This window comes from Pseudonocardia xinjiangensis (assembly GCF_012911925.1).
Lineage (GTDB): Bacteria > Actinomycetota > Actinomycetes > Mycobacteriales > Pseudonocardiaceae > Pseudonocardia > Pseudonocardia xinjiangensis.
In genome coordinates this window covers 1-55,768 of sequence record NZ_JAAXKY010000017.1, presented here as the reverse complement: position 1 = coordinate 55,768, position 55,768 = coordinate 1, and the positions used below count along the sequence as shown (strand labels likewise).

Annotated in this window: 58 protein-coding genes, 1 tRNA gene and 1 pseudogene; 28 read left to right on the top strand and 32 right to left on the bottom strand. The window is 72.3% G+C overall.

The features are described 5' to 3' along the window. The first annotated feature begins 140 nt into the window (after window positions 1-140). Window positions 141-629, top strand: coding sequence for a DUF3145 domain-containing protein (locus HF577_RS08155; protein ID WP_169395139.1), 489 nt, complete (start codon window positions 141-143; stop codon window positions 627-629). A gap of 51 nt (window positions 630-680) precedes the next feature. Here the strand turns inward: HF577_RS08155 and HF577_RS08150 are convergent, their stop codons facing one another. The 5 genes from HF577_RS08150 to HF577_RS08130 all read right to left on the bottom strand — a co-directional run bounded on the left by HF577_RS08150 (window position 681) and on the right by HF577_RS08130 (window position 5,576). Next, on the bottom strand, window positions 681-1,934 hold the full coding sequence (locus HF577_RS08150) for a beta-ketoacyl-[acyl-carrier-protein] synthase family protein (RefSeq protein WP_169395138.1): 1,254 nt from the start codon (window positions 1,932-1,934) through the stop codon (window positions 681-683). Between the two features lie 34 nt (window positions 1,935-1,968). After that, a complete protein-coding gene (locus HF577_RS08145; protein ID WP_169395137.1) occupies window positions 1,969-2,211 on the bottom strand; it encodes an acyl carrier protein in 243 nt (80 codons plus the stop codon). A 44-nt stretch (window positions 2,212-2,255) separates the two neighbouring features. Next, window positions 2,256-3,242: a beta-ketoacyl-ACP synthase III gene (locus HF577_RS08140; protein WP_169395136.1), complete on the bottom strand. Its 987-nt coding sequence runs from the start codon at window positions 3,240-3,242 to the stop codon at window positions 2,256-2,258. Then, window positions 3,239-4,171 (bottom strand): ACP S-malonyltransferase, encoded by a 933-nt coding sequence (locus tag HF577_RS08135; protein ID WP_169395135.1) that lies wholly within the window; start codon window positions 4,169-4,171, stop codon window positions 3,239-3,241. Before HF577_RS08135 ends, HF577_RS08140 begins: the two co-directional genes overlap by 4 nt. Window positions 4,172-4,322: 151 nt before the next feature. After that, window positions 4,323-5,576, bottom strand: coding sequence for a PucR family transcriptional regulator (locus HF577_RS08130; protein ID WP_312859007.1), 1,254 nt, complete (start codon window positions 5,574-5,576; stop codon window positions 4,323-4,325). Between the two features lie 77 nt (window positions 5,577-5,653). On the opposite strand from HF577_RS08130, the gene HF577_RS08125 reads away from it, so the two are divergent. Further along, entirely contained in the window at window positions 5,654-6,418 is a 765-nt protein-coding gene (locus HF577_RS08125; protein WP_169395133.1) for a pirin family protein, read from the top strand. A 152-nt stretch (window positions 6,419-6,570) separates the two neighbouring features. Further along, the gene (locus HF577_RS08120; protein ID WP_169395132.1) at window positions 6,571-7,281 is read left to right on the top strand and encodes a TetR/AcrR family transcriptional regulator; all 711 of its coding nucleotides are present in this window, start codon (window positions 6,571-6,573) and stop codon (window positions 7,279-7,281) included. A gap of 347 nt (window positions 7,282-7,628) precedes the next feature. On the opposite strand, the gene HF577_RS08115 is transcribed toward HF577_RS08120, so the two are convergent. After that, a complete protein-coding gene (locus tag HF577_RS08115; protein ID WP_075941971.1) occupies window positions 7,629-7,835 on the bottom strand; it encodes a cold-shock protein in 207 nt (68 codons plus the stop codon). 338 nt (window positions 7,836-8,173) lie between these two features. Further along, on the bottom strand, window positions 8,174-10,990 hold the full coding sequence (gene aceE, locus HF577_RS08110; RefSeq protein WP_246266054.1) for a pyruvate dehydrogenase (acetyl-transferring), homodimeric type: 2,817 nt from the start codon (window positions 10,988-10,990) through the stop codon (window positions 8,174-8,176). Between the two features lie 182 nt (window positions 10,991-11,172). Between aceE and HF577_RS08105 the strand changes: the two genes are divergently transcribed. Then, window positions 11,173-11,607 (top strand): DUF3052 domain-containing protein, encoded by a 435-nt coding sequence (locus tag HF577_RS08105; protein WP_169395130.1) that lies wholly within the window; start codon window positions 11,173-11,175, stop codon window positions 11,605-11,607. Window positions 11,608-11,635: 28 nt separating this feature from the next. Here HF577_RS08105 and HF577_RS08100 read toward each other — a convergent pair whose 3' ends face one another. Further along, on the bottom strand, window positions 11,636-13,219 hold the full coding sequence (locus HF577_RS08100) for a phospholipase D family protein (RefSeq protein WP_169395129.1): 1,584 nt from the start codon (window positions 13,217-13,219) through the stop codon (window positions 11,636-11,638). 103 nt (window positions 13,220-13,322) lie between these two features. On the opposite strand from HF577_RS08100, the gene HF577_RS08095 reads away from it, so the two are divergent. After that, complete coding sequence (locus tag HF577_RS08095; protein WP_169395128.1) at window positions 13,323-13,787, top strand: peroxiredoxin; 465 nt, start codon at window positions 13,323-13,325, stop codon at window positions 13,785-13,787. A 39-nt stretch (window positions 13,788-13,826) separates the two neighbouring features. Beyond that, window positions 13,827-13,901 (top strand) — tRNA-Val (locus HF577_RS08090). 405 nt (window positions 13,902-14,306) lie between these two features. On the opposite strand, the gene HF577_RS08085 is transcribed toward HF577_RS08090, so the two are convergent. After that, window positions 14,307-14,795: a DinB family protein gene (locus tag HF577_RS08085; RefSeq protein WP_169395127.1), complete on the bottom strand. Its 489-nt coding sequence runs from the start codon at window positions 14,793-14,795 to the stop codon at window positions 14,307-14,309. Between the two features lie 824 nt (window positions 14,796-15,619). Here HF577_RS08085 and HF577_RS08080 point away from each other — a divergent pair. After that, the gene (locus HF577_RS08080; RefSeq protein WP_169395126.1) at window positions 15,620-16,078 is read left to right on the top strand and encodes a hypothetical protein; all 459 of its coding nucleotides are present in this window, start codon (window positions 15,620-15,622) and stop codon (window positions 16,076-16,078) included. A 165-nt stretch (window positions 16,079-16,243) separates the two neighbouring features. Here HF577_RS08080 and HF577_RS08075 read toward each other — a convergent pair whose 3' ends face one another. Beyond that, window positions 16,244-16,951, bottom strand: coding sequence for a LysR family substrate-binding domain-containing protein (locus HF577_RS08075; RefSeq protein WP_312859006.1), 708 nt, complete (start codon window positions 16,949-16,951; stop codon window positions 16,244-16,246). Window positions 16,952-16,994: 43 nt separating this feature from the next. Between HF577_RS08075 and HF577_RS08070 the strand changes: the two genes are divergently transcribed. After that, window positions 16,995-17,396 (top strand): DUF5997 family protein, encoded by a 402-nt coding sequence (locus HF577_RS08070; RefSeq protein WP_169395125.1) that lies wholly within the window; start codon window positions 16,995-16,997, stop codon window positions 17,394-17,396. Between the two features lie 198 nt (window positions 17,397-17,594). Next, the gene (locus HF577_RS08065) at window positions 17,595-18,044 is read left to right on the top strand and encodes an SRPBCC family protein (protein WP_169395124.1); all 450 of its coding nucleotides are present in this window, start codon (window positions 17,595-17,597) and stop codon (window positions 18,042-18,044) included. 84 nt (window positions 18,045-18,128) lie between these two features. Here the strand turns inward: HF577_RS08065 and HF577_RS08060 are convergent, their stop codons facing one another. Both HF577_RS08060 and HF577_RS08055 read right to left on the bottom strand, forming a co-directional pair. Continuing rightward, entirely contained in the window at window positions 18,129-18,929 is an 801-nt protein-coding gene (locus HF577_RS08060) for a dienelactone hydrolase family protein (RefSeq protein ID WP_211173947.1), read from the bottom strand. Window positions 18,930-19,016: 87 nt separating this feature from the next. Further along, window positions 19,017-19,502: a carboxymuconolactone decarboxylase family protein gene (locus tag HF577_RS08055; RefSeq protein WP_169395122.1), complete on the bottom strand. Its 486-nt coding sequence runs from the start codon at window positions 19,500-19,502 to the stop codon at window positions 19,017-19,019. Between the two features lie 178 nt (window positions 19,503-19,680). Between HF577_RS08055 and HF577_RS08050 the strand changes: the two genes are divergently transcribed. Beyond that, window positions 19,681-20,595 (top strand): RNA polymerase sigma-70 factor, encoded by a 915-nt coding sequence (locus HF577_RS08050; RefSeq protein WP_169395121.1) that lies wholly within the window; start codon window positions 19,681-19,683, stop codon window positions 20,593-20,595. 77 nt (window positions 20,596-20,672) lie between these two features. Here the strand turns inward: HF577_RS08050 and HF577_RS08045 are convergent, their stop codons facing one another. The 7 genes from HF577_RS08045 to HF577_RS08015 form a co-directional block, all read right to left on the bottom strand. Then, window positions 20,673-21,533 (bottom strand): alpha/beta fold hydrolase, encoded by an 861-nt coding sequence (locus HF577_RS08045; protein ID WP_169395120.1) that lies wholly within the window; start codon window positions 21,531-21,533, stop codon window positions 20,673-20,675. Window positions 21,534-21,563: 30 nt separating this feature from the next. Continuing rightward, window positions 21,564-22,748 (bottom strand): low temperature requirement protein A, encoded by a 1,185-nt coding sequence (locus HF577_RS08040; protein ID WP_169395119.1) that lies wholly within the window; start codon window positions 22,746-22,748, stop codon window positions 21,564-21,566. Between the two features lie 131 nt (window positions 22,749-22,879). Further along, entirely contained in the window at window positions 22,880-24,172 is a 1,293-nt protein-coding gene (locus HF577_RS08035; RefSeq protein WP_169395118.1) for an MFS transporter, read from the bottom strand. A gap of 27 nt (window positions 24,173-24,199) precedes the next feature. Continuing rightward, complete coding sequence (locus tag HF577_RS08030; protein ID WP_169395117.1) at window positions 24,200-25,189, bottom strand: glycine betaine ABC transporter substrate-binding protein; 990 nt, start codon at window positions 25,187-25,189, stop codon at window positions 24,200-24,202. Window positions 25,190-25,222: 33 nt separating this feature from the next. Beyond that, window positions 25,223-26,020 (bottom strand): ABC transporter permease, encoded by a 798-nt coding sequence (locus tag HF577_RS38010; RefSeq protein WP_211173946.1) that lies wholly within the window; start codon window positions 26,018-26,020, stop codon window positions 25,223-25,225. Further along, window positions 26,017-27,171, bottom strand: a complete 1,155-nt coding sequence (locus tag HF577_RS08020; RefSeq protein WP_169395116.1) for an ABC transporter ATP-binding protein — start codon at window positions 27,169-27,171, stop codon at window positions 26,017-26,019. The genes HF577_RS38010 and HF577_RS08020 overlap by 4 nt, the downstream gene beginning before the upstream one ends. Beyond that, window positions 27,171-27,746: an ABC transporter permease gene (locus tag HF577_RS08015; RefSeq protein ID WP_211173945.1), complete on the bottom strand. Its 576-nt coding sequence runs from the start codon at window positions 27,744-27,746 to the stop codon at window positions 27,171-27,173. The genes HF577_RS08020 and HF577_RS08015 overlap by 1 nt, the downstream gene beginning before the upstream one ends. Window positions 27,747-27,987: 241 nt before the next feature. On the opposite strand from HF577_RS08015, the gene HF577_RS08010 reads away from it, so the two are divergent. After that, entirely contained in the window at window positions 27,988-29,040 is a 1,053-nt protein-coding gene (locus tag HF577_RS08010) for a C40 family peptidase (protein ID WP_211173944.1), read from the top strand. On the opposite strand, the gene HF577_RS08005 is transcribed toward HF577_RS08010, so the two are convergent. Then, window positions 29,025-29,405 (bottom strand): VOC family protein, encoded by a 381-nt coding sequence (locus HF577_RS08005; RefSeq protein ID WP_312859005.1) that lies wholly within the window; start codon window positions 29,403-29,405, stop codon window positions 29,025-29,027. The genes HF577_RS08010 and HF577_RS08005 overlap by 16 nt on opposite strands. Window positions 29,406-29,657: 252 nt before the next feature. Here HF577_RS08005 and HF577_RS08000 point away from each other — a divergent pair, with 252 nt between their 5' ends. Beyond that, window positions 29,658-29,834 (top strand): hypothetical protein, encoded by a 177-nt coding sequence (locus HF577_RS08000; protein ID WP_169395113.1) that lies wholly within the window; start codon window positions 29,658-29,660, stop codon window positions 29,832-29,834. Window positions 29,835-29,871: 37 nt separating this feature from the next. Here HF577_RS08000 and HF577_RS07995 read toward each other — a convergent pair whose 3' ends face one another. Next, on the bottom strand, window positions 29,872-30,480 hold the full coding sequence (locus tag HF577_RS07995; protein WP_169395112.1) for a TetR/AcrR family transcriptional regulator: 609 nt from the start codon (window positions 30,478-30,480) through the stop codon (window positions 29,872-29,874). Window positions 30,481-30,586: 106 nt separating this feature from the next. On the opposite strand from HF577_RS07995, the gene HF577_RS38005 reads away from it, so the two are divergent. Together HF577_RS38005 and HF577_RS07990 are read left to right on the top strand one after the other, a co-directional pair. Beyond that, a complete protein-coding gene (locus tag HF577_RS38005) occupies window positions 30,587-30,862 on the top strand; it encodes an FAD-dependent oxidoreductase (RefSeq protein ID WP_246266052.1) in 276 nt (91 codons plus the stop codon). Window positions 30,863-30,870: 8 nt separating this feature from the next. Next, window positions 30,871-32,223, top strand: a complete 1,353-nt coding sequence (locus tag HF577_RS07990) for a phytoene desaturase family protein (RefSeq protein ID WP_246266051.1) — start codon at window positions 30,871-30,873, stop codon at window positions 32,221-32,223. A gap of 22 nt (window positions 32,224-32,245) precedes the next feature. Here the strand turns inward: HF577_RS07990 and HF577_RS07985 are convergent, their stop codons facing one another. Next, window positions 32,246-33,529 carry an MFS transporter gene (locus HF577_RS07985; RefSeq protein WP_169395111.1) on the bottom strand — a complete coding sequence of 428 codons (1,284 nt, stop codon included), beginning with the start codon at window positions 33,527-33,529 and terminating at the stop codon, window positions 32,246-32,248. Window positions 33,530-33,845: 316 nt separating this feature from the next. Here HF577_RS07985 and HF577_RS07980 point away from each other — a divergent pair, with 316 nt between their 5' ends. Next, the gene (locus HF577_RS07980; RefSeq protein ID WP_169395110.1) at window positions 33,846-34,196 is read left to right on the top strand and encodes a hypothetical protein; all 351 of its coding nucleotides are present in this window, start codon (window positions 33,846-33,848) and stop codon (window positions 34,194-34,196) included. A gap of 27 nt (window positions 34,197-34,223) precedes the next feature. On the opposite strand, the gene HF577_RS07975 is transcribed toward HF577_RS07980, so the two are convergent. Together HF577_RS07975 and nhaA are read right to left on the bottom strand one after the other, a co-directional pair. Beyond that, entirely contained in the window at window positions 34,224-35,354 is a 1,131-nt protein-coding gene (locus tag HF577_RS07975) for an AI-2E family transporter (RefSeq protein ID WP_169395109.1), read from the bottom strand. A 61-nt stretch (window positions 35,355-35,415) separates the two neighbouring features. Continuing rightward, the gene (nhaA, locus tag HF577_RS07970; protein WP_312859004.1) at window positions 35,416-36,726 is read right to left on the bottom strand and encodes a Na+/H+ antiporter NhaA; all 1,311 of its coding nucleotides are present in this window, start codon (window positions 36,724-36,726) and stop codon (window positions 35,416-35,418) included. A gap of 414 nt (window positions 36,727-37,140) precedes the next feature. On the opposite strand from nhaA, the gene HF577_RS07965 reads away from it, so the two are divergent. The 4 genes from HF577_RS07965 (at window position 37,141) to HF577_RS07950 (ending at window position 40,621) form a co-directional block, all read left to right on the top strand. Continuing rightward, window positions 37,141-37,638 (top strand): STAS domain-containing protein, encoded by a 498-nt coding sequence (locus HF577_RS07965; protein WP_169395107.1) that lies wholly within the window; start codon window positions 37,141-37,143, stop codon window positions 37,636-37,638. A gap of 120 nt (window positions 37,639-37,758) precedes the next feature. After that, window positions 37,759-37,956 carry a CsbD family protein gene (locus HF577_RS07960; protein ID WP_312859003.1) on the top strand — a complete coding sequence of 66 codons (198 nt, stop codon included), beginning with the start codon at window positions 37,759-37,761 and terminating at the stop codon, window positions 37,954-37,956. A 158-nt stretch (window positions 37,957-38,114) separates the two neighbouring features. Next, window positions 38,115-39,257 (top strand): amidohydrolase family protein, encoded by a 1,143-nt coding sequence (locus HF577_RS07955; RefSeq protein ID WP_169395105.1) that lies wholly within the window; start codon window positions 38,115-38,117, stop codon window positions 39,255-39,257. Further along, entirely contained in the window at window positions 39,254-40,621 is a 1,368-nt protein-coding gene (locus HF577_RS07950; protein ID WP_169395104.1) for a glutamine synthetase family protein, read from the top strand. The genes HF577_RS07955 and HF577_RS07950 overlap by 4 nt, the downstream gene beginning before the upstream one ends. A 92-nt stretch (window positions 40,622-40,713) precedes the next feature. Here HF577_RS07950 and HF577_RS07945 read toward each other — a convergent pair whose 3' ends face one another. Together HF577_RS07945 and HF577_RS07940 are read right to left on the bottom strand one after the other, a co-directional pair. Then, the gene (locus tag HF577_RS07945; protein ID WP_169395103.1) at window positions 40,714-40,899 is read right to left on the bottom strand and encodes a DUF1918 domain-containing protein; all 186 of its coding nucleotides are present in this window, start codon (window positions 40,897-40,899) and stop codon (window positions 40,714-40,716) included. A gap of 80 nt (window positions 40,900-40,979) precedes the next feature. Further along, the gene (locus tag HF577_RS07940; protein WP_211173943.1) at window positions 40,980-41,675 is read right to left on the bottom strand and encodes a universal stress protein; all 696 of its coding nucleotides are present in this window, start codon (window positions 41,673-41,675) and stop codon (window positions 40,980-40,982) included. A 283-nt stretch (window positions 41,676-41,958) separates the two neighbouring features. Between HF577_RS07940 and HF577_RS07935 the strand changes: the two genes are divergently transcribed. Next, window positions 41,959-42,870 (top strand): polysaccharide deacetylase family protein, encoded by a 912-nt coding sequence (locus HF577_RS07935; RefSeq protein WP_169395101.1) that lies wholly within the window; start codon window positions 41,959-41,961, stop codon window positions 42,868-42,870. Between the two features lie 76 nt (window positions 42,871-42,946). Further along, window positions 42,947-43,288, top strand: coding sequence for a hypothetical protein (locus HF577_RS07930; RefSeq protein WP_169395100.1), 342 nt, complete (start codon window positions 42,947-42,949; stop codon window positions 43,286-43,288). Window positions 43,289-43,305: 17 nt separating this feature from the next. Here HF577_RS07930 and pdxR read toward each other — a convergent pair whose 3' ends face one another. From pdxR to HF577_RS07915, 3 genes are all read right to left on the bottom strand, one after another. After that, the gene (pdxR, locus tag HF577_RS07925; protein ID WP_169395099.1) at window positions 43,306-44,724 is read right to left on the bottom strand and encodes a MocR-like pyridoxine biosynthesis transcription factor PdxR; all 1,419 of its coding nucleotides are present in this window, start codon (window positions 44,722-44,724) and stop codon (window positions 43,306-43,308) included. Between the two features lie 98 nt (window positions 44,725-44,822). Then, on the bottom strand, window positions 44,823-46,331 hold the full coding sequence (locus tag HF577_RS07920) for a carboxyl transferase domain-containing protein (RefSeq protein ID WP_312859002.1): 1,509 nt from the start codon (window positions 46,329-46,331) through the stop codon (window positions 44,823-44,825). After that, window positions 46,328-47,521, bottom strand: coding sequence for a CaiB/BaiF CoA transferase family protein (locus tag HF577_RS07915; protein ID WP_169395098.1), 1,194 nt, complete (start codon window positions 47,519-47,521; stop codon window positions 46,328-46,330). Before HF577_RS07915 ends, HF577_RS07920 begins: the two co-directional genes overlap by 4 nt. Before the next feature lie 117 nt (window positions 47,522-47,638). Here HF577_RS07915 and HF577_RS07910 point away from each other — a divergent pair, with 117 nt between their 5' ends. Next, window positions 47,639-48,349 carry a FadR/GntR family transcriptional regulator gene (locus HF577_RS07910; RefSeq protein WP_169395097.1) on the top strand — a complete coding sequence of 237 codons (711 nt, stop codon included), beginning with the start codon at window positions 47,639-47,641 and terminating at the stop codon, window positions 48,347-48,349. 27 nt (window positions 48,350-48,376) lie between these two features. Here the strand turns inward: HF577_RS07910 and HF577_RS07905 are convergent, their stop codons facing one another. The 3 genes and pseudogenes from HF577_RS07905 to HF577_RS39630 form a co-directional block, all read right to left on the bottom strand. Continuing rightward, entirely contained in the window at window positions 48,377-49,024 is a 648-nt protein-coding gene (locus tag HF577_RS07905) for a nucleotidyl transferase AbiEii/AbiGii toxin family protein (RefSeq protein ID WP_211173941.1), read from the bottom strand. Beyond that, window positions 49,021-49,350: a hypothetical protein gene (locus tag HF577_RS39635; protein ID WP_312859012.1), complete on the bottom strand. Its 330-nt coding sequence runs from the start codon at window positions 49,348-49,350 to the stop codon at window positions 49,021-49,023. Before HF577_RS39635 ends, HF577_RS07905 begins: the two co-directional genes overlap by 4 nt. A gap of 42 nt (window positions 49,351-49,392) precedes the next feature. Next, window positions 49,393-49,515 (bottom strand): annotated as a pseudogene (locus HF577_RS39630) (helix-turn-helix transcriptional regulator); the annotation flags it as partial. A gap of 228 nt (window positions 49,516-49,743) precedes the next feature. On the opposite strand from HF577_RS39630, the gene HF577_RS07895 reads away from it, so the two are divergent. The 6 genes from HF577_RS07895 to HF577_RS07870 form a co-directional block, all read left to right on the top strand. After that, entirely contained in the window at window positions 49,744-50,238 is a 495-nt protein-coding gene (locus tag HF577_RS07895; protein WP_169395095.1) for a DUF5709 domain-containing protein, read from the top strand. A 50-nt stretch (window positions 50,239-50,288) separates the two neighbouring features. After that, the gene (locus tag HF577_RS07890; protein WP_169395094.1) at window positions 50,289-51,230 is read left to right on the top strand and encodes a LysR family transcriptional regulator; all 942 of its coding nucleotides are present in this window, start codon (window positions 50,289-50,291) and stop codon (window positions 51,228-51,230) included. An 84-nt stretch (window positions 51,231-51,314) separates the two neighbouring features. Further along, entirely contained in the window at window positions 51,315-52,607 is a 1,293-nt protein-coding gene (locus HF577_RS07885) for an FAD-dependent oxidoreductase (RefSeq protein WP_169395093.1), read from the top strand. Window positions 52,608-52,683: 76 nt separating this feature from the next. Continuing rightward, entirely contained in the window at window positions 52,684-54,030 is a 1,347-nt protein-coding gene (locus tag HF577_RS07880; RefSeq protein ID WP_169395092.1) for an MFS transporter, read from the top strand. Continuing rightward, window positions 54,027-55,307 (top strand): aconitase X, encoded by a 1,281-nt coding sequence (locus HF577_RS07875; RefSeq protein ID WP_169395091.1) that lies wholly within the window; start codon window positions 54,027-54,029, stop codon window positions 55,305-55,307. Before HF577_RS07880 ends, HF577_RS07875 begins: the two co-directional genes overlap by 4 nt. Continuing rightward, on the top strand, window positions 55,304-55,768 hold a 465-nt coding region (locus HF577_RS07870), incomplete at its 3' end, for an aconitase X swivel domain-containing protein (RefSeq protein ID WP_169395090.1). The genes HF577_RS07875 and HF577_RS07870, both read left to right, overlap by 4 nt.

Genomic DNA, 55,768 nt, shown 5'->3' with positions numbered 1-55,768 from the left:
GTCTTGTTGGCCGTGTCGCGACAGACCGTGCAGACTGATCACGGTAAACGGAGCCGGGTGCTGACCCGGTTGCACGGAGCAGGTCGCCACGGCGCGAGGACGTAGGGGAAGACGATCCTCGTCGACGTTGGAGGTCTGCAGTGAACGCACGCGGCGTGGTCTTCGTCCACTCGTCGCCGACTGCGGTGTGTCCGCACGTCGAGTGGGCGATCTCAGGCGTGCTCGGGACCAAAGTGTCTCTGCAGTGGACTCCCCAACCGGCAGTGCACGGGCAGATGCGGGCCGAGTGCAGCTGGTCCGGTCCGGCCGGCTGCGGGGGCGCCATCGCGGGCGCCCTCCGGGCCTGGCCGATGCTCCGGTTCGAGGTGACGGAGGAACCGAGCCCGGGGGTGGACGGCGAGCGGTTCTGCCATGTCCCCACTCTGGGCCTGTGGTCCGGACGCACCAGTGCCAACGGCGACATCGTGGTGGCGGAGGACCGCCTGCGGGCCCTTCTCGCCGAGGTGCCGGCCAGCCAGCTGCCCGGCCGGATGCACGATCTGCTCGGTTCGGCGTGGGACGACGCCCTGGAGCCGTTCCGATGGGCCGGGGACGGTGCCCCCGCCACGTGGCTGCACCAGGTGGGGTAGCCGGCGAGGGAGAGCGTTGCCGCGGCCGCCGGGCCGCGGCAACGCTTCCGCTCAGGCGCCGGTGATGACGACGGCGGCGTTGTGGCCGCCGAACCCGAACGAGTCGCAGACCGCGGCGTCGAGGTCGACCTTGCGCGGCTCGCCCGCGACCACGTCGAGCTCGACACCCGGGTCGAGGTTCTCGAGGTTCAGCGTCGCCGGGATGACGCCCTCCTTGATCGAGAGCAGCGTGATGATGCTCTCGACCGCACCTGCGGCGCCGACCATGTGACCCAGCGCGGACTTCGGCGCGGTGAGCACCGGGTGGTCGCCCAGTGCCTTGCGCACCGCCCGCGTCTCGCCCACGTCGCCCGCCACCGTGGAGGTGGCGTGGCAGTTGACGTGCCCGATGTCGGACGGCTCCAGGCCGGCGTCGCGGACCGCCTTCGCGATGGCCCGGGACTGCCCGATGCCCTCCGGCTCGGGGCCCGTGATGTGGTAGGCGTCCGAGGTGAGGCCGGCACCGGCGAGCCTGCCGAGCACCGTGGCCCCGCGGGCCGCCGCGAACTCGGCCCGCTCCAGCACCATGATCCCGGCACCCTCACCGAGCACGAACCCGTCGCGGTCGACGTCGAACGGGCGGGAGGCCCGCTCGGGCTCGTCGTTGCGCTGCGACAGCGTGCGTGCCTGCACGAAGCCGGCCACCGTGATGCCGGTGATGCAGGCCTCCGCGCCACCGGCGATGACGACGTCGACCTCGCCTCCGCGCAGCAGGCGCAGCGCCCACGCGAGGGCCTCCGCACCCGAGGCGCACGCCGACACCGGCGCGTGCACGCCGCCCTGCGCGCCGTACTCGATGCCGACCCAGGCGGCGGGGCCGTTGGGCATGAGCATCGGCACGGTGAGCGGCGAGACCTTGCGCAGGCCGCCGGTCTCGAGCAGGTCGTCCTGGTCGAGCAGGGTGACGGCGCCGCCGATGCCGGTGGCCACCACCACGGCGAGCCGTTCGGGCTCCACCTGCATGTCGTCCCGGGGGCCCAGGCCCGCCTGGGCCCAGGCCTCCTTGGCCGCCACCAGCGCCACCTGCTCGCACCGGTCGAGCCTGCGCGCCTGGACGCGGGGGAGCACCTCGGTGGGTGCAACGGCCAGCGGCGCAGCGATCTTCACGGGCAGCTGGTGGCGCTCCACCCACTCGTGCTCGGCGTCGTCGATGCGCCGCACGCCGGACCTGCCGGCGAGCAGCGCCTCCCAGGTCGAGGCGACGTCCCCGCCCAGCGGCGTGGTCGCGCCGAGCCCGGTGACGACGACGTCGTGAGCGGTGCTCATAGGTCCTCCGGAGGAACGATCGTGATGGGGCCCGTCACTGGTTCTTCGCGATGTAGTCCACCGCGTCACCGACCGTCTTCAGCTCGGCGAGCTGGTCGTCCGGGATCTTGACGCCGAACTTGTCCTCTGCCTGGACCGCGATCTCGACCATCGACAGGGAGTCGATGTCGAGGTCGTCGACGAAGGACTTGTCGACGGTGACCTCGGCGGGGTCGATGCCGGCGACCTCCTCGACGATCTCGGCGAAGCCGCTGAGGATCTCGGTGTTGTCAGCCACGGTGGTTCTCCTTCTGGTGGGACGGGAGTCGTCGGATCGGACGGTCAGGGACAGACGACGACCTGGCCGGCATAGGACAGGCCCGCGCCGAAGCCTACGAGGAGCACGGTGTCGCCGGAGCGCACCCGTCCGTCGGCGCGCATGTGGTCGAGTGCGAGGGGGATCGAGGCGGACGAGGTGTTGCCGGAGTGGCGGATGTCGTCGGCCACCACCATGTCGTCGCGCGCGCCCTTGGCGCGCAGCCGCTTGGCCACTGCGTCGACGATGCGCAGGTTGGCCTGGTGCGGCACGAACACGTCGATGTCGGCGGGGGTGAGCCCGGCCAGCTCGATGGCCTGCAGCGCAACGGGGGCGATCTTCGTGGTGGCCCACCGGAAGACCGCCTGGCCCTCCTGGGCGAGCGCGTTGTTCTCCGGCTTGATGTGGATGGTCTGGGACATGTCGCCCGCGCTGCCCCAGGCCAGCGGGCCGACGCCGACGGAGGCCTCGTCGGGGGCCGCTCCGACGACCGCGGCGCCCGCTCCGTCGGCGAAGATGATGGCAGTGGAGCGGTCGGTCCAGTCCAGCCAGTCGGACAGCTTCTCCGCCCCGATCACGAGCACGTTGCGCGAGCTGCCCGCCCGCACGAGGTCGGCGGCGGCACCCAGGCCGAAACAGAATCCGGCGCAGGCGGCGTTGAGGTCGAAGGCCCCCGGCGCCGGGATGCCGATGCGGTCGGCGGTCTGCGCGGCCGCGTTCGGGATCGGGGTGGGCATCGTGCACGTGGCGACGATGACCGTGTCGATCTCGTTCGGCTCCAGCCCGGCATCCTTGACGGCCAGGGCTCCGGCCTCGGTGGCCATGTCGACCAGCAGCGTGCCCTCCTCCGCGATGCGGCGGCTCTCGATGCCCACGCGCTCGCGGATCCACTGGTCGTTGGTGTCGATCCGCTGGGCCAGGTCGTCGTTGGTGACGACGTTGTCGGGCTGGGCGCTGCCCAGTCCGAGGATCCGGGCGCCCGGGGCGGTGGGTGCGAGTCGGAGCTGTGTCATTTTTCTGCCCCCGCATGCTCGGTGATCAGGTCGACGGCCGCCTGGAGGTCGTCCGGTGTCTTCAGTGCCACGGTCGCAGTGCCGCGCAGGTCGCGCTTGACCAGCCCCACGAGCGCGCCCGCCGGCGGCAGCTCGATCACGGCGGTGACGCCCAGCTCGCGCAGGGTGAGCATGCAGGAGTCCCACCGGACGGGCCGCGTCACTTGGGCCACGAGGCGGCGCAACGCCTCCGTGCCGTCGGTGACGACCGCGCCGTCGGCGTTGGACAGCAGCGGCCGGGTGGGGTCGGTGGGGGAGATCCCGGCGGCGTGGGTGCGCATGGCCTCCTCGGCCGGACCCATGAACCGGGTGTGGAAGGCCCCGGCCACCGGCAGCGGCTTCACCCGGGCCCGCTCCGGCGGGTCCTGCGCGAGCGCCGCAAGCGCGTCGACGGGACCGGCCGCGACGACCTGTCCGGCGCCGTTGCGGTTGGCGGGGTCGAGCCCCAGCTCGTGGAGCCTGGCGAGCACCTCGTCGGGATTCCCGCCCAGCACCGCACTCATGCCCGTGGGTTCGAGCGCACAGGCCGCGGCCATCTCCCGCCCGCGCACGGCGGCGAGCGCGACGGCGGCGTCCGGGGTGAGCACCCCGGCGACGGCGGCTGCGGCGAGCTCGCCGACGGAGTGTCCGGCGGAGGGGGCGGCCGCGGGAAGCTCGATGTGCGCGGTCAACCGCGCGGCGGCGAGCAGCGCGGCGGCGACGACCAGCGGCTGGGTGACGGCGGTGTCCTTGATCTCCTCGGCGTCGGCCTCCGTGCCGAGGTGGACCAGGTCGAGCCCGGTGGCGGCCGACCATCTGGCGAGTGTCTCCTCCGCCACCGGATCATCGAGCCAGGGAGCGAGCATGCCAGGGGTCTGGGACCCCTGACCGGGTGCGAGCAAGGCGATCACAAGGACCAGAGAACACCGGAGGGACGCTGCGGGGGGATACCGGCACGCACCAATCCCATGCTCCGGAATTGGAGGTTTCCTCCAAAGCGGCGCTGTTCGTCCGTGGAGTAGGCCACGTGATGCGGGCCGGTCGTTGTAGGCCTTCCGCAGCTCACGCCGGTGGTTCCGCGCTCTGCGAGGGGTCCAGCCGGGCCGCGATGACCGCGGTGCGCAGCACCAGCGCGTCCCGAGGGTCGAACGGGCTGCGGCCGGTGATGTCGCAGACCCGCCGCAGCCGGTAGCGCACGGTGTTCGGATGCACGAACAGGGCCCGTGCGCAGGCCTCGAGGGCCCCGCCGCCTTCCAGGTAGGCGGCCAGCGTGTGCAGCAGCTCGCCCCCCGCCGTCTCGAGCGGGGCGACGATCGAGTCCACCAGCATCCGATGAGCGGCGGTGTCGCCGGCCAGCGCCCGCTCGGGCAACAGGTCGTCGGCGGCGACCGGGCGCGGCGCGTCGGGCCATCCCGGCGCGGCACGCAACGCGGAGAGCGCGTCCCGCGCGCTGCAGTGGGCGGCGGCGAGCTCGGTGGCCACCGGACCGACCACCACCGGGCCGGGACCGAACCCGTCGAGGAGCCGGTCGATGTCGGCGCCCACCCCGCTGCCGAGCCGCTCGGGGCCGGGTGGCTCGGAGACCAGCAGGATCAACCGGCTGCCCTGCACCCCGACCAGCACCGACCGGCCCACCCTGGCGGCCTGCCTGCGTAGCTCTCCCAGCCGTTCGGCCGCCGTGTCGGGTGCCGGGCTCCCGGCCACCACCCGTACCGCCGCGTCCGGGTCCCAGCCCAGCGTGGACGCGCGGGACACGAGTGCGTCGTCGGACCCGTCGTCGACGTTCGGGCCGCGCACCACGGCATCGACGACGAGGGCCTCGAGCCGGGCGTCCCACGCGCCGCGGGTCTCGGCGGCGCCCGCGTACACCGTGGCCGCGGCGAAGGCGATCTCGCGGCCGAAGCGCAGGATCCCCTCGACCAGCGCGTGGCGCTCGGCCTCGTCCGCGGCGAGCGGCGGGAGGTGGCGCTCGAAGACGTCCGTCGCGATCCGGACCAGGTCGACGGTCTGGCGCAGGCTGAGCCGCCGGGCGAGGTCCCGGGGAGCGATGCGGAAGGCCTCCGCGGTGAGCCGGATCGACTCGCCACGCTCGCCGAGCCAGGCGACGAAGTTGGCGACGCCGGTCTGGGTGACGAGCAGTACTGCCGAGCGCTGCTCCGCCGGCAGCCGGGCGAACCACGGCTGGTGCTCCTCCATCGACTGCAGACAGGCGATGGCGAGGTCCCCCGCCGCGAGCTCGAGCTTGCGGAGCGTGGCAGGGGAGACGGCGGCAGGACCGTCCCGAACCGCCGCCGTGCTCGCTCCATCGCACGTCACGGGGGGCAGCATCGCACGGGGGCAGGAACACCGCGGGCCCGCCGGACGTTCCGCAGGGGTCCCGACAGGAGGCTCGGATGGGCACCACCCCGGCTCCGGCCGTCGAGGTCCGGCGCGCTACCGACCGGATGCGCACGCGCACCGGTTGGCTCGACTCGCGCCACAGCTTCTCGTTCGGCGCCCACTACGACCCCGCCAACACGCACTTCGGGCTCCTCATGGCGAGCAACGAGGACGTGCTGGCGCCCGGCCGCGGGTTCGACCCCCATCCGCACCGCGACATGGAGATCGTCACCTGGGTGCTCGAGGGCACGCTCGTGCACGAGGACGACGCGGGCCACTCCGGTGTGATCCGGCCGGGCACGGCGCAGCGGATGAGCGCGGGCTCGGGGATCGTCCACTCGGAACGGGCCGGCGGCGTGGCGGCCGGGACGCCCGACGAGAGCCCGGGCGTGCATCTCGTGCAGATGTGGGTGCTGCCCGACTCGCCGGGCGGGACCCCCGGATACGAGCAGGTCGACATCGGTGCGGCCCTGGGCTCCGGCGAGCTGCTCGTGGTCGCCTCGGGCAGGCGGGAGCACGCGGCGGACCGCGCCGTCTCGCTGCGGCAGGAGAACGCGGCCCTGCTCGCCGCGCGGCTGCGGCCGGGCGCCACGGCCGAGTTGCCTGCCGCGCCACAGGTGCACCTGTTCGTGGCTCGCGGCGGCGTTGAGCTGGAAGGGTCGGGGCCGCTCACCCGCGGGGACGCAGCGCGGATCACCGCGAGTGAGGGGCAGCGGACGGTGGCAGGTCCGGACGGGGCGGAGCTGCTCCTCTGGGAGATGCACGCGGAGCTGCGATGACGTCACGCAGCGAGACGTGAGTGTGGGCACGGTTGCGAGGCATCCGTTCAGCTACGGGCATTTGCCGTCGACACACCGCATCACGCGCATGAAGCTGGAGCTCAGGGTCTCGCACCGAGGACGAGACGATCGGCGGAGGAAGGTATGACGGCATGACCGCCGGCAACGGCAGCCCGCGCCAGCGTTATCGGGACCAGGTGCGCGCCGAGATCAAGCAGGCCGCGCTGGCCCAGATGTGCGACGGCGGCCCCGCAGCACTGAGTCTGAACGCCGTGGCGAAGGAGCTGGGCGTCACGGGTCCAGCGCTCTACAAGTACTTCCGCAGCCGCGACGACCTGCTGACGGAGCTCGTCTTCGACTGTTACGCCGAGGCCGCGGCCGCTGTGCACGTCGAGTCCGAGCGCATCGGGGAGCTGTCGCCGCGGGAGCGCCTGCAGCACCTCGCACACGCCTACCGGCGGTGGGCCGTCGCCGCCCCCCACCTGTACCGGTTGCTCACGTCCATGCCCTCGCCGACGCCCGACTCGCCGCCCGAGACGGTCGACCGGGCCAAAGCGGTGCTCGGCCCGTTCCTGCCCGTGCTGGGCAGCGGCCACATCTGGCCCGCCGCCACCGAGCTCAGGGAGCAGGTGCAGGAGTGGATCAAGCGGAACGACAGGCTGGCCGACTGGGTGGGCACCTACGCGCCTGACGCCGACCCCGCCACCGCGCTCACCGGCGCACTGCTCGTCTGGGTGCGCATGCACGGGGTGGTGAACCTGGAGGTCCAGGGCAAGTTCACCGGCATGGGACATCAACCGTCCACCCTGCTGACGGTGGAGATGGAGTCCCTCGCCGACCTCATGGCGATACCCGCGACCTGACGCTACGCAGGCGACCGTCCCGCGAGTGGGTGAAAGACCCACCCGCTCGTCGGCCTCAGCGAGCGCATCGCTACCGTCTGACACGTTCGACGGACCGGGGTGCCGATCGCGACCCTCGACCGGAGGCCACGGGCAGTTGCAAGCCCACGGAGGGCGCACGGAGCGCCGATGAAGGGTGGGCCGGATGCCGTGGACCCGGTCAGGGGCGACGCGAATCGCCGGTGGCCGTACGCGACCGACGGACGTCGGTAGGCGCCTCCGGCCCGGTGATGTCGCGATGGGCGCGGGGGCGATCAGGGCGTGGCGCAGCAGCGCCTGCGATTACCGGGTGATCCCGGCAGCCCGGCTCAGCCGAGCGGGGTGACCTTGGTTGCCTGCGGACCCTTCTGGCCCTGCTCGATGTCGAACGACACGCGCTGGCCCTCGTCGAGGCTCTTGTAACCGTTGGTCTGGATCGCCGAGTAGTGCACGAACACGTCCGCGCCACCACCGTCAGGAGCGAGGAACCCGTAGCCCTTCTCGCTGTTGAACCACTTGACGGTGCCCTCTGCCATTCTTGCTCTCCTCGTACCTGGTGCCGGGGCACTCGCCCCCAGCATCGCGCCGCCTGGCCGCTACGGTCCGCGCCCCGGTCGGGACCCCGATCCCGATCACACGGGCTCGGCGTCGGGCGGAGCGTATCGTGTTCCGGCCCCGCTGCCGAGAGCCAATAACCTGTGTGTTTTCCACGGCGTCGCAGGTCGGGCGCTTACAGGAGCCATGTCAGCACAGGCTGACACGTTGGGGCGACCGAAGTGGACCTGTCCGTGGCGACAGCGCCACGCACTGTTCATCGATCATCCCGGCACGTATCCCGCCCCGGGGCCGCTTCCGGCCCCGGGGCGGGACGACGTCAGGCCACGCCGCTGTCGGTGGTCTGCGGTCCGGCGGCCTGCGGGTCGTCGAGCCGGTACTTCGCCGCGGCCTCGACCATCTGGCCGCGGTCGAACTCGCCACGCTCCACGAGCGCCTCCAGTGCCGCCACCGTGATCGACTCGGCGTCGACGTTGAAGTGCCGCCGGACGGCCGGACGCGTGTCCGACAGCCCGAACCCGTCGGTGCCCAGCGTGGTGAACGGCGCGGGCACCCACTGGCGGATCAGGTCCGGTACGGCCCGCATCCAGTCCGACACCGCCACGACGGGCGCGCCCCCGTCACCGAGCGCGCGCGTCACGTACGGCACGAGCGCCTCCTCGTCGGGGTGCACGAGGTTGTGCTGCTCGGCCTCGACCCCGTCGCGGCGCAGCTCGCCCCACGACGTGACCGACCACACCTCGGCACCGACACCCCACTGCTCGGCCAGCATGTCGCGGGCCTGCAGCGCCCACGGCACCGACACTCCCGACGCGAGCAGCCGCACCTGCGGCCCGTCGGGCCGCGCGCTGCCCGCGTAGCGGTAGATGCCGCGCAGCAGGCCGTCGACGTCGAGGTCCTCCGGCTCCGCCGGCTGGACGTAGGGCTCGTTGTAGACCGTCAGGTAGTAGATGACGTTCTCGCCGCCGAGCACCTCCGCGTCGGCCTCGGAGCCCTCCCCGTACATGCGACGCAGGCCGTCCTTGACGATGTGCGCCACCTCGTAGGAGAACGCCGGGTCGTAGGCGAGGACCGCCGGGTTGGTGTTGGCGAGCAGCAGCGAGTGCCCGTCGTTGTGCTGCAGGCCCTCACCGGTCAGCGTGGTGCGCCCCGCCGTGGCTCCGACGAGGAACCCGCGGGCCATCTGGTCGGCCGCGGCCCAGATCGAGTCGCCGGTGCGCTGGAAGCCGAACATCGAGTAGAAGACGTACACCGGGATCATCGGCTGCCCGTGCGTGGCGTACGAGGTGCCGGCCGCGGTGAACGAGCCAACCGAGCCCGCCTCGTTGATCCCCTCGTGCAGCAGCTGGCCCTGCTCGGACTCGCGGTAAGCGAGCATGAGCGAGGCGTCGACCGAGGTGTACTGCTGCCCGTTCGGGTTGTAGATCTTCTGCGTCGGGAACATGGAGTCCATCCCGAACGTGCGTGCCTCGTCCGGGATGACCGGGACGAACCGCGCGCCCATCTCCTTGTCCTTGATCAGCTCCCGCAGCAGCCGGACGAAGGCCATGGTGGTGGCGACCTCCTGCTTGCCCGAGCCCCGGCGGACCACCTCGTAGACCTTGTCGCCGGGCAGCACGAGCGGCTTGGACCTGACCCGGCGCGACGGCACGTCGCCGCCGAGGACGCGGCGGCGCTCCCGCAGGTACTGGATGGCCGGGTCGTCGTCGCCGGGGTGGTAGTACGGCGGCAGGTACGGGTCGGCCTCCAGCTCCTTGTCGGAGATCGGGATGCGCTGGGAGTCGCGGAAGTTCTTCAGGTCGTCGAGCGAGAGCTTCTTCATCTGGTGGGTGGCGTTGCGGCCCGCGAAGTGCGAGCCCAGGCCGTAACCCTTGATCGTCTTCGCCAGGATTACCGTGGGCTGGCCGTTGTGCTCCAGCGCCGCCGCGTAGGCCGCGTAGACCTTGCGGTAGTCGTGGCCGCCGCGCTTGAGGTTCCAGATCTCGGCGTCCGTCATGGGTTCGACCAGCGCCTTCGTGCGCGGGTCGCGCCCGAAGAAGTGGTCGCGGACGTACCCGCCGTCGTTGGCCTTGTAGGTCTGGTAGTCCCCGTCCGGGGTGTCGTTCATCAGGTTGATCAGCGCGCCGTCACGGTCGCCGTGCAGCAGGGCGTCCCACTCCCGGCCCCAGATCACCTTGATGACGTTCCAGCCGGCGCCCCGGAAGAACGACTCCAGCTCCTGGATGATCTTCCCGTTGCCGCGGACCGGTCCGTCGAGGCGCTGCAGGTTCGCGTTGACCACGAACGTGAGGTTGTCCAGGCCCTCGGTGGCCGCGATCTGGATGAGACCGCGCGACTCCGGCTCGTCCATCTCGCCGTCGCCGAGGAACGCCCAGACGTGCTGGTCGGACGTGTCGGTGAAGCCGCGGGCGCCCAGGTACCGGTTGAACCGCGCCTGCATGATCGCGTTCATCGGGCCGAGCCCCATCGAGACGGTGGGGAACTCCCAGAAGTCCGGCATCAGGCGGGGGTGCGGGTAGGACGGCAGCCCGTGGCCCGGACCGCCGTGCGAGAGCTCCTGGCGGAACCCGTCGAGCCGGTCCTCCGAGAGCCGCCCCTCGAGGAAGGCGCGTGCGTAGACGCCGGGGGAGGCGTGGCCCTGGATGTAGACCTGGTCACCCCCGCCCGGGTGGTCTTTGCCACGGAAGAAGTGGTTGAAGCCCACCTCGTAGAGCGTGGCCGAGGACGCGTAGGACGAGATGTGGCCGCCGACGGAGATGCCCGGCCGCTGCGCGCGGTGCACGGTCATCGCGGCGTTCCAGCGGATCCAGCGCCGGTAGGTGCGCTCGACCTCCTCGTCGCCCGGGAACCACGGCTCGCGGTCGGTCGGGATCGTGTTGACGTAGTCCGTGCTGGTCAGTGACGGGACGCCGACGTGGCGCTCCCGTGCCCGCTGCAGCATGCGCAGCATGAGGTAGCGGGCCCGCTGCTGGCCTGCGGCATCGAGCACGGCGTCGAAGGAGTCCAGCCACTCGGCTGTCTCCTCGGGGTCGATGTCCGGCAGGTGCGCAGCGAGCCCGTCGCGGATGACGTGGACGCGCCGCGGCTGCGTCGGTTCCTTCTGGGTGCTGCTGCTGTCGGTGGTCTGCCGGGTCAAGGGGTTCTCCCTGGTGGCTCGTGCTGAGTAGAAGTCGGAGGTATCCCCTATCGTGCCCCTCGGCATGCGATCTCGTAACGAGTGGTTGCGCGTCGGTGAGTCATCGTGTTCGGATTCCGCAACCTGATGAGCAGGACCAGGGCTCTACGCCCGGGTGAGGCACGAGGAAAAGAGGTACACGCGTGGTCGCCGCGGATGATGCCGGACGTGCGTCCGACATCGCGGGCAAGCTCGGCGTCGAGCCGGGCATGGTCGTCCAGGAACTCGGTTGGGACGAAGACGTCGACGAGGCGGTGCGAGACGCCGCCGAGGAGAGAGCCGGGGACGAACTGCTCGACGAGGATGCCGACGAGGTGGTTGACCTCGTCCTCATGTGGTGGCGCGAAGGTGACGGCGATCTCGTCGACGCCTTGGTGGACGCCATCGGCCCGCTGGCCGACAACGGCGTGATCTGGGTACTCACCCCGAAGACGGGGCGCCCGGGGCACGTCGAGCCCAGCGAGATCGCCGAGGCCGCCCCCACAGCCGGGCTGTCCCAGACGTCGAACGTCACGGTCAGCGAGGGCTGGGCAGGCTCGCGCCTGGTGGCACCGAAGGCGGCGAAGTCACGGCGGTGAACAGGGCGCGGCGGCTGCCTGGCGCCGGTCACCACCGGTTGCGCAGGCGGCTGCGCCACGGCCGCCCGTCCGGGTCGTAGACGAGCCGGTACACGGGCACGGCCCACAGCTTCGTGCGTAGTGGCAGACGTTCGGGCTCGTGACGGCGTAGGCGTCCCGGTGGTCGCGGTCCCACGCGGCCGCCCCGGTGCCAGGCGTCCAGGGCGTCGGCAGCGGCGTCCACGGCCCGCACGGCGCTGTCCGGGTCCACGAGGTCGTCGTCGTCGCCCGGGGGGCGGTCGAGGTGCTCGCGCATCAGCTCGAGCCGCAGCTCGCGGGCGAACGCCCGGGCCTCGTCGCCGCGGCCGCCGGGGTCGGTGGGCTCCCGGTCGTCGCGGGTCTCGTCGAGCACCGCGACGGACAGCTCGCTGTCGTGGCTCCACGAGCGCCGGTTGAGGTTGGCGCTGCCCGCGCACGCCCAGGTGTCGTCCATCACGGCCACCTTGGCGTGCACGTACACCGGGGTGCCCTCGTGGTTCTCGATGTCGAAGACGTGCACGCGGTCGGGTGCTGCCTTGCGGCACACCTCGATCGCCTGGAGCCTGCCGACCTGGTTGGGCGGCAGCGCGAACCGGCCGTCCACGTCGGGGTGGCGCGGCACGACCACCACGATGTGCAGCTGCGGGCTGCGGCGCAGGGCGTCGGCGAGCAACCGGGCGATGTGCGGGGACCACATGTACTGGTCCTCGAGGTACACGAGCCGCTCAGCGCGTCGCAGCGCTTTCGCGTACCCGCGGGCCACCGAGCGCTCCCCCCGGGGCGCGAACGGGTATCCAGGGCGCCGCGCGGGGTACGTCCGCAGCACCTGCACCAGCGCGTCGCCCGCCCGTTCCGGCTCGGGCGGCTGCGCCGGTAGCGGGTCGGCCACGAGATCGGCGTCCGACAGCGCGTCGCGCAGCCGGGCGGCGGGGTTGTGCGGGGCGAGCGCGTGCGGGTCCTCCCACCGTTCGCGGAACAGCCCGTCGAGCATCGCCACGGCCGGCCCGCGCACCTCGAGCTGGACGTCGTGCCACGGCGGCCGTGGCCCGTAGGTCTCGGCGATCGGGAGCGGCTGCGGGTCGCCGAGATGCTGCGCGTCGTCCCGGCGGGAGTGGCACAGGTCGATGCCACCGGCGAACGCGACGTCCCGCTGCGGGTCGTCCGGGTGGCGGATCACCACGAGCTTCTGGTGGTGGGAGCCCGCGCGGCGCACCCGCTCGTCGAGCAGCACCTCACCGCCCGCGGCGTTCACCTCGTCGCCGAGCTGGCGGTTCTCCTCCTCGCTGTAGGACAGGTCGTCGTTGTGCGAGCGCCACATGAGCCCTTTGACGATCACCCCGCGGCGGGCGGCGTCGCTGAACAGCTCGCCGACGGTGGGGCCGTCGGGGCACAGCCGCTCGTCGGCGTCGCCCCGCCAGTCGGTGAAGAAGAGGTGGTCGCCGGCCTTCAGCGCCCGGACCTCCGCCACCAGCCGCTCGAAGTACGCGGTGCCGTGCACCAGTGGCACCACGCGGTTCCCGGCGCACCACGACGGCAGCCGGTAGGCCGGGTTGCCGCGCTCGGCGTCGGTCAGGAACCAGTCCTCGACGCGCATCTCACCTCGTCCAGGTCGAATCGGGGGAAGGCCTGCTCAGCGTTCGGCGGCGCCGGACTAGGCTCGTGGCGTCGGCACCGCTCGAATCGGAGGAGACCAGCTCATGGCGCCCGAGGTCGGCACAGAGGCCCCTGACTTCACGTTGAAGGACCAGAACAACCAGGAGATCACGCTCTCGTCGTTCCGCGGGGAGCGCAACGTGCTGGTGGTCTTCTACCCGTTCGCGTTCTCCCGCACGTGCCAGGGGGAGCTCTGTTCCGTCCGCGACGACCTCCACAGCTTCCAGAACGAGGACGTGCAGATCCTCGCGATCTCCGTCGACCACACGTACACGCTCAAGGCATGGTCGGACGCACAAGGTTACGACTTCCCCCTCCTGGCCGACTTCTGGCCGCACGGCGAGGTCGCCCGGGCCTACGGGGTGTTCAACGAGACCCGCGGGATGGCCCTGCGCGGCACGTTCCTCGTGGACAAGTCGGGCATCGTGCGCTTCACCGAGGTGAACCAGCCGGGTGAGCCCCGCGAGCAGGAGGGCTGGAAGAAGGCACTGGCCGCAGTGGCCGCCTGACCCCTCCCGGGCCCGGATCCTCCAGCAGGACCGGGCTCCGGGCGCGTAGCTCAGCGGAAGAGCACTCGGCTTACACCCGAGCGGTCGCAGGTTCGAACCCTGCCGCGCCCACCAGCCTGACCAGGACATTTGCAAGCGTTGACCTGCGGGATCGCTCGCGTGACACATCTCGTGACACGAACCGTCCTTACGTTCGCTCGATGACCACCAAGAGACCCGGCCGCCGGCGCGCCCGCGGCACCGTCGACGAGCTCCCGAGTGGCGCCCTCCGCGTCCACGCCGGCCAGGACCCGCTCACCGGCCGGCGCCACACCCTCGTGGAGGTGATCCCGCCCGGACCGAAGGGAGCGAAGCTCTCCGAGGAAGCACGGACGCGGATGCTCAACGAGGTCGGCGAGCGGCGCAACCCGCGCACGAACGCGACCGAGCACCACAACTATCGAAGGACCGAACACACCGAGGCATCACGATCGGGTGGTCGTCGATGCGCGCCCTGGCGGGCGCGCTGGACGGGACGGCCTACCGGCCGACCGTGCCGTCGATCTGCTCGCGCAGGATGTCCGCATGGCCCGCATGACGGGCGGTCTCGGTGATCATGTGCTGGACGATCCAGCGGGCGGTGCAGCGGGGGCGCGCGTTGTCCGGCGTCTCGATGACCTGATCGAGGTCGGCCGCCCACGCGGCAATGATCGCGTCCGACTCCTGCGCCGCGCGCTGGTAGCCGGCTACCAGGTCCGACATCGCCTCGTCGGCGTCGAGCTGGGATGCGGCTTCCCACTCGTCGATGGTGGCTCCGCCGAACCAGAGCCGCTCCGACGCGGTCAGATGCTTGATCAGCCACGTGAGACTGGTGCCGGACGGGACGCCGGCGCGGTGCGCAGCGTCGTCGGGCAGGTCGAGCGCCTTCCTGATGATGGCTTCCCGCTTGTACCCGAGGAACTCGACGAGCGTCGCGGCCTCACCGCCGACCCCGAAGGCGGGCTGCGAAGCTCCGCTGAGTCCGTCCACGGTGACGAACCTACGGCCGACCCGGCGCAGGCCCTCATCGGGCCTGCCGTGCTGAGCATCGCCACGGGGCACTCCATCCGCTACTTCACCGACGCCGTCGCGAAGGGCCGCGAGAGCTACGACACGGGCGCCGTGGCCGCCGGCGAACCGCCGGGCCACGGCGAGTAGAGGGCCAACGGATCAAATCCGCAAAGTGTCGGCGCGTGTCGTGGGACCACGAGCCGTGCGCGATCTGCACCACGGTCGTACCTGTCCCAGTCCGCACCGTGCGTAAGTCAGCGCGACGAGGGAAGTCCGAGGATCCGTCTCCTTCTGCCGAGCCCAACGACGAGTAGCCGGCCTAACGTCGTCCCCTCGGTGTATCCGCGAGGAGCCACTGACGCCGGTTTGGGGCAAGGCGCGGCCACGAGCTTCGTTGTGAAGCCAAGATGAATAGGTCGGCTCCAGTCCGGATCAGTCGGAAGTGCGTTGCCCTCGTGGAGCCAAACGTGGTGCGACCTGCAGTCAAATGTGGTGGCACAGCAACCTTCATGAGGCAATGTCGGGCAGTGTCGTCACAGGTAGAGGCCCTGGGTGCCACTGCCCGCCCCTCTTACACCCGAGCGGTCGCAGGTTCGAACCCTGCCGCGCCCACCTACTCACCTGCGGAGACCTCGCAGTGGTCTCTGTAAGTGTTCATTCCGTTCGACTCCACGTACCTCTGTCTCGCGCCACGCGAAGATCAACGACACCCTCGCTGCAGATCGGGGGCTGGCGGGGTCGGAGTACGTGGGTGGGCGCCGACAATCTTGCGAAGACTTCTGAAAAAGTTCAGAATTAGTGGTGTGACGACCGAGGTGCAGTGGAGCGAGTTGCAGCGCGATCCCAAGGGTGTCGCGGCACTGGCCGATCAGGGCGATGTTCGCGTGCGTCGCCGGGACGGCGTTCCGCTGCTGCTGGTACGTGAGGACTCCGCTACCTCGGCAGCTGAGGGCGCCGTGTACGCGGCGCGGGCGCTGCGCAACGCGCTCGCCCACCTGCCTGGTGAAGCGGCGGCGGAGGTCCTCGTCGAGGAGTTCCCGTGGGCTGACCTGCTGCCCGCTGCGGAGCGGCTCCAGTTCGTCTCGGACTTCGTGCGGGCGGTGGGTGCGTCGGCGGAGTTGGGTCGGTGGTCGGTGTTGGCGCAGGTCCTGGTGGAGTGGAAGGCGACCGCGGCCGTGCACACCGATCCCGCGCTCGTGGCCGAGTTGTCGCGACCGCTGGAAGATGATCTCGGTCCGGTGCCTGCGCCGACCGGGTCCTGAGCGATCCCTGCGAAGCGTGGGGATCGGGCCGCGCCGCCTGCTCGGCCGGACGGGTGGGAGGCGCGGTTCGCCACCTCGGAGGCGGCGAAGGGCTGGGAGGAGCTGTGCCGGGCGGCGCAGGCGAACACCTGGAAGGCCACCGAGTAGGAGATCGAGTGGGTGAACTCAACGACGGTGCGTACCGCGCCGGGCGGGAGCGCGCCGGGCAGTGCTCTTCTTCGTGGGGGCGGGTCTGCCCGGTGCTGGGGTTGCGTCCCGGCGGGGGGTGCGTGAGCTGTTGACCGTGCGCCCGCGGACGATCCCGATGAACTCTTCCATCAGGTCGGTGTTCTCCGCGTCCGGCCAGGCGAGACCGACGCCCGACCCCGGTGCGTCGGTCAGCGGTCGGTAGACGAGGTCCCGGCGGTGGTGGAGGCGGGCCAGCGACTGGGGGACGACCAGGAGGCCGACGCCCGCGGCAACGAGCTCGATCGCCGCGGCCGTCGTCGCGGGGGTGATCGCCGCGGACCGCCCCGGCAGGTCACCGGGCCAGGCGAGTGTGTCGTCCTGCGGGCGGAGGACGATCTCGTCGGCCAGGTCCGCGACCGTGGCCTCCTCGGTCGCGGCGACCACGTGTTCCTTCGGGACGACGGCCACGGTGGTCTCGGTGTAGAGCGGGATCGTGTGGAGCCCGGTCCGGTCGATCGGCAGCCGGAGCACGGCAGCGTCCACGGCACCGGTCCGGATCAGCTCCAGCGCCTCGTCCGTGGTCGCCGTGACGAGCTCCAGGCTGACGTGGGGACGGCGCTCGGCCCACATCCGCGCCCACTTGCCCGGCGTGACGCCGGGAACGTAGCCGAGCCTGAACGCTGCGGTGTCGCCCGGCTCGGTCACCGGCCCAGGCTATCGGCTGGTCCGGCCCCGATATCCTGGGTGTATGACGCGGCAGAGGTCGACCCAGACGATGAAGCCCGCGACGGCGGCGAAGAAGCTGGGCGTGCACCCCGACGCGACGCCCGACGAGTTCCGGGCCGGGGTGGTCTCGCGCGACGAGCTCGACGCCCTGCAGGCCGATCCGCCCGAGTGGTTGCGCGAGCTGCGACGCAACGGCCCGCATCCCCGCCAGGTCGTCGCGGACCGATTGGGGGTGTCGATCTCCGGGCTGGCCCGTGCCGAGATCACCGAGCCGCTGACCACCGCCCAGATCGCGGCGTTGAAGGAGGAGCAGCCGGAGTGGCTGCGCCGCGAGCGCAACATCCGGGCCGAGGCGCAGCGCGCGGAGGCCCGCCTGCGGGCCGAGCGGTCCGGGAAGCGTCCCGACGCTCCGGTCCGGGGATGAGCGGGGCCCTGACGGCGTCGGTCACCCGCAAGGCAGAGAGACCACGAAGCATCTGCGGTGGCACGTAGCGCCCGTCACGCCTCGGGCAGCAGACCAACCAAGCGGTCACCGACGAGAACAGCGTCGTGTTCTGGACCGCGCAGCACGACCAAACTCCTCCCGCAAACGTGACCTTCGCCCTCGGCCACGGGACCTCACATGAAAAGCGTCGAGTTCAGCACCACGACCACCCTGCCCGCCTCTCCCGTGGAGGTCTTCGAGCACCTGGCCGACCCCGACAACCATGTCGGCCTGTCGCCGCTGATAGTCGGGGTCCGCAACATCCGCCGCGAGCCGGACGTGGTGCGCTACACCGCGGTCGAGCGCTTCAGCTGGGGACCGCTTCATTACGACAACATCATCGAAGTCGCCCTACGCCTGGGTGAGGGCACCGTGACCGGTGACGTAGTCAGCCCTGGCGGGGTCCGCTTGGACTACGGCTACCGCATCGAACCGGCCACCGACGGGACCCGGGTGACCGACCACGTCCGGTTGTCGGCACCGTTCGGCCTGCTGCGGTTCTCGGCCGGCCAGGCACGGAAGGTCCAGGCCGCGCGGAGCGATGAACTCGTACGGCGGTTCGAGGCAAAGCGATCCCAGCAGGCCTGACAGGGCGACGTCCGCGGTGGAAGCGGGGAGCCGGGTTCGTCCACGTGGTTCCCTGCCGCGACCACCGCACTCCGTCTGCGGGTGTCACGGCGCTTCCGGCCGGCGCGCCGGTGCGAGCCGGTCGCGCAGGAACTCCGTCACCCGGGTCCGGGCGGCCAGGGTCGGATGGCCGGGGGTGTCGCGGACCTCCCTCGTCAGTACGGAGTGCGCGGCGCTGGGGAACCCTGCGGCGTTGCCGGGTGACGCGTCGAGCTCGATCACCTCGAACGCCTCACCGAGGCGGCTGCGCAGCCCCGCGAACCGCTCGGGCGGGGCGAGGCGGTCCCCGCTGAACCGCAGCCCGAGCACGCACAGGCCGTCGGTGGTGGTGCGTTCGGCGACCCGGTCCAGCTCGTCGGCCGACAGGCCCGGGTCTGCGCGGCGGGCCGCGCCGAGCGGGAGCGGTAGGGACGGCTGGCTGAGCACGGAGGCGAGCACCGTGTCGTCGACGGCGGCCGCGAGCGCGAACCCGCCGCTGAAGCACATGCCGATCACCCCGACCCCCGCTCCTGGGGTCCGGCCTGCGAGGTCGCGGGCGAGCGCGCGGACGTAGTCGGCGACCGGGCGGCGGCCGTTGGTGGCGAACGCGCGGAACTCGGCGGCGACACACAGCCTGGCCATCACCGGCAGCGCGTACCCCGTCGTCTCGGTCCGGCCCGGCGTTCCGTACAGGGACGGGACCACGACGGTGAACCCCTCGCCGACGAGGTGTTCGGCGAGAGCGAGCACCTCCGGGGTGATTCCCGGGACCTCGGGGAGCAGCACGACGCCGGGGCCCGTGCCCTTCTCGTAGCACTCGTGGGTGATCGCGGAGCCGGTGAAAGACGTGCGGTTCCATCCGGTCAAATCGGAAACCGGAGCTTTCGAGGACATGGCGCGATCATCCCGGCCCGGACCAGGATGATCCGGGCCGGGCCGGGACTCGGCTGTCGATCAGCTCACCACGGCGGCGAACATGCCGGGCTCGTAGGAGCCAGCAGGGTTGCGCACGATCACGTTGAGCCGGTTGGCCGCGTTGACCAGGGCGACCAGCGCGACCAGCGCGCCGATCTGGTCGTCGTCGTAGTGCTTGCGCACCTGGGCCCAGGTCTCGTCGGACACTCCGTCGTGGGCGTCGGCGAGCCGGGTGCCCTCCTCGGCGAGCGCCAGCGCGGCCCGCTCGGCCTCGGTGTAGACGGTGGCCTCGCGCCAGGCGGCGACGAGGGTGAGTCGGACCGTGGTCTCGCCCGCGGCCATGGCCTCCTTGGTGTGCATGTCGATGCAGAAGCCGCAGCCGTTGATCTGGCTGGTCCGCATCGCCACGAGCTCCTGGGTGGCCTTGGGCAGTGCCGACTGCTGGATCACCAGGCTGGCATTGGCGAACCGCTTGGCGAACTTGACGGCGAGCTCGTTGTCGAACAGGTTGAACCGGGCGTCCATGACGTCGTCCTCACTCGTGGTGACACGTGCTTCCGCACTGGGCGACCACGAGATGCCGGCGACGCGATCTCTGTGACAGCCTCGCGGCTGTGACGTGCGACATAGCGCTCCGATGTCACAGAACGGCCTGCTCCGGTGTCTGGGGGATGGCACAGTCCAGAGTGAAGAGGAGCTCCCCATGGCCGGCGCGTCGCCGATGAACCAGGACGACCGCCCGGACCCCGCCACCGCGGCGTTCCTCGCCCACCGCAACCTGCTGTTCACCGTCGCCTACGAGATGCTCGGCTCGGCCGCCGACGCGGAGGACGTCCTGCAGGAGACCTGGCTGCGGTGGGTGGGCGTCGACCTCGGCGTCGTGCGGGACCAGCGGGCCTACCTGGTCCGGATCACCACCCGCCAGGCGCTCACCCGGCTGCGCACGCTCGGGCGGCGCAAGGAGTCCTACGTCGGCTCCTGGCTGCCCGAGCCGCTGCTCACCGCACCCGACGTGGCCGAGGACGTCGCGCTGGCCGACAGCGTCTCGATGGCGATGCTGCTGGTGCTCGAGACGCTCGGGCCGGTCGAGCGGGCGGTGTTCGTGCTGCGCGAGGTGTTCGACCTGGACTACGACGAGATCGCGGAGGCGGTGGACAAGAGCCCGGCCGCGGTCCGTCAGATCGCGCACCGGGCGCGGTCGCACGTGGCGGCGCGCCGGCCGCGCGGGGTCGTCTCCCCGGCGGAGACCCGAGGCGCCCTCGAGGCGTTCCAGCGGGCGGTCGAGACGGGCGACCTGCAACGCCTGCTCGACATCCTCGCGCCGGACGTCGTCCTGCTGGGTGACGGCGGCGGAGTCAAGCAGGCCGTGCCGCGGCCCATCGTGGGGGCCGACAAGGTGGCCCGCCTGCTGACCGTCGGGCTGGGCCGGGTCGCCCCCGTGATGTCGCTGCAGCCGGCACAGGTCAACGGCCACCCGGCGCTGATCGTCCGGCTCGACGGCGAGCTCGACACCGTCATGGCGGTGCGCATCGACGACGGCCTCATCACCGGGCTCTACGCCGTGCGCAATCCCGAGAAGCTGTCGCGCATGGAGCGGGAGACCGCCCTGAGCCGCTGACACAGGCGCGACATGGACACATCACGCTGTCCTGACGCCGCTGCGGCAGCGACATGTGTCCATGTCGCGGACGGGCCTCAGGCGAGCACCTCCCGCAGCCTCCGCGCGAAGGCCTCCGGTTGGCCCGCGTAGCCGAAGCCGCCACCGAGGAAGCCGCCGTGATGGCTCGGGAACACCGTGGCCTGCTGACCGAGCAACTCGGCGGCCGCGACCGCGGTGCGTCCGGTGAGGGTGCCCTGCGACTCCTCGCCCACGGCGATCACGACCCGCGTCGGCGCCGCGGCCAGCGCGTCGACGTCGGGCAGGTAACTGCTGACGGCCGAGGACCGGTCGGAGAGCAGCGGGTCGTCACGCGAGCCGTCGTCCTCGGCCGGCATCCCGAACAGGGCGGGATCCGGCGCGGGCCGGGCGAAGTAGTCGTCGGTGAACTCGCCGACCCACGACGTCATGGTGATGAAGGCCGCCATGGCGGCACCCCACCCCTTGGCCTCGTAGGTCTCCCGGATGCCGGCACTGGCGCGCGCGGCGGCCCGGGCGTCGGGGAGCAGCGTGATGAGCGGCGGCTCGTGCGCCACCAGGGTGATGACGTCACCGGGGTGGGCCGTGACGAGGGCGAGTGCGGTCACCGCGCCACCACTGCTCGCGAACATCTCGACCGGGCCCGCCCCGAGCGCCTCGATGACGGCGTGCACGTCGGCCGCCTGGACCTCGGGCACATGGTCGACGCGGCCGTCCTTGCGCGTGCTGCGCCCGAGCCCGCGCGGGTCGTAGGTGACCACGGTGCGGTCGGGGAAGTGCGACCGCAACGCCTCGAAGCCGCCGGCGTCCATGGGCTGGGCGATCATGACCAGTGGCGGGCGGCCGTCGGCGGCCGGCAGCGGGCCGTGGACGTCGTAGGCGAGCGTGACCTCGGGGGTCTCGAGCAGGTGCGTCGGCATGACCGTTCCGACTCCTCCCGAACCGGGAACTCAGCGGTTCACCTCTTGCGGCCGGACCTGCAGTCCCGGGGCGATGGTGGCGGCCACCAGCAGGACACAGACGGCTGCGGTCGCCGCCACCACGGCGGCCACTCCGAGCGGTGCCGCCCCGAGCGGCAGCAGCAGGATCACGACGACGCAGCTCACGAGGACGACGGGACGGATGACGGGCTGCGCGACGAGGCACACGTGGACCGCCCGGAGCAAGGCGATGAACACGGCGACCGGGATCGCGACGGCGTAGCCGATCACCAGCGGTGATGCCGCGAGGGCGTGCCCGCTCTGCTCGACCGCGACCTCGAGGCCGGCACCGAGGGCTGCCAGGCACGCGAAGATGCCGTAGTGGCCGTAGCCCCACAGGTAGGACCGGTGGCGGCGATCGCTCAGACCTTCCCCCGCCGGCTGGAGGAAGTAGAGCCACCACAGGGCGAACAGCAGCACGAGACCGGAGAAGGCGACGGTGACGAAGGACCCGCTGACGCCGCCCGCCGCGAGCGCTCCTTCGACCGCCGTGGTCGCGGAGAGGACGCTCTCTCCGAGCAGGATGATCGTGAACAGGCCGTAGCGCTCGCCGATGTGGTGCGGGTGCCACGTGGTGGCCCCGGTCCGTTCCGCCCACGGCGGCACGGCGAGCTCCAGGACGACCAGGCCGACGAAGAACAGCAGCAGGGCGGACCAGGACGTCAGGACACCCGTCTCTACGAGGACGAGCCGCAGCACCCAGCCCGCCTGCAGGATCGTGATGCCGGCGGCATAGCGCAGCGCGGTGCGCCGGCGCGGCGGATCCTCGACGGCCGCCCGCAGCCACTGGGCGACGAGCCCGATCCTCATGATGAGGTAGCCGAGCGTGACGATGCGGAAGTCGTCGTGGTCGGCCGCGGTGGGCACGCCGGCGGCGAGGACCAGTACGCCGGCCATCTGCACCATGGTCAGCAGCCGGTAGGGCACGTCGTCGGTGTCGTAGGACGAGGCGAACCAGGTGAAGTTCATCCACGCCCACCAGATCGAGAAGAAGACCAGGAGGAACAGCACGAGCCCGTCCAGGGCGTGACCGGCGGCGATGCTGTGCGCGAACTGGGCGGTGACGGCCGCGATCGCGACCACGAAGGTGAGGTCGAACAGCAGCTCGAGCGGGCTGGACACGCGGTGCGGCTCGTCGATCGGACGGGCGGTCATCCGGACCCGGATGCGGCCCGGGATACCTGCTGGTGGCACGAGTTCGCTCCTGTCGGTCCGAGAGTCCGTCCCCCGGAAGGACAGCACAGCGGCCCCGTTCGTGACAGGAAGGCGAGGATCGTCCGCCGGACTCATCGCTCCGACGATCGAGGTGAGCCGGGCACCGCACTGTCCGAACCGTCCTCCCCGGTGAACCGGCGCAGCTCGGGGCTGGTCGCGGTGCCCGCGGCGGTGAGCACCAGCGCTGCGCCGAGCACCACGAGCGTGCCCGCGGCGCCCAGCGTCGCGGCCAGCGCGCCACCGAGCACCGGTCCGAGCGGGGCGAGCCCCCGCGCCACGGTGGTGAGGCTCCCGTTCATCCGGCCGAGCATGTCCTCCGGCACCAGCTGGGCGTTGACCGCGCTCACCACCACGTTGATCGACGGGGTGGAGAGTGCGATGACGATCAGCGGGACCATCGGCCACCACGGGCCGAACGGCAGAGCCATTGCCGCCACCGCGGTGCCGAAGACCGCGACGATCGTGATCATCATCGCGCCGACCGGAAGGCGCCGGCCGATCAGGGTGGAGCCGAGCGCGCCGACCAGGCCGCCGATCCCGGCGCCGGCGAGCACGGTCCCGGTGCCCAGCGCCCCGCCGCCGCGCTCGCCGACGAGCACGATCAGCGGGATCATGAACGCCCCACCCAGCAGGTTGAGGGCGGTGAGCACGCCGTAGACCTCGCGCAGGCCCCGTCGGTGCCACAGCCAGGCGAGCGTGTCGCCCACCTTCCGCCGCATGCTCGGCCGGGTGGGCTCGCTTCCCGGTCCGTCATCCGACGGAACCGCGGACGCCCGCCCGGGCCGCCGGGGGACCTTCGCGAGAACGCCGCTGACGAGGGCGACCACGAAGGTGACCGTGTCGACCACGAAGGGAACCGCCGGGGCCAGTCCGTAGAGCAGGCCGCCCAGTGGCGGTCCGGCCAGCCTTGCCGCGTGGCTGCGCGACTCCTCCTGCATGTAGGCGGTGCGCAGCTGGGCCACGGGCACCAGGCCGCGGATCGCCGCGTACCGGACCAGGTCGGTGAACGCGGCGCAGACGCCGTCGACCACGCCGAACAGCACGAACTGCCACACCTGCACGTGGCCGGAGAGGACCAGAGCGGACAGGCATGCGGAGTTGACCACCCGCAGCGCCTGTCCGGTGACCAGCGTGCGGCGGCGGTCCCACCGGTCGACCCAGACGCCGGCCGGCATCAGGACGAGGATGCTCCCGGCGACACCCGCGCCGGCGATGATCCCCGCCCAGGCCGGCGATCCGGTGAGCGCGAGCACGAACAACGGCACCGCGAGCTTCGTGATCTCCGTGCCCAGCTGGGAGACCGCGGTGCCGAACCAGAGGAGCTGGAACCCGGTGTTCCGGCGCAGCGGCGGGTGATCGACCACGGCAGGAGATCATGCCCGCCCGGGCGATCAGCCGGTGATGATCCTGTTCTCGACCAGGAACTCCTTGGCGACGTCCTCGGGCGTCTCGCCGTCGATGTCGACCTTCGCGTTGAGCTGGGTGGCGCGCTCGGTGGTGAGCGCCGCGGCGATCGCGCCGAAGAGGGTGTTGTAGGCGTCCGGGTTGGCCGCGTACGTCTGCGTCCGCATGCTGACCGCGACGTTGTACGTGGCCAGGGCCTGCTTGTCGTCCTTCAGGACGACGAGCTTGTTCTGGAGTACCTGGGCGTCGGTGCCGAAGACGACGGCGAAGTTGCACGGCTCGCGCGCGGCCACGCTCGTGTAGACCAGTCCGAAGTCGAGAACGGCCACGTCGGCGTCGGGGAGGTCGAAGCCGTAGGTCTTCTCGACGGCGGGCAGGCCGTCGTTGCGGGTGGGGAACTCGGCGGCGGTGCAGAGGGTGGCGGCCGTCGGGTTCTGCTGCGCCAGCCGGGCGTAGTCGCTGATGGTGGCGACGCCGAACTCCCTCGCTGCGTCGGGGTTCGCGGCGAGCGCGTAGGCGTTGTTGGCGCCCGCCATGGCGAGCCAGGTGATCCCGTTGGCGGCGTCGGCGTTCTTGACCGCGTCGAACTGGGCCTGCTCGCCCGCGACCGGGTCGGTGTTGCCGAGCGGCCCGAGCCATGCGGTGCCGGTGTACTCCCAGTACATGTCGATCTGGTCCGACAGCAGCGCGCCGCGCACGACCGGGGTGCCGACGAGTGCCGTGCGGTCCTCCACCGTGGCGCCCGCGGCCCGCAGCGCCTGCACGGTGATCTGCCCGAGGATCAGCTGCTCGGTGAACTCCTTGGAGCCCACGGCGATCTGGGTGCCCGCCAGGTGGACGCGGGCCGCCACCGAGTCGCCGGTGTCTCCACCGCCCGCGCCGCCCGACCCGCTGCTGCATGCTGTCAGGGCGAGCGCACCGACGAGGGCCAGCGCGCCCAGCACACGGTGCGATCGGGATGTGGCTCTGGAAGTCACAGCGCCTCCTTCGTGGGATGTTGGGCGTTGAAGCTAGAGGCCACGGGGCCGCAGGACGTTTTCCGCCACGCCGAGGACGTGGTCGACGAGCAGGGCGAGCACCGCGGTGAGGATGCTCGCCACCACGATCACCGGGGTGCGGCTCTGCACGATGCCGCCGTAGACGACGCTGCCGAGCCCCCCGGCGTTGGTGAGCGCTCCGATGGTGGCCGTGCCGACGCCGATCACGGCCGCGGTGCGCACGCCGGCGAGGATGACCGGCACGGCGAGCGGCAGCTCGATCTCCCGCAGCACCCGGTTGCTCGACATGCCCATGCCGCGGGCGGACTCCACGACGAACGGGTCGATCTGCTGCAGTCCGACGATCGTGTTGCGCAGGATGGGCAGGAACGCGTAGACGACCAGCGCGACGACGGCGCCGCCGAAGCCGGGGGCGAACAGGATCGCGAACAGCACGATCACCCCGAGCGAGGGCACCGACTGCGCGATGTTGCCCAGCCCGACGACGACCGGGGTGAGGCGGCGCGCCCACGGCCGCGAGACCAGGATTCCCAGCGGCACCGCGAGGACGATGACGAGCAGCGTCGAGAGGCCGACCAGCTCCAGGTGCACGAGCGTGGCCGTGCGGAGACCGTCGAAGGTGAGCAGGCGGCGCTCGACGTCGTCGAGGTCGGCGAACGCGACGAAGACCACCACGCCGACGCAGACGAGGGCCAGCAGCGCGGGCACGCCGAGGTAGCGGCGCCACTGCGCGGTCCGCGAGCCGGGCGGCCGCTGCTCGGTGACCACCGTGTCGGTGCGGGCGTACGGGTCCTCGAGGCCGAGGCTCACCGCGACGGCACCTCCTCGCGGTCCTGCTCGTGGGCGTCGGTGCGCATGGTGTCGACCGCGGCCATGATCACCCGCATGTCGACGGTGCCCAGCAGGGCCCCGGAACCGTCGACGACGACCACGGCCCCCACCCGGCTGCCCACCATCGCGTCCAGCGCGTGGGCCAGCGTCGTGGTGGGCTCGACGGTGCCGCGCACCTCCACGCCCAGCCGCTCCAGCGAGCCGGGTTGCTCCAGCTCGTCGGCCCGCACCCAGCGCAGCGGCCGGCGCCGGTCGTCGAGCAGCAGCACCGATCCGTGCTCGGACGACGCGAGCGCGCGCAGCGCCGCCTCCCGCCCGGAGCCGATCGGGGAGGTCGGCCACTGCCCGAGCTCGACGTCGCGCACCCGGGCGAGACCGAGGCGCTTGAGCGCCGCGCCGGAGCCGATGAACTCCCGCACGAAGTCGTCGGCAGGTGCCGCGAGCACCGTCTCCGGGGTGTCGTACTGCGCGACCGTCGACCCCTCCCGCAGGATCGCGATCCGGTCGCCCATCGTGATCGCCTCGTCGATGTCGTGGGTGACGAAGACGATGGTCTTGCGGATCTCCTCCTGCAGGCGGAGGAACTCGTTCTGGAGCCGTTCGCGGCTGATCGGGTCGAGCGCACCGAACGGCTCGTCCATCAGCATCACCGGCGGGTCCGCGGCGAGCGCGCGGGCCACCCCGACCCGCTGGCGCTGACCGCCGGAGAGCTCCTTGGGGTAGCGGTCCCGGTAGGTCCCGGGGTCCATGCCCACGAGGTGCATGAGCTCGTCGAGCCGGTCGTCGATCCGCTGCTGCGACCACCCGAGCAACCGGGGGACCGTGGTGATGTTGCGTCCGATCGTCTGGTGGGGGAAGAGGCCGACCTGCTGGATGACGTAGCCGATGCGGCGGCGGAGATGGTCGGGGTTCGCCCTGGTCACGTCCTCGCCCTGCAGGCGGATGATCCCCGACGACGGCTCGATGATCCGGTTGATCATCTTGAGGGTCGTGGTCTTCCCGCAGCCGGACGGCCCGACGAGGATGACGATCTCGCCCTCGGCGATCGTCAGGTCGAGGGAGTCGACCGCGGGAGCGGACCGGCCCGGGTAGTGCTTGGTCAGCTGTTCGAGCTCGATCATGGCGGGCATCAGCGGACTCCCCTCGACGTAGTCACGCGGGTCAGGACGAGGAACGCGCCGTCGAGGAGCATGCCGACGAGCACGACACCGAGCGTGCCCATGAGGGCGAGGTTGACCGCGTTGGGGCTCGTGATCACCCGTAGCCCGGAGAAGATCAGCTCACCCAGCCCCGGGCCGCCGATGATCGGGCCCAGCGCCGCCACCCCCACCAGCAGCACCGCGGACACCCGCACCCCGGTGACCACGACCGGCCACGCGAGCGGCAGCTCGATGCTCACCAGCCGGCGCCAGCGCCCCATCCCGACCCCCTGGGCGGCCTCGACGACCGCGGGGTCGACCCCGTTGAGCCCGGTGACCGTGTTGCGCACGATCGGCAGCAGCGAGTAGAGCGCCAGCGCGACGATCACCGGCAGGGTCCCGATGGTGCCGAGCAGCGCGAGCAGCAGGGCGTACATCGCCAGCGACGGCACGGTGAGGATCAGCCCGCAGACGTGGACGGCCGCGGAGCGTGCCCGCGGCGTGCGGTGCACCGCCATACCCAGTGCCAGCCCGACCACGCTGCCGACGAGGAGCCCGGCGAGCACGACGGCGAGGTGCTCGAGCGACAGCTCGAGGAGCCGGTCGTAGTGGTCGAGGACGTACTCCGGGAAACTGATCGAGACTCCTTGCGGTGGTGCGCGTGGCAGTTGTGCGGATCGGCGCGTCGGCGGCGATCACCGGAACCTACCCACCGGACGCACCGGCCGCCGCATGTCGGGACGAACCGTTACGCCCGTTCGAGGGAAAGCCGCCCCGGCGACGGCTCTCGTGACAGAGGGTCCGACGGTGACGGGTCGACGGACGGTGGTGGGTGTGCTCACGGTGGGAGTGCTGTGCGCGGTCACGGGAACGGCCGCGGCGGCCCCGGCGCCGGGCGGGCTCGGGCCCGGCGACCACGCCTTCGTGAACGTGAGCGTGGCGACCCTGTGGGTGGCCCCGGACCGCCCGCGCGACCTGGACGCGCCTGCCCTCGGTAACCCGGTCGAGCTGGACCGGTGGAACCGGAGGATGGCGGACACCGGGACGCGCCGATGGCTCACCGGCAATCTGGAGACCCAGGCGGTCCTCGGCTCCGAGGTCGAGGTGACCGAGGTCGCAGGCGACTGGGCGCACGTGGTGGTCCTGGACCAGGCGACCCCACGCGATGCCCGGGGCTATCCCGGCTGGGTTCCGGTCCGCCAGCTCGTGGCGAACGCCGGGTTCGCCGCCGACGCGAGGAACCGGGACCGTGCGGTCGTCACCGCCACGCGGACCTGGCTCAGTGCCACCCCGGACGGGACGACCCCGCACCTGGAGGTCAGCGTCACCACGCAGCTACCGGTTCTCGCGCAGACCACCGACGGCGTCCGGGTCGTCCTGCCGGACGGTTCCGCCGCCTGGCTCCGCCGGGACGCCGTGGACGTCCACGCGCCGGGCGAGCAGCCCGCCACGCCGACGGGCGAGGATCTCGTCGCCACCGCGACGACGTTCCTGGGCCTGCGGTACCTGTGGGCGGGAACCTCCGCCTACGGGCTCGACTGCTCGGGGCTCATCTACACCGTCCACCGTGCCCACGGGATCGCCGTTCCCCGCGACTCCGGGCCCCAGTCGACGTTCGGCACGGCGGTGGCCGCCGGCGAGCTGCAGCCGGGCGACCTGCTGTTCTTCGCCCGGCCGGGCGGGGTCGGCAGCGTGCACCACGTGGGCATGTACGTCGGTGCCGGCCGGATGATCCACTCACCGAACGCCGCCGCGTCGGTGCAGATCGTCGACTGGGAGCAGTGGGACACCGGCCACGAGTTCGCCGGCGCCAGGCGCATCCTTCCGGGCGCGCCCGCTGCCGGTCAGCGGACGGCCTGACCGATTCCGAGCATGTTGCCCTCGCTGTCGCGGAACCAGACCGCCCGCTCGCCGGTGCCCGTGCTCGGGTAGTTGCCCGACACCGTGGTGATCCCGTCGACGGTGTGGCCGGGCAGGTTCACGTCCTCGAACTCCACCCCGCGAGACCGCAGGTCGGCAACCGTCGCGTCGATGTCGTCAACGTCCCAGCCCATCTGGGTGTGCGTCCCCGAGGGAGCCCCGGTGGAGGCGAACAGGGCGAACGTGCCCTCCGCGCAGCGGTAGAGCAGGCCGCCCGGTCGTTCCTCCGCCGGTTCGAGGCCCAGCTTCTCCGCGTAGAACGCCCGCGCCCGGTGGAGGTCCTGCGCGGGCAGTCTGGTGGCCACGCGACCGTTCGCCAGCGGTCGCGCAGCCGTCTCCCGTCGTCCTGCTGTCGGCCCCATGCCAGGTAGACCACGGGGAGGCCGGGGACTCATCGGCCGCGTCATGCCCCGCTCTCCGCAGGTCGCCCCGCCACTGAACCGCCGGCGCGCAGCGCGCGTTTCCTCCAGCAACGAGACCGGGGACACACGGGCGCGGTCGGCGCCTCGCCGCACGACAGTCGGTTGTCCTCCCCGGGGTACGGAAGGAGATCGGCGATGATCTGCGGGCGCTGTGGGTGGTTCCTGCCTGCCGACTGCACGTGTCGGCAGGTCGCCGACCCCGCCTCGATGGAGCGGCTGCGGGAGGCCGTCGAGCGGCGTCATCGGGAGTCGAGGGACCGGGCGCACAAGACCATGGCGGCGGTCCGCCGTCCGCCTGCGGAGCAGGACTGAGAACCACCGCGCTGCCGGTCCCCACGACCGTCGCGCATCAGGCGCTTCCCGGTGCGCGAGCGGAGCCGGTCAGGCCGTCGACGACGTGGTCGACGGCGTGCGCCAGCGGCTCCGGTTCGCCGTGCAGGTGGGCGAGCATGATCCCGCCCTGCAGCGCGGTGAGCAGGGCCCGCCCGGCCGCGGCCGGATCGGTGTCCGGGATGACCCCACCCGCCCGGACGGCCCGGTCGACCAGCCCGGCGAGGGCGTCCTGCCAGCGCCGGAAGAGATCGGCGAGCGTGTCGCGCAGCACCGGGTCCTGGTCGACCTGGCCGACGAACACCCCGAGGGGGCAGGTGCCCATACCGCTCTCGCGGTGAGCCAGCAACACCTCGGCGCGCCACTGCCCGAGGTCGGCGCACGCCGGGTCACCCAGGCTGGGCTGCGCCGCCATCACCCGCTCGAACTGGTGGTGCAGGACCGCGACGGCCAGGTCCTGCTTGCCGTCGAAGTAGTGGTAGAGCTGCGATTTCCCGGCGTTGCTCGCGGCGAGGACGTCGTCCATGGACGGGGAGGCGAGGCCCCGCTCCTGCATCAGCCGCGCCGCGGCGGTGACGATGGCAGCCCGTGTCCGGCGCCCGCGTTCGGTGGACGGCAGCTGCTTCATGGTGCTCCTGTCGTTCGCCTGAAGTGTACCGTTCAGTACATTCTACGTCTGGCGCGTCGCGTAGCGTCGGCGGGAAACAAGGTCACTCTGGACACGGGGAGGCGTCATGACCGGCCCGCGGGACGCGATCGTCGTCGGTGCCGGCATCAACGGGATGGTCGCTGCCGCGGAGCTGGCGAGGGCAGGCTGGACGGTCACCCTCGTCGACGGGAACGACCGGCTCGGCGGGTTCATCGACTCCGCCGAGCTGACGGTGCGGGCTACCGGCACGACACCTACTCGTCGTGGCACCCGCTGTTCGTCTCCGGCGGCGCGTACGCGGCGCTCGGCTCCGACCTGCATCGGCACGGTCTCCGCTACCGCAATACCGACGGCGAACTGACCGCCAGCGTGGCGGGCGACGGCCGGGTGACCATGGCGTACCGCGATCCGGTCCGCACCGCCGAGGCGTTCGGGAGTGCCGCCGACCGGAGTGCGTACCTCGCCGCGCTGGCCGAGTTCGATCACCTGCTGCCGCTGGTCGGCGCGGTGCTGGGCACCGAACCACGCTCGACCGGCACGGTGCGAGCACTCACCGACAGCAGGCGCAGGCTCGGCCGTGGCCATCTCGAGGAGCTGCTGCGCTCCACGGTGACCGGCGGCCGGGCCTGGGCGCGCAGCCGGTTCACCGGCGGCGAGGTCGACCATCTGTGGGTGCCGTGGCTGCTGCACGCCGGCCTCGCCCCCGACCAGGCGCAGGGCGGGCTGATGCTGCCGTTGCTGGCCGCGACCCTGCACGGCGTCGGACTGCCGGTGGTCGAGGGCGGTGCCGCAGCCTTCGTCGCGGCCTTCCGCGGGCTGCTCGACGAGCTCGGCGTCGAGGTGCGGCTCGGCGCGCCCGTCGAGGAGATCGTGGTGGCGGGCGGCCGGGCGATGGGGGTGCGGCTCGCGGGCGAGTCGATCTGGGCGGGCCGGGCGGTACTGGTGTCGGTGCCGCCGGACGCCCTGTACGGCGAGCTCCTCCCCGAGGTGAGAACCGAGGTGGCCGGGCTGGAGCAGGCCCGTCGCGAGGCCGCCCGGTTCCGGTACGGACGCGCCGCCATGCAGATCCACGTCGCGCTGTCCGGCCCACCGGCCTGGCGCGACCCCCGCCTTGCGGACGGGCCGCTCATCCACCTGACCGACGGTTCGGCCGGCACGGCGATCGCCTGCGCGCAGGCCGAGGCCGGCCTGCTGCCCGCGGTCCCGACCGTCGTGGTGGGACGCCAGGACGTGCTCGATCCCTCCCGCGTGCCCGACGGCGGCGCCGCGCTGTGGGTCCAGCTACAGGAGCTGCCCTTCGTCCCGGTCGGGGACGCGGCCGGTGAGCTGGACACCTCCGGCGGCTGGACCCGGGAGCTGGCGTCCGCCTACGCGGGCCGGGTGCTCGACCGCATCGCCGCGCACGCGCCCGGCCTGACCGGCACGATGCTGGGCACGACGGTCATCTCCCCGGTGGACCTCGCGGCGGCGAACCCGAACGCCCGCTACGGCGACCCGTACAGCGGCGCCTGCGACCTCGACCAGGCCGTGCTGTGGCGACCCCTGCCCTCGACCCGGTCGCATCGCACACCGATCGCGGGTCTGTGGCACATCGGCGCGTCCACCCACCCCGGCGCCGGCCTCGGCGGCGGGTCCGGGCACATCGTGGCCCAGCGGCTGGCCGCACCACCGTTGCTGCAGCGGGTGCAGGACCGGGTCATGGCGTTCCTGCCGGCGCGCTGAGGGCGGGCGCCCGGGACCCTCCTCAGGACCCGCCGATCGGGGCGGCGTCGGCCCTCGATGTCCCGAGCCGGCCACCGAACTCGATGCCCTTCGCCTCCTTGCCTGCCAGGGTCAGTCCGGCCACGGCGATCAGCACCGGGACGACCGTCGCCACCAGTGCGAACGGGTAGCCGTGCGATGCAGCGAGACTCTGCTGGATCGGCAGGTTGAACGCGGCCAGGCAGTTCCCGAGCTGGTAGGTGACGCCGGGATAGAAGCCGCGGATGGTGTCGGGCGACATCTCGGTGAGGTGTGCCGGAATCACGCCCCAGGCGCCCTGCACCACCACCTGCATGAGGAACGACCCGAGCACGAGGAACCCGGCCGTCCGGGAGAGCGCGAACAGCGGCACGATCGGCAGCCCGAGTATCGCGCAGAAGACGATGGTGTACCGGCGGCCGAACCGTTCCGACAGGGTGCCGAACACGATCCCGCCGATCATCGCGCCCACGTTGTAGACCACCGCGATCCACGTCGACGCGGCGACGGAGAGGCCCGCTCCGCCGTCGTCGGTGGCCTTCAGGAAGGTGGGGTAGAGGTCCTGCGTCCCGTGGCTCAGCCAGTTGAACGCGGTCATCAGCAGGATCAGGTAGCCGAACCGGCGCAGCACCACGGGATTGAGCAGGACGTCGCGGAACGTGGAGTTCGTCGCGCGCATCCGCTGCTGGGTGGCGCTCCACACCTCGGACTCCCGCACCCGCACCCGGATGAAGAGACTGATCAACGCCGGGATGATGCTGAGGGCGAACAGCCAGCGCCAGGACAGCCCGAGTGCGGTGATCACCACCAGCGAGGCGAGTGAGGCCAGCAGGTATCCCAGCGAGTAGCCCTGCTGCAGCAGGCCGGAGAAGAAGCCACGGCGCTTCACCGGGATCTTCTCCATCGCCAGCGCGGCGCCGAGACCCCATTCGCCACCCATTCCGATGCCGTAGAGCAGGCGTAGCACCAGGAGCACGGTGAAGTTCGGAGCGAACGCGCAGAGGAACCCGACGACCGAGTAGAAGCACACGTCGACGAGCAGTGGGATGCGCCGGCCCCTCCGGTCGGCCCAGATGCCGAACACGATCGCGCCCACCGGCCGCATGATGAGGGTCGCGGTGGTCAGGAAGGCCATTCGGGTCAGCGATACGCCGAAGTCGTGCGCGATGTCGGCATAGACGAACACGACGATGAAGTAGTCGAACGCGTCCATCGTCCAGCCGAGCAGGGCGGCGAGAAAGGAGTTCCGCTGGTCGGGTGTGAGTGACGTACTCGCCGAATCGGTCATTCCGGATGCTCGGCCTGCCATTTTACCCGGTCCTTCCCCCGACAACTGGTCGCACGATACGCGTAGCAATTGTTCGGGGCGACCCGGAGAAATAGGTAATTGTCGAGATGGCCCATTATGGGTGGAATGGTGGGGATGCCGGGCGGCGGCGCCCGGGGCGGCTGTGCGGCCGTGCTCGCAGGGCTTCTGTCGCAGGGCGTCCGAAGCTATAGTGTCTGTTGTAGATTCTCTGTCTCGTCCTCGGAGAGTCGTCCGACGATCCGGAAGGGGCGGGCTGCGCGGGTGGGGGGCGCGCCGTGGTTGCCCGGAGGTGATCATGAGCGGATATGGTCGGATGCGGGAGCGTCCCGTCCTGGTAGCGCAGATGGCCGCGCTGAAGGCCCGGGAGGACGCGGGCACGCCGAACTTCCGGCGGGGCGCGCTGGACGCGCTGCAGTGGCTGTGCGCGGGTGGTCCGGGGCCACTGACCGGGGTGCTCACCGGGCTCCCGGTGTCGTCCAGGGCGATCGTCCGTGAGCTGGCCGGGGCCGAGGCGATCATCTACGGCAGACCGTCGGGCTGCCGGGACTACGCGTGCGGGCTCGAACACGCCTTGATGTGGGCCCAGTTCGCCACTGCGGCGCCCCCCGCGCCCGACAGGCGCGCCGGGGCGGGCGCGGGTTCCTGACGTCGACTCCCGGCGGGACGCTCCGCCTCAGCCCGCTGTCGCCGGTCGGCCTGCCTGGTCCACGGGCACCTGCTCCGGGCCGACCGTGGGCTGCGGTTTGGGCCGGCCGCGGCGGTGGTCCCAGACGTCGCGCAGGATCACCTGGATGATGCCGGCTGCGGGAATGGCGAGCAGGGCACCGAGGATCCCGGCCAGCTCCACCGCCACCAGGATCGCCACGAGAACGGTGAGCGGGTTGAGCTTGACCGTGCGGGCGAAGATGAGCGGCTGCAGCAGGTGGTTCTCCAACTGCTGGTAGAGCACGAAGAACACGAGGACCGCGATCCCGGCGGGCACGGAGTGCACGAACCCTGCGATCGTGGCGACGACCGCTCCGATCGTGGCGCCGACCAGCGGGATCAGGTCGGTGATGGCGACGAAGAGCGCGATCAACCCGGCGAAGGGCACCCCGGCGATCTTGAGGACGGCGTAGGTGAGCAGCCCGCAGATCACGCTGATCAGCAGGTTGCCGGAGATGTAGCCGGTGACCGTCTTCGCGCAGTCGTGTGTGACCCTGCGGATCCGTTCGGCGCGGTCCGGCGGGAACAGGGCGAGCGACCCGTCGACGACCTTCGGACCTTCGAGCACGGCGAGGTAGGCCAGCACGAAGATCGTGACGGTGGCGACGACGGCCGTGCCGGCCGCCTGCACCACACCGAGCGCAGGTGTGCCGAGGCCCGTGGCGAACTCGCGGATCCGGTCCTGGTTGTTCTGCACCCATTCCAGGGCGTGGACCCGCGTGAGCAGGTCTCCGACGGGGCCGCGGCCCGCGCGGGCGTCGGCGATCAGGGGCGGCAGCTGCCCCGCGACCTGCGTGCCCTCCTGCGCCAGCGGCACCGCGAACACCGCGAGCAGCCCGCCCAGTACGACCAGCACCAGCACGAACACCAGCAGCGTGGCGAGCGACCGGCGGCCGCGGGTGACGTGGCGCTGCACCCAGTCGACCACCGGGTACAGCGCGACCGCGAAGAACAGTGCCACGGCCATCCAGATCAGCACGCGTTCGACCCGCGTCACGAGAAGCACCGCGACGCCGGTGGCCAGCACCAGCCCGATGGTGGTCAGGATCGTCCGCACCGGAACCCGGGAGCGGGCTTCCTCGGTTGTCGCATCGGTCACCGGGCCGGGGTTCACCGCCACGGCTCAGCGCAAACAGTCCGGCCGGCTCCGGGGTTCGGGCTCAGCCCCGGTCCGGGTCGGTCTGGTAGACGTCCGGCACGCCGTCGGCGTCGGTGTCGAGCTCCTCGGCGGCGCGGATGCGGCGGTAGTAGCGGTTGCGGATGCGCAGCACCACCGTGGCCAGCAGCGCCGACAGCAGCGACCCGGCCAGCACCCCGATCTTGACGTGGTCGTCGCGTTCGGTGCCCGCGCCGAAGGCGAGCTCGCCGATGAGCAGGGACACGGTGAACCCGATCCCGGCGAGCAGGGCGAGCCCGAGCACGTCCCACCACGACAGGCCCTCGTCGAGGGTGGCCCGGGTGAAGCGCTGCACGGTCCACGTCGCGCCGAGCACCCCGATCGGTTTGCCGACCAGCAGGGCGATGACGACGCCGAGCGTGACGCTGTCGGTGAGGCTCGAGCCGAGCCCTCCGGACCCCGACACGGACACCCCGGCGGCGAAGAACGCGAAGACCGGCACGGCGAAACCCGCCGAGATCGGCCGGAAGCGGTGCTCGAAGTGCTCGGCGAGGCCCGGGCCGGGGCCGTCGGCGCGCCGGAGCACCGGCACGGCGAACCCGAGCAGCACCCCGGCCACGGTGGCGTGCACCCCGGAGGCGTGCACGAGCGCCCACGTGACCGCGGCGAGAGGCAGCAGCAGCCACCAGGACCGGACCCGGCGCTGCACCAGCACCGTGAACAGCCCGAGCGGCAGCAGCGCGAGCGCGAGCGGAACCAGCTGCAGGGAGTCGGTGTAGAAGACGGCGATGATCGTGATCGCGAGGAGGTCGTCGACCACGGCGAGGGTGAGCAGGAACGTCCGCAGCGCCGACGGGAGGTGGGTGGCGATGACGGCCAGCACGGCGAGGGCGAAGGCGATGTCGGTTGCGGTCGGGACGGCCCATCCGGCCAGCGCACCGGCGCCCGCGCCGGCGTTGAGGGCCACGTAGATCACGGCGGGGGCGGCCATCCCCCCGACGGCGGCGGCGACCGGCAGTGCTGCGCGCCGTGGGTCGCGCAGGTCGCCTGCCACGAACTCGCGTTTGAGCTCCAGCCCGGCCACGAAGAAGAAGATCGCCAGCAGGCCGTCGGCCGCCCACTCCGCCAGTGTCAGGTCGAGGTGCAGCGCGACCGGGCCGACCGTGAGGCCGGCGAGTCCGGTGTAGATGCCGGACCACGGCGAGTTCGCCCACACGAGCGCGATGACCGCGGCGCCGACCAGCAGCGCGCCACCCACGGTCTCGGTGCGCAGGATCTCGGCGACCCGGCTGACCTCGGGCCAGCTCCCCCGGCCGAACAGACGGGGTGACGGACGGCCGGTCGGCGTGGTCACTGTGCCTCCACAGGGGTCGGGAACGAGACCGCCGACCAGACTTCCCGGCACACCGCCCGTCATCGTAGGGCCCACCCGGGTGGAGCACCGGGCGGCCGCCGCTGCGCCGCAGGCCGTGGGCGGGCGCGGAGCGTGTGACGACCGGGGGTGAGGAGTTCCTCCGACCGGGGTTCGCCCTGTTCAGACGGGGTGGACGCCGCTACAGTCAGGCCACGACGCAGGCCTGGCCCCTGCTCCGCGTCCGCTGGACAAGCCGCGCCGGATCAGCAACCGCATCCGGGGCGACCTGGCTCGGAGCTCGTCGGGTACGAGGTTCGCGGAGTGCCACCGAAGCTGTCGGCTCCGAGTCTCCTGGCCCTTCTCACGCAGAACGATGGCCTCCGCCGGCGAGGCCGGGAAGTGCGGGTGTGTGGCATGGACGTGTTCGCAGGCGGTCGAGAGGCGCCGTCGCCAGAAATCGACACCGCACGGATCCGGCTCGTCAGCGTGAGCGGGCCGGCCACGGAAGTGACCGTGCACGTCAGCGGCGAGATCGACCTGTTCACCGAGCCGGCACTGACCCGCTGCCTGACCGAACAGCTCCGGACCGGTCCAGGCCTCTCGAGCCTGGTCGTCGACCTGTCGTCGGTGACCTTCGTGGGCGCGCGTGGCCTCTCCGCACTCCTGGAGGTGGCGAGCATCGCCACGCGCCACGACGTCGCGTTCCGCGTGGTCGGGTGCAGCCGGCAGGTCCTCCGGTGCCTCGACATCATCGACCCCCACGACACGCTGCCGCGCCAGGCCGACTGCGCCCCACCGGCGTCGGGCCGTCATCGCGGCGACTGGGGGAGCCGTCGCCGCAGAGCCGGTGACACGCCGCAGCGCACCGTGTTCATCCCGGCCCAGACGCGTCGTCCGGTCTCGGGATCGTGAGCAGTGACCTGCGGGTTCTCACCGGAATGGGGTAGCTGACGGGTCTCCGCCCGTGGTACCCCGCGGACGAGCCGGCTTCCCGGGCAGGGGCCCGGGAACCGGTCGGAGGAGGTGGCTGTTGTGAGCTTCACGAGCAAGCTCGGCAACAAGGCCCAGGAACTGCGCGGACGCTTCAAGCGGAACACCGGCGAGGTCACCGGCAACAGGCGCCTCCAGGCCAAGGGCAGATCGGACGAGGTGAAGGGCCGCTTCAGGCGAATGGTCGAGAAGGTCAAGGACATGTTCCGCGGGCGGGGCCGTCGCCGTCACCATCCCTGAGCTCCGCCGCCCGGGCCGCGCTGTGATCTCGCGGACGCGGGGGAGCCACCTCCGCAGGTGAGGGCGGGTCGGCCTCGGGCAGCCGCCCGGCCGCGTCCTTGACGCGCCCGGCGCATGGCGGTCTGCTGATCCCCAGCTCGTCGATCGGGGGATTGGCCATGACGGAGCCGGTTGCGGCGGCTGTGGACTCGTTGCGGCTCGTGGACCACCACGTCCACGGCGCGGCGAGCGGCGGCCTCGACGCCGCCGGTTTCGCTGCCGGGCTCTCCGAGTCCTCCTGGCCCGCACCTGCGGGCACCTCGCATCTGGACTCGCAGATCGGCTTCGCCGTCCGCCGCTGGTGTGCCCCGGTGCTCGATCTGCCCCCGCACGTCGACGTGCCCGACTACCTGGAGCGGCGCCGCGTGCTCGGCCCAGCCGAGGTGACCCGCCGCTTCCTGACCGCGAGCGGTATCGGGTGCTTCCTCGTGGAGACGGGCTACCGCGCCGACGAGATTCTCGGGCCCGCGGAGATGGCCAGTGCCGCGAGCACGCCCACCGAGCCGGCATCGGCCGAGGAGGTCGTCCGGCTGGAGTCGGTGGCCGAGGACGTGGCAGCGGCGGGGACCGACGCGTCCGGCTTCGCGGCCGCGTTCGCCGCCGCCCTCGACGAGCGGGCGCGTGGCGCCGTCGGGCTGAAGTCGGTGATCGCCTACCGGTACGGCCTCGACTTCGATCCCGAGCCACCCGATCCCGGCGAGGTGCGGCGAGCCGCCGGGCAGTGGCTGCGGGCCGGGGGACGCCTCACCGACCCGGTGCTGCTGCGCCACCTGCTGTGGGTGGGCGTGGAACGGGGGCTCCCGCTGCAGTTCCACGTCGGCTACGGCGACACCGACCTCACCCTGCACCGCAGCGACCCGTCGTTGATGACCGGGTTCCTGCGCCGGGTGCAGGACCGCCAGGTGCCGATCATGCTGCTGCACTGCTACCCGTACCACCGCACGGCGGCCTACCTCGCCGCCGCGTTCCCGCACGTCTACCTCGACGTCGGGCTGGCGATCAACTACGCCGGCTCGCGGAGCGCGGCGGTGGTGGCCGAGTCGCTGGAGGTGGCGCCGTTCGCCAAGGTGCTCTTCTCCTCCGACGCATGGGGCCCCCCGGAGCTGCACCACCTGGGCGCGCTGCTGTGGCGCCGCGCGATGACCGAACTCCTGGGTGCGTGGGTGTCGTCGGGCGACTGGTCCTCGGCCGACGCGGTCCGCGTCGCCGCGATGGTCGGCGCGGGGAACGCGCGGCGCGTCTACGCGCTGGGGGAGCGGTGACGGACGCCCCGCCGGGGCACACCGAGCTGCTCGACCGGATCGCGGCCGACGGGGTGCGGCTGCTGCGGTTCCTCTACTGCGACCCGAGTGGGGTGATCCGCGGCAAACAGGCGCACGCCTCGCGGCTGGACGGGGCGCTCACCTCCGGGCTCGGGCTGACGCGGGCGCAGAACGCGATCAACGTGCTCGACGACCTCGTCGCGGTCGAGGACATGGAACCGGTGGGCGAGATCCGCATCGTCCCCGACCTCACCACCTATGTCCGGCTGCCCTGGCTGGACGGGGTGGGCAGCGTGCTGTGCGACCAGGTGGGCCACGACGGGCGGGACTGGGGCTGCTGCCCACGAGCGTTCCTGCAGCGCGCCGTGGCGGCGGCAGACGAGGCGGGGCTGCGCGTCCGTGCGGCGTTCGAGAACGAGTTCTACCTGGCCGAACGCACCCCCGACGGGCCACGGCCGTGGGCCGACGGGCCCGTGTACTCCTCGGCGGGCCTGGACCGGGCCGCCCCCGTCATGAACGACATCGTCGACGCGCTGGTCGAGCAGGGTCTCGTGGTCGAGCAGGCCATCAACGAGTACGGGCCGGGACAGCAGGAGATCTCCGTCCGCTACGCCGACGCGCTGGCCGCCGCCGACAACCAGCTGCGGCTGCGCGACACCGTCCGCGGGGTCGCCGAGTGCGGGCACGGCCTGCTGGCGTCGTTCGCGCCGCGGCCGTGGCCGGACGCGATCGGCAGTGGGACCCACGTGCACTTCTCCCTGTGGGACGGCGAGGGCACCACGAACCTGCTGCCCGAGCCCGCCGACCCGTTCGCCGTGTCGGAGCGGGCCCGCGCGTTCCTGGCCGGCGTGCTCGACCACCTCCCCGCTCTCGTCGCGCTGACCTGCCCGTCCTACCTGTCCTACGACCGGCTCCGGCCGAGCGCCTGGGCCGGGTCGACCGTCTCGTGGGGCTTCGACAACCGGGAGGCCGCGCTGCGGGTCGCGTCCCCGTTCCGGGGCCGGGAGCAGGAGAGCGCCAACGCCGAGCTGAAGGCGTGTGACGCGAGCAGCAACCCCTACCTCGCACTCGGCGGCCTGATCCTCGCCGGGCTCGACGGCGTCGCCCGTGAGCTCGACCTGCCCGAACCGGCCCCGCGCGATCCGGCGTCGTTGAGCTGGGAGGAGGCCGGCCGTTGCGGGGTCCAGCCGCTGCCCACCGACCAGCGGACCGCCCACGCGCTGCTGGAGGCCGACCCGGTGCTGATGGAAGGCCTCGGAGACCTGCTGGGCCGGTGCATCCTCGCCACCCGCCGGGCGGAGTACGACCGGTGCGCCGAGATGGGTGACGACGCCGTGCGAGCGGCCACCTTCACCACGTTCTGACCGGGCGACTCGCGGGTCGGAAACGGGCGACTCGCGGGTCGGAAACGGGCGACTCGCGGGTCGGAAACGGGCGACTCGTGGGTGGCTGAGCGTCAGCCCTCCGACACCACCCGGGCGTCCGGGCCAGGGAAGTAGACCGACTCGTGGCCGTCCTGCCAGCGGACCCGGTAGTGCTCCCGCTCGCCGTCGCCGATCACCTCGACCACCTCACCCCGTCGAGGCCGGGTGTCGAGCGTGGTGGTCTCGACGACGATCTGGTCTCCCGTGCAGCAACGCATCGCGCGTCCTCCTCCACTGGTGCCCGTGCCAAGTCTGGGACCGCGCCGGGCCGCCGACAAGGCCGAAGGGCCTCCGATCCTCAGGAACCGTGCCGGGGCAGTGGGGCTCGGGGGGTGAGCAGCACCGAGCACGGCGCGTGGTGCAGAGCGCTGCAGGCGACGAGCCCGAGCGGACCGGGTGGGGACGTACGTGAGGCGCCGACGACCAGGAGGTCGGCGTCGAGCCCCTCGCCGACCATCTCGTGCGGGTGGACGCGGAGCAGCCGCTGCTCCACGGTGAGCCCGGGGACGGCGTCGAGCACGTCGGCCTCGGCCCGGTGCAGGAGGCTCCGGGCGCGGTCGAGTGCGGCGTCGAGCCCGACGCTGCGCGCGCCGAACGAGGTGGGCACCCCGTGCGCGACGACCAGTTCCGCGCCCATGTGCTGGGCGGCGGTGGCGGCGGCCGCCAGCACGGGCGCGTCGTCGGGCAGGGACTGCACGGCGGCGACGACCCGGCGCGGCCCCGAGCGGGCGGCGGTGCCGGGCTCGGAGACGACGGCGAGGACGGCGACGCCCTGGCGGGCCGCGTCCGCCGCGGTCTCGGCGATCGTTTCGATGCGCTGGGCCGACGCGGGGAAGTCGCCGGGTGCGGCCTCCGGGAGGTGCTGGCGGCGCAGCCACCGGCCGGACCGGCGGCACCACTGCACCACCCAGTCCGGTGCTTCCGAGCCGTCGCACACGATCACCACGCCGCTGCGCTCCACGGGATCGGCGTGTCGGATCGGCAGGGTGGTCACGTGGACGCTCACTACTGCGACCCTTCTCCGGAGAGCGGCCCCCGGTCCATTACATGATGGTGGGAACCTGCGCCCCCGGAACGACCCGGTGCAACCGGCCGACGGGTCGCCCTGGACCCGATCGGCCGCCGCCGGCACCCGGGCGGGCACACGGCCGTCACGCGGCGCGGTGACCGCCCTCGGGACGCCGGCCGCTGGCGTGCCTTGACCGGGGAAATCCGGCGTCGCAGAGTGATCGGATGAGCGGCGCGCCGATCAGCAGTTCGTTCCGGCAGGGCACCCCGTGACCGCGGAACCGCAGCCGTGGCAGTGGGACGAGACCACGTGGCGAGGGCACGTCGACCGGGTGCGCGCCGGGGCCCGGCTGGTGCCGGAGAGCTGGCCGGGCGGCGCCCGGGTCGCGGTGGCGATCTCCTTCGACCCCGACCACGAGACGATCCCCCTACGCGACGGCGAGACCCGGCCGGGGAAGCTCTCGCAGGGCGAGTACGGCGCGCGGGTGGCCGCGCCGAAGGTGCTCGCGCTGCTCGCCGAGTTCGGCGTTCCGGCCAGCTTCTTCATGCCCGCGGTGTCGGCGTTGCTGCACCCGGACGAGGTCACCGCCTACATCGCGGGCGGGCACGAGGTGGGCGTGCACGGCTGGATCCACGAACGCAACATGACGTTGGAGCCCGCCGCCGAGCTCGATCTCACCGCCCGTGCGATCGAGGTGCTGGAGAAGCTCAGCGGCGTGCGCCCGGTCGGTATCCGCACTCCGAGCTGGGACTTCTCCGATCGGACGCTGGCGATCATCGAGCAGCTCGGGCTGGGCTACGACTCGTCGCTGATGGCCGACGACGAGCCCTACGAGCTGGTGGCCGCCGGCCGGCCGACGGGGATCGTGGAGATCCCGGTGGAGTGGATCCGCGACGACGCCCCGTACCTGATGATGGAGCGCTACGGCGCGCTGCGGCCTTACACCCGGCCGCGGGCCCTGCTGGAGATCTGGCGTGACGAGTTCGACGCCGCCTACGCCGAGGGCGGGCTGTTCCAGCTCACCCTGCACCCGCACATCATCGGCCACCGGTCCCGGCTGGTGGTGCTGCGTGAGCTGCTCGCGCACATCGCCGGGCACACCGGAGTCTGGTTCGCCACCCACGCCCGGATCGCGGAGGTGGCCAGGGCCCAGCTGACCCCGCCGAGCCCCGGGTCGTGAGCCGGCCGGGGTCTCCCGACACTGCGTTCGGGCGACAGCGGGTTCCGGGGGCGGCCGGGCGGGTATCGGCAGTTCCATGGCCGACCCGGTGGAACACGACCTGGAGCTCACGACCAGCGCCCTGCAGTCCGGACCCCTCGCGCTCGGCATCGCCGGCGGGCTGGTCGAGGTGCAGCGCTGGCAGGACCGGTTGGACGGCACGGCGGCCGTCGCGTTGCAGGAGATCGGGGCGATGCTGGCCGAGCTGCGCGGCGAGCTGGAGAGCGATGAGCCCGACAGCGCCGTCCTCGCCGACCTGATGCGCCGCCTGGGGGAGCGCACTCTCGCCGTGGCCGACGAGCAGCCGGAGGGCGAGGTGCGCTCCCGTCTCGAGGAGCTCGGCCACCTGCTGGTCCGCGGCGCGGCCGAGGCCGGCTGACCCCGGCGCGGCACCGGTCAGGTGTGCTGCGACAGCACCCGGCACAGCGCGTCCACCGCGGCGTCGAAGGCCTGGTCGGACGGGGCGCCGTAGCCGACGACCAGGCCGTCCGCCGCGGCCGTCGGTGCGTCCGGGTGGCGGAACGTGGACAGCCCGTCGACGGCGATCCCGGCCGCGGTCGCCGCCTCCACGAGCGTCCGTTCCGTGCCCGGCGGCAACCGCAGCACCAGCTGGAGGCCCGCGGCGATCCCGGTGGGCCGCAACCGGCCGCCCCGCTCTGCGACAGCCGTGACGAGCTGGTCGCGGCGACGACGGTAGCGCTGACGCATGCGGCGGACGTGGCGCTCGTAGGAGCCGGAGGCGATGAAGTCGGCGAGCGTTAGCTGGGTCAGGACGCAGGCACACGGCTCCTGCTCGCTCTGGGCGGCGAGCACGGGTTCCACGAGCTGCTCGGGAAGGGCCATCCAGCTCAGGCAGATGCCCGGGGAGAGGGCCGCGCCGGCCGAGCCGATGTACACGACGTGCTCGGGGTCGAGCCCCTGGAGAGCACCCACCGGAAGGCGGTCGTAGCGCAGCTCCCCGTCGTAGTCGTCCTCGATGAGCAGCCCGTCCCGGGACCCCGCCCAGTCGAGGACCCACTGCCGCCGGGCCGGTGCCAGCGGGGCGCCGGTGGGGAACTGGTGGGCGGGTGTGAGCAGGACGTGGCGCAGCTGCGGGTGGCGCCCGAGCTCCTCGACCCGCGCACCGTCGTCGTCGACGCCGAGCGGCACGGTGGTCACGGGCGTGTGGTGCGCGTACCCGTAGGACTCGACGGCAAGCCGGCGGTCCGCCGTCCCGGGGAACAGCAGACGCAGCGCGTGGCCGAAGCCGGAACAGACGACGATCCGGGCCGGCGTGGTGCGCACCCCGCGGGCCCGCCCGAGGTGCTCGGCCAGTGCCTCCCGCAGCTCGATCCGCCCGCGGGGGTCACCCGGGCCGAACGCGTCGCCGGGCGCCGCCGCCAGCGTCCGCCGACCCGAGGAGAGCCAGGCGCTGCGCGGGAACGACGACGCGTCGGGTTGCCCCTGGGCGAGGTTGTGCACCGGGCGCGGTCGGGCGGCCGGTGCCTCCTGCGCCACCGGTGCCGCCGGCCGGCCCTGGCGTGGGACGGGTGGCGCGGCACGCCGGGCGACCTGCGTACCCGCCCCCTGCCGGGCGGTGAGCCACCCCTCGGCGACGAGCTCCGCGTAGGCGTCCGCCACGGTGTTGCGCGCCAACCCCAGCTCGGCCGCGACCGACCGGTACGGGGGCAGCCGGCTGCCCGGCGCGAGCCGTCCCGAGCGGACGGCCTCCCGGAGTGCCCGGATGAGCGCTGCGCGCCGGCTCCCCCGACCGGCCAGCTCCCGATGTACGTCCGAGCCGAGCTGCTCGGTCAGATTGACCCACGGATTCCCCACCGAATTGCACCTACAGAAGGTCGATTCATCCCCCATGTTTATGTCACGACGAACTGCGGGCCATTCCGGTTCAATCCTTGGTCATCCGGCGCGGCGGATCAGCCGGGCAGCCCCAGGCGCCGCAACCGATCCACCCGGGCCGTCAGGCGGGCTGGGTCCGCGGGTCGGAGCCGTCCTACCTCCGCCTCGACCGCCGCGGCGAGGCGCCGGCTGAACGCACCCGGCTCGTCCGCGGCGTCCGGGAGCTCGGGGACGACGGTGTCGACGGCCCCGGCACGGTGGAGGTCACCGGCCCGGACGCCCTGCAGCTGAGCCACCTCGGGCGCGCGGGCCGCGTCACCGTGCAGGATCGCGGCGGCGCCCTCCGGCGGCAGGGGGGCGAGCCAGGCGTTGCCCGCGGCGAGCACCCGGTCGGCGGGCAGCAGGGCCAATGCGCCTCCGCCGGTGCCCTGCCCGAGCAGCACCGACACCGTCGGGACCGGCAGGTCGACGAGGTCGGCGATGCAGCGCGCGATCTCGCCGGCGAGGCCGCCCTCCTCGGCGGCGGGGTCCAGGGCGGCCCCCGGGGTGTCGATCATCGTGACCAGCGGCAGCCGCAGCTCGGTGGCCAGCCGCATCCCCCGGCGGGCGACGCGCAGGTCGGCCGGGCCGAGCGGGTTGCGGGCGCCCCGGTCCTGCCCGAGCAGCACGCAGGGTTGCGCGCCGAACCGGGCGAGCGCGAGCAGCAGCCCGTCGCCCGCCTCTCCCTCCCCGGTGCCGGCCAGCCCGACGTGGTCGACCGTGGCCAGCCGCAGCACGTCGTGCACGCCGGGCCGCTCGGGCCTGCGGGTGGCGGTGATCGCCTGCCAGGCCGTGAGCTCGGGCGCCACCGGCCCCCGGGACGGGGTGGGGGCCGGTGGCGTTCCCGGCTGGGGAGGGTCCAGGAGCGCGAGCACGTGCGTGACGACCCCGGCGAGCTCGTCCGGCGCCAGTACCGCGTCGACGAGCCCGTGGGCCTGCAGGTTCTCCGCGGTCTGCACCCCGGACGGGAACCGCTCGCCGTGCAGGGCGGAGTAGACCTTCGGTCCGAGGAAGCCGATCAGCGCGTGGGGTTCGGCGACCGTGATGTGACCGAGGGAGCCCCACGAGGCGAACACGCCGCCGGTCGTGGGGTGGCGCAGGTAGACCAGGTAGGGCAGGCCCGCCGCCTTGTGGGCGGTCACGGCCGCGGTGATCGCGGCCATGCGCAGGAACGCGACGGTGCCCTCCTGCATGCGGGTGCCGCCGGACGCGGTGGCGGCGAGCAACGGCAGCCGTTCGGCCGTGGCGCGCTCGATCGCCTGGACGAGCCGCTCCGACGCGGCCACCCCGATGGAGCCGCCGAGGAAGGTGAACTCGCTGCACAGCACGGCGACCCGGCGGCCGTCGATGCGGCCCTCCCCGGTGATCACGGACTCGTCGGTGCCGCTGCGGGCCCGGGCGGCCGCCAGCTCGGCGAGGTAGCGCGGGTCGGTCGACACGGCGACCGGAGTCGAGTCCCAGCTGCGGAACGACCCGGCGTCGAGCACCGTGGCGAGCAGGGCGCCCGCTCCGGTGGAGGGTGCCCCGGTGGATGTCGCCGCGGTCACGGTTGCACCCCCTCGGGCCGGTCGAGACCGAGCTCGGCGCGCAGCGCGGGGCCGTGCTGGTCGAGCGTCGGCGGGGCGCTGTGGCTGCGGCGCGGCCGTTCCCGGTCGTCGCCGTCGAAGAACCGCAGCGGGGGACCGGGGAGGGTGAGGCGGCCGAGGGTGGCGTGCTCGACGTCGACGAGCAGGCCCTGGCTGGCCGTCTGGTCCCACGCGTAGACCTCGTCGATCGAGCGGAGCCGGCCCGCCGGCACTCCCGCGCGGGCGAGGCGGACGAGCAGCGCGTCGGGCTCGTCAGTGGCGAAGGCGTCCTCGACGACCTTGCGGACCAGGTCGGGGTGGCGGACGCGGTCCCCGTTGGTGCGCAGCCCCTCGGCCGCGGGGTCGAGCCCGAACTCCGTGCACAGCCGTCGCCACAGGCCCTCGCTGCCGCAGGAGATCTGGACCGCGCCGTCCTTGCAGTGGAACAGGCCGTAGGGGGAGATCGACGGGTGGTGGTTGCCGCGGGCGTGGCCGACCTCGCCGGCGACCGTCCACGCCGTGCCCTGGAAGCCGTGCACCCCGACGACGGCCGCGAGCAGCGAGGTGCGGACCACCGTGCCCACCCCCGTCCGATCGCGCTCGCGCAACGCGGCGAGCACCCCGTACGCGCCGTACATGCCCGCGAGGATGTCGGCGATCGGCACCCCGACGCGCTGCGGGTCGCCCGGACCCGACCCGGTGACCGACATCAGCCCGGCCTCGCCCTGCGCGATCTGGTCGTAGCCGGCGCGGCCGCCCTCGGGCCCGTCGTGCCCGAAGCCGGAGATCGACAGGACCACGAGCCGCGGGTTGAGCCGGTGCAGCTCCGGTATCCCGAACCCGAGCCGGTCGAGCACGCCGGTGCGGAAGTTCTCCACCAGCACGTCGGCACGGCGGACGAGGGATTCGAGGGCGGCGTGCCCCTCGCCTGACTTGAGGTCGAGCGCGATCGACTCCTTGTTGCGGTTGGCCGACAGGAAGTAGGTCGACTCCACGCCGTGCTCGTCGTCGCCGACGAAGGGAGGGCCCCAGCCCCGGGTGTCGTCGCCGCCCGCGGGCGTCTCGATCTTGATGATGCGCGCTCCCAGGTCGCCCAACATCATCGTCGCGTGCGGGCCGGCGAGGGCCCGGCTGAGATCGACCACGATCAGGCCGTCGAGCGGGGCGGACATGCGGTGCTCCCTCGTGTCGGTGCGCCGAGGCCTCGAGGAGAGGTCTGATGGCTCAGTGGACTAGCCAATAAGAGGAATATACTCCTGTCCACCCAGCACGTGGAGGAGCCGATTCCTGTGTCCGCTGCACCGAAGCGCGGTCAGTCCCTACGCCCCTTCAGCCGGCCGCGGCTCTACGAGCAGCTGGTCGAGCGCCTGCTCGACCACATCAGCGCCGAGGGCCTCCAACCCGGTGACCGGCTGCCGCCGGAGCGTGAGCTCGCGGCCCAGCTCGCGGTGAGCCGCGCCTCGGTGAGCCAGGCCCTCATCGCGCTGGAGGTGCAGGGCGTCATCGACGTCCGCCACGGCGACGGAGCGGTGATCCTCGACGTCCCACCGCGTCAGCAGGTGCTCGCCGCGCTGGACGCCCGGCGCAACCAGCTCCGCGAGGTGATCGAGGCCCGGGAGGCGCTGGAGGTGCAGCTGGCGGCCCTGGCCGCCCAGCGCCGCACGGAGCACGACCTCGCCGCGATCGACGCCGCCCTCGACGACATGGCCCGCGAGGTCGCCCGGGGTGGCCGCGGTGTGAGCGGGGACGAGCGCTTCCACGCCGCCGTCACCGCGGCCGCGCACTCCGGGCTGCTCGCGGACCTGATGGTGAAGATCTCCGAACTGGTGCGCGAGAGCCGCATCGAGTCGCTCTCCCAGCCGGGACGCCCGGAGCAGTCGCTGGCCGGGCACCGGAAGGTGGCCGACGCGATCCGCTCGGGCGACGCCGCCGCAGCCGCGGCGGCGATGGGCGCCCACATCGCCGCGGTGTCGGACGTGGCGCTGCTGCGGAAGAGCTGAGCCCGGGGGCTCAGCTCGGCGCGGCCGTCATGTGCCACCGGCTCGCAGCTCTTCTCGCCACTGCTCGAAGAACGAGCGGAGCTCGTCCAGGCGTACCGCGTCGACCGGGATCTCATCGTCGCGGAATCGGCTGAGTGAGCCGAGCATCGTGGAGAGGATGACGGGATCGAAGCCGGCGTCGACTTCGGCCGCCCGGTGGATCAAGAGGTCCTTCGAGTAGCGCTGCGCGAGGGCGAACACGTCGGCGAAATCGCGTGCCTCGGCTCGGTCGAACAATGCGACCACCTTGCGGGCGGCGAGTTCCTCGAGCCCGAACGTCGGACCAGCGATACTGGCTACCGGAGGCATGGTGGGCGGGGCGTCCAGGGCGAGATCGACGAGCAGGTCGTCGTCACCGTGGACGACGAAGCGACAGAACGTTTCCGTGTCCCGTATCCGCTCGACGGTCCACCCGCGATCGCGGGCCGCCGCTTCGAACGCGTCGCGGGCCTCAGGGACACTGCTCGCCCCGGCGCGGGTGAACAGGTCGAGGTCGTGGGTCGGGCGCGATGTGAGTTTCTGAGCCGCCAGCGCGGCGCCTCCGGCCAGGAGGAATCCTTCGCTGGCCGGCAGTGAGAAGAACAGCGCAGCGACCGATATCTGGAACGCGGTCAGCGCGGGTGGGCCGTAGCTCACGCCGCCTCGGTCATCGCCCGGTCCACCACCGTCGCCCACGCGGCTCGGACCTCCCGCGGAAGGACGAGGTCGGGCCAGAGCTCTGTCAGGAGCACGCCGTCGACATAGGTCAGGACGTCCATCGGCCCGCCTTCGCGGAGCACGATCTCGTACACGCGGGCGCGTTGAGCGCGGTCCCGGAGGTCGAAGGATCGGCGTGGGGCCGACCAGTGGAGGTGGAGGGGGAGTCGGACGGTGGCCAGCGCCTGCGCCGGTGGCAGGCGCGGCAGGTGTGACGGGACGGCGATCGTGCGGCCCCGGCGCGTGGTGCGCTCTTCGAAGCGCACGATCGGCACCGCGGTCAATTCGTGGTCCGCAGCGGCGAGTATCCGTGCGGCAGTGCTCAAGGTCGGGGAGCGGTGGCCGTGTTCGTACGACGAGAGGGTCGGTCGCGAGGTACCGGCTCGCTCGGCCAGCTCGCCCTGGCTGAGCTGTGCGCGGTGGCGGACCACGGCAATCAGCGAACCTGGTTCCACGGCAACCTCCAACGTATCCGATCGGATACGTTAGGCGTCGGAGCTGTGCGGCGCAAGAACCGCGCATCCGGCATGCGCCCGCGCCTCTCCGTCGACCTCGTGCTGTGCTCGCCGCATCGTCGCACCGGACCGGTCGCACCCGCCGTCCGAGTACCGGCCGGACCTGGCAGGCTGGGTGGCTGACCTGGTCTCCTGGAGGGTGACGTGAGCAGCGACGACGACCGCACGGACGGTTACGACAACGACTCCGGGCTGCTCGAGCCCGAGGACAGCCTCGACGACCGCGGCGTGGCGGACGTGCTCGACGAGGGCTACTCGCCGCCGGAGCGCCCGCTCGGGCTCGACGAGTGGGGCACCACCCCGCGGGAGGAGCACGAGGGCGAGAGCCTCGACCACCTGCTCGCCCGGGAGGTGCCCGACCGCGCCGACCCCGACTGGGACGGCCTCGGTGACACCAGCGACACCGACGGCGAACTGCTCGACGACGAGGTCGGCGACGCCCGTTCCGGGCGGCTCGTGGCCACCGACAACGGCGGGAGCTTCGACGAGGACGAGGAGCTCTTCGCCCAGGACATCGGCGTCGACGGGGCCGCGGCCTCCGCGGAGGAGGCGGCGGTCCACATCGTCGCCGACCGCGACGGCGACTTCGACGACGACTCCGATGTGGACGACGAGGGGAACCTGAGCCCGGGACGGTGACACCGCTCGGGTGACGGCGGGACCTGCGCCGGGCCGGTTATCGTCGGAACGTGGTGAGGCCTCCCTCCGCCCGGCTGGCGAACCTGGACCTGAACCTGCTGGTCGCGCTCCGTGAGCTGATCCGCGAGCGCAACGTCACCCGCGCCGCGGCGCGGATCGGTGTCTCCCAGCCGGCGGCGAGCGCGTCGCTGTCGCGGCTGCGGCGCCACTTCGACGACGACCTGCTCGTCCGGAGCCGGGGCGGGTACGTGCTCACCCCGCTGGCGATGCAGCTCGCCGACCAGGTCGAGGCGGTGTGCGCCGCCGCAGAACGGCTCTTCGCCACCGGCACGTCCTTCGACCCCGGCTCCACCCGCCGCGAGTTCACGGTCCTCATGGCCGACTACACGGTGGCGGTGCTCGGCAGGCGGCTGTCGGCCGAGCTGGCCACCCGGGCCCCCGGCATCGACCTCCACGTCCGGCTCGTCCGCGAGGCCTTCTCGGCCGACGCCGCCACCACCATCCGGCTCATCGACGGCATGATCGCGCCTCCGGTGCGGGGTTTCGACCTGCCGGGCGTGCGGTCGGTCGAGCTGTTCGGCGACCGCTGGGTCTGCGTGGTCGACGCGGCCAACGCGCACGTCGGCGACGAGCTGAGCCTCGAACAGCTGGCCGGGATGTGCTGGGTGGCCCCGTTCCAGCCCGACCGCGGTTTCCCGGGCGCCGCGCCGCTGAGCCGGCAGCTGTTGTTGTTCGGCATGCAGCCGCGGATCCGGGTCCGGGTGGAGAGCTACCAGGCGGTGCCGTACTTCGTCGCGGGGACCGAGCGGGTGGCGCTCCTGCAGGAACGGCTCGCGCGGCAGGTGGCGCAGCCGCTCGGCCTGCGGGTGCTGCCCTGCCCGGGCGAGCCCGAGCCGATCGTGGAGAGGTTCTGGTGGCACGCCGACCTGGACGGCGACCCCGCCCACCGCTGGTTCCGGGAGACGCTCGTCGGCCTCGCCGCGGACGCCTGACCACGGTCTATAGGTCCGGTTGATGGGTCGGCAGCCCGAATCTCTATTTCCACGCCCGGGTCGTGGCTGCCTAGCGTGTGATCCATGCCGCACCCCCTCACCGACCTGAAGGTCCGGACCGTCACCAAACCGGCCGAACCCGTCGGGCACGACGTCAGCGCCGACGTCTGCATCATCGGCGCAGGTATCGCCGGGATCTCCGCCGCCGTGGAGTCGGCCCGGCTGGGACGGCGGGTGGTCCTCGTCGACGCGCTGCCCGTGCTCGGCGGCCAGATGGTCAACTCGCTGATCGGGCTGTTCTGCGGCGTCTTCGGCAACGCCCCGGAGCACCACCAGCTCACCCACGGCGTCTTCGACGACATCTTCCGCGACCTCGACGCCACCGGCGACCTCTACTTCCGGCGCCACCACACCACCGTCGTCGGCTACGACGAGGTGGCGCTCGGCCGCTGGGTGGAGAACACGGTGGCCGGGCTCGACATCACGGTCATCACCGGCGCGGTGCTCGCCGACGTCACGCGCGACGACGAGCTGATCCGGGCGGTCCGGCTCGGCACCCGCTACGGCACGGTCGAGGTGACCGCCACCGGGTTCGTCGATGCCAGCGGCGACGCCTCCCTCGCCTGGGAGGCCGGGCTGCCCTGCCACCTGCCGGAGCGGGAGATCTACGGCTCGCAGCAGCTCGTCGTGGAGAACCTCGACGAGAACCACCGGCCCGACCCCCAGGACCTGACCGCCCGGGTCGCGGAGAAGGCCGAGCAGTACGGGCTGCGCCGCCGCGACGGTCTCGCGTTCTTCTTCCCCGGCCGTGGCACCGCGGTGCTCAACATGACCCACATCGAGGCGCCGCTGGACCCGATGGGAGCGGCGCGGGCGCAGCTCGAGGGCAAGGCGCAGGCCGACCGGGTGGTGGCGTTCCTGCGCGCCGAGTACCCGGAGGTGTTCGGCAAGGCGCGGGTGCGGGCCTACGGGTTCCCGGGCCGGCGCCAGACCCGCTGGGTGCAGGCCGTGCACCAGCTGACCACCGAGGAGGTGCGGGCCGGCACGCGCTTCCCCGACGCGGTCGCGCGCACCGCGTGGCCGATCGAGCTGCACGACACCCCGCAGGGTTACGTGTGGGAGACCTTCGGCCCCGAGCACGTGCACTACGTCCCGCTGCGCTCGATGACGCCGCCCGGCGTGCACAACCTGCTCGTCGCGGGCCGCTGCGTGGACGGCGACGCGGCCGCGCTCTCGAGCATCCGCGTGATGGGCCCGTGCGCGGCGATGGGTGCCGGCGCGGCGCACGCGCTGGCGCTGGCGGGCGCGCACGGCAGCGTCCACGAGATCGACCACGCCGAGCTCGCGGGCAGGCTGTCGCACAACCTCGACGGCTGACCCGACCCGCACGGACGGGCTGCCGGCGCGCGGCGTCCCGTCCTGACGCTCCCACCACATTCCGAGGAGGCCGGCGATGACGCTGTCCGAAGAACGACGCACCACCATCACCGAGGCAGACGAACGACGATCCGCGCGGGGCGGGGCGTTCTCGATGTTCGTCGACAGCTTCGACGTCTACCTCCCCGCGCTGGTGCTGCCCGCCGCCATGGCGTACTTCATGCCGGCCGACCTGCCGGCACCGCTACGGGCGACGATGACCACGGTGCTGTTCACCGTCGGCCTGCTGGGGCGCCCGATCGGCAGCGTCATCTTCGGCAACCTCTCCGACCGGATCGGCCGCAAGCGCGTCACGATGATCAGCGGGTGGGGCTTCACGGTCGTCACCCTGCTGATGGGCCTGATGCCCGGCTACCCGCAGTGGGGCTACGCCGCGATCGTCGTGTTCGCCCTGCTCCGGCTCGTCGGCGGGATCTTCCTGGCGGGCGGGTACGCCGCGCCGATCCCGCTCGCGCTGGAGCAGGCGCACGTGTCGCGGCGCGGGCGCGTCGGCGGCCTGATCGGCATCGGCGCGCCCGCCTCGTTCCTCGTCATGAACGCGCTGCTGCTCGGCGTGCTGGAGGGGGTGCCGCAGGACAGCTTCCTGACGTGGGGCTGGCGGATCCCGTTCTTCCTCGGGGTCGTGCTCGGCCTGGTGTACCTGTGGCACTACCGCAAGGTCGTCGAGGACGACTCGGTGTACGCCGAACGCCGGAGCGAGACCCGGCGCCAGCCCGTGGTCGAGCTGTTCACCGAGCACCGGGCCCTGATCACCAGCGTCTTCCTGTTCACCTGCGGCTACTGGTTCGCCACGCAGATGTCGGTGTCGTTCCTGCCGACCCTGATCGTGCAGGTGCTGGGACACAGTGCGCAGCTGAGCAGCACGCTGGAGATCATCTCCTCCGTACTGACCATCGGCATGATCCTGGTGCTCGCCGCCGTGGGGCAGCGGATCGGCCGCCGCGCGCTGCTGATGCGCTGGGCGCTGGTGATGGCGTTCGTCGTCGCCGCCGCGTTCCTGCTGCTCGCGCTGACCGCGGGGACCGCGGCGCCGGCCTGGGTCGTGGGGGTGCTCTACGTGGTCGCCAAGGTGATCCCGTCGGCACCGCTCGGCGTGATCCTGGTCTACCTCAACGAGCGCTTCCCGGCGTCGGTGCGGGCCAGCGGCTACGGCATCGGCTACATGTTCGGGCTGATCCTGCCCGGGCTGTACAGCGTCTGGCTGCTCGCGCTGAGCACGATCATGCCCTACGAGTTCGGCCCGGTGGTCCTCATCCTGGGCGGCGGGCTGCTGATGTTCGCGGCGGTGCGCAAGGGCCCGGAGACCAACCCGGTGGCGCGCGGCGCGACCACGGCGACGACCGCGAAGGAGGCCACCGCATGATCCTCACCGACGAGGAGAAGGGCATGCGCGACGGGGCCGAGGGTCCGGCCGTCGCCGCGGCGATGGACCTGCTGGTCCGCTACGGCGAGGCGCTCGACGCCGAGCGGTTCTGCGACACGCGCAACGTGGCGGGCACGACCACCCAGCCCTCGCCAGCCAAGGCCCGGCTGGTGGCCGAGGGTGGCTGGAACAGGGCGTTCGCGGTGATCAACCTCGACCACGACGAGCCGCTCGAGATCCCCGACATGAAGGTGCCGACCTGCCAGCTCCAGCACGGGTTCGGCCCCGACTCCGTGGGCACGGTGCCCTACCCGAAGGAGTTCGTGGAGCTGCAGACCGACGCCGAGGCGTTCTACGGGCGCCGGGGCGTCAACATCCTCGCCACCTGCACGCCCTACCAGGTGGGGAACCTGCCGGTGCGCGGCGAGCACATCGCCTGGATGGAGTCCTCCGCCGTCGTCTACGCCAATTCCGTGATCGGGGCGCGCACCAACTGCGAGGGCGGTGCGTCCACCGGTGCCGCGAGCCTCACGGGCAAGATCCCGTGCTGGGGCAATCACCTCACCGAGAACCGGTACGGGACCCACCTCGTGCACGTCGACGGCCCGGTCCGGGACTTCATGGACTGGGGGATGCTCGGCTACTTCGTCGGCGACGTCGTGCAGGACCAGCGCCCCGTGGTCGTCGGCGACTACGCCCACCCGGACCTGGTCGACCTCAAGCACTTCGGGGCCGCCGCCGCGTCGTCGGGCGGGGTCGAGCTGTACCACGTGCCCGGCATCACGCCGGAGGCCCCGACCGTCGAGGCGGCGTTCGGCGCCGCCGCCGTGCCCGAGGCCGTGCGCTACGGGCCGGCGGAGCGGCGCGCGATGTACGAGATGCTGAACAACCAGGGCACGTCCACCGACGTCGACTTCGTCCTGCTCGGCTGCCCGCACGCCTCGGTCGACCAGATCCGGGCGGCCGCGAGGGCACTCGACGGGAAGCGCCTGCACTCGGGGACCCAGCTGTGGATCATGGCGCCGCGCGCGCTCAAGGACGTCGCCGACCGCAGCGGCTACACCGCCGTGATCGAGGCGGCGGGCGGCAAGATCCTCGCCGACTCCTGCCCCGCGATGTCGCGCACCGCGCCGGCCGGCACCAAGGTCTTCGCCACCGACTCGGCGAAGCAGGCCCACTACCTGCCCGCGATCCTCGGCATCGAGGCCTGGTTCGGCACGCTCGAGGACTGTGTGGACGCCGCCGTCACCGGACGCTGGAGGGGAGAGCTGCGATGACCCAGGAGGCTGCGGCCCAGCAGGTGCGCGCGCCGTTCGTGCTGCGCGGACGCACGGTCGTGCCCGGGGTCGTGGAGGGCGAGGCGCTCGTCTCGCACGAGACGATCTCCGGCTGGGGCGGGATCGACCCGGCCACCGGCACGATCATCGAGCGCCGTCACGAGCTCCACGGCGTCTGCTTCACCGGCAAGATCCTGGTCTTCCCCGGCGCGAAGGGCTCATCGGGCTGGTCCGGGTTCTTCCAGACCACCCGCCTGCTGGGCACCGCGCCCATCGGGATGATCTTCACGGTGACCACGACGAAGGCCGCGCTGGGCGCGGTGGTCACCCGGGTCCCGGCCCTCACCGACCTGGACCAGGATCCGGTGGCGATGATCCGCACCGGCGATCGGTTGTGCCTGGACGCGACCGCAGGCCTGGTGCACGTCACCCCACCCCCTGTCTCTTATACACAACTGACT

What these genes read in the sequence shown, in the direction of transcription:
- HF577_RS08150 (WP_169395138.1), bottom strand. Translation starts at nt 1,934, where the DNA reads ATGAGCACCGCTCACGACGTCGTCGTCACCGGGCTCGGCGCGACCACG.
- HF577_RS08140 (WP_169395136.1), bottom strand. Translation starts at nt 3,242, where the DNA reads ATGACACAGCTCCGACTCGCACCCACCGCCCCGGGCGCCCGGATCCTC.
- HF577_RS08125 (WP_169395133.1), top strand. Translation starts at nt 5,654, where the DNA reads ATGGGCACCACCCCGGCTCCGGCCGTCGAGGTCCGGCGCGCTACCGAC.
- HF577_RS08120 (WP_169395132.1), top strand. Translation starts at nt 6,571, where the DNA reads ATGACCGCCGGCAACGGCAGCCCGCGCCAGCGTTATCGGGACCAGGTG.
- HF577_RS08115 (WP_075941971.1), bottom strand. Translation starts at nt 7,835, where the DNA reads ATGGCAGAGGGCACCGTCAAGTGGTTCAACAGCGAGAAGGGCTACGGG.
- HF577_RS08100 (WP_169395129.1), bottom strand. Translation starts at nt 13,219, where the DNA reads ATGCGCGTCGAGGACTGGTTCCTGACCGACGCCGAGCGCGGCAACCCG.
- HF577_RS08095 (WP_169395128.1), top strand. Translation starts at nt 13,323, where the DNA reads ATGGCGCCCGAGGTCGGCACAGAGGCCCCTGACTTCACGTTGAAGGAC.
- HF577_RS08070 (WP_169395125.1), top strand. Translation starts at nt 16,995, where the DNA reads ATGACGCGGCAGAGGTCGACCCAGACGATGAAGCCCGCGACGGCGGCG.
- HF577_RS08065 (WP_169395124.1), top strand. Translation starts at nt 17,595, where the DNA reads ATGAAAAGCGTCGAGTTCAGCACCACGACCACCCTGCCCGCCTCTCCC.
- HF577_RS08055 (WP_169395122.1), bottom strand. Translation starts at nt 19,502, where the DNA reads ATGGACGCCCGGTTCAACCTGTTCGACAACGAGCTCGCCGTCAAGTTC.
- HF577_RS08050 (WP_169395121.1), top strand. Translation starts at nt 19,681, where the DNA reads ATGGCCGGCGCGTCGCCGATGAACCAGGACGACCGCCCGGACCCCGCC.
- HF577_RS08045 (WP_169395120.1), bottom strand. Translation starts at nt 21,533, where the DNA reads ATGCCGACGCACCTGCTCGAGACCCCCGAGGTCACGCTCGCCTACGAC.
- HF577_RS08040 (WP_169395119.1), bottom strand. Translation starts at nt 22,748, where the DNA reads ATGACCGCCCGTCCGATCGACGAGCCGCACCGCGTGTCCAGCCCGCTC.
- HF577_RS08020 (WP_169395116.1), bottom strand. Translation starts at nt 27,171, where the DNA reads ATGCCCGCCATGATCGAGCTCGAACAGCTGACCAAGCACTACCCGGGC.
- HF577_RS08000 (WP_169395113.1), top strand. Translation starts at nt 29,658, where the DNA reads ATGATCTGCGGGCGCTGTGGGTGGTTCCTGCCTGCCGACTGCACGTGT.
- HF577_RS07995 (WP_169395112.1), bottom strand. Translation starts at nt 30,480, where the DNA reads ATGAAGCAGCTGCCGTCCACCGAACGCGGGCGCCGGACACGGGCTGCC.
- HF577_RS38005 (WP_246266052.1), top strand. Translation starts at nt 30,587, where the DNA reads ATGACCGGCCCGCGGGACGCGATCGTCGTCGGTGCCGGCATCAACGGG.
- HF577_RS07985 (WP_169395111.1), bottom strand. Translation starts at nt 33,529, where the DNA reads ATGACCGATTCGGCGAGTACGTCACTCACACCCGACCAGCGGAACTCC.
- HF577_RS07980 (WP_169395110.1), top strand. Translation starts at nt 33,846, where the DNA reads ATGAGCGGATATGGTCGGATGCGGGAGCGTCCCGTCCTGGTAGCGCAG.
- HF577_RS07965 (WP_169395107.1), top strand. Translation starts at nt 37,141, where the DNA reads ATGGACGTGTTCGCAGGCGGTCGAGAGGCGCCGTCGCCAGAAATCGAC.
- HF577_RS07955 (WP_169395105.1), top strand. Translation starts at nt 38,115, where the DNA reads ATGACGGAGCCGGTTGCGGCGGCTGTGGACTCGTTGCGGCTCGTGGAC.
- HF577_RS07945 (WP_169395103.1), bottom strand. Translation starts at nt 40,899, where the DNA reads ATGCGTTGCTGCACGGGAGACCAGATCGTCGTCGAGACCACCACGCTC.
- HF577_RS07930 (WP_169395100.1), top strand. Translation starts at nt 42,947, where the DNA reads ATGGCCGACCCGGTGGAACACGACCTGGAGCTCACGACCAGCGCCCTG.
- HF577_RS07915 (WP_169395098.1), bottom strand. Translation starts at nt 47,521, where the DNA reads ATGTCCGCCCCGCTCGACGGCCTGATCGTGGTCGATCTCAGCCGGGCC.
- HF577_RS07885 (WP_169395093.1), top strand. Translation starts at nt 51,315, where the DNA reads ATGCCGCACCCCCTCACCGACCTGAAGGTCCGGACCGTCACCAAACCG.
- HF577_RS07880 (WP_169395092.1), top strand. Translation starts at nt 52,684, where the DNA reads ATGACGCTGTCCGAAGAACGACGCACCACCATCACCGAGGCAGACGAA.
- HF577_RS07875 (WP_169395091.1), top strand. Translation starts at nt 54,027, where the DNA reads ATGATCCTCACCGACGAGGAGAAGGGCATGCGCGACGGGGCCGAGGGT.